Origin of the sequence: Luteococcus sanguinis (assembly GCF_039527675.1) — a bacterium.
Lineage (GTDB): Bacteria > Actinomycetota > Actinomycetes > Propionibacteriales > Propionibacteriaceae > Luteococcus > Luteococcus sanguinis.
On sequence record NZ_BAAAKI010000025.1, the window covers coordinates 57,139 to 107,798 of the forward strand.

The following is a 50,660-nucleotide window of genomic DNA, read 5'->3' on the forward strand; positions in this document are numbered from 1 at the left end:
GGTCCCCTTGGTCGCGCACCTGCCCGTCCACGAGGTCTCCGCGAACACCTTGGAGGTCATCGACGGGCGACTGACCGGACGCGTGCTGGGCGCGGTCGTCGATCGCGCCGCCAAGCGCACCCACCTGCTGCGTCACGCGGCCGAGTTGGGCATCGAGGCCGACCGGGCCGTCGCCGTCGGGGACGGAGCCAATGATCTGGACATGATCGGCGCCGCAGGTCTGGGCGTCGCCTACTGCGCCAAGCCCCTGGCCGCAGACCAGGCCGACGCGACCATCAGCTTCCCCCGGCTGGACGCGGTCACCGCCTACTTGCGCCTGGGCTGAGCACCCTCTGGGATGGCGCCAAACCGCCCTTCCGCCAACAGCGGAGGCCGCCCCTCCCAATGGGGGTAGCAGCACCCCTGACCAGCACCGTTACCGTCGAACGGATGGCCCGCGAGCCGGTGGCTGGACTCCTTTCGTCCGCGCCCCGGCGCCGTTCGACGACAGGAGTTCGCATGACCCCCACCAAGAGCCAGCCCGACAAGAACGCCCCGGCCAAGCCGGCCGCCAAGGCCAGCGAGCCGCTCATCCCAGGGCGTCCGGGCGCCGCGCCGGAGTCGGTCAGCGAGCCGACCACGCCCGCCGAGCCCCTGCCTCCCAAACCCGACCAGACGGGCCCTGACACCCGCACCCCAACGGGCGCCGAGACCGGCGCCGACCAGACCGCGAACGCACAGCAGGGTGCCTACCTGACCACTGCCCACGGCGCGCCGGTCCGCGACACCGACCACTCCCTCAAGGCGGGCCGGCGCGGCCCGACCCTGCTGCAGGACCACCACCTGCGCGAGAAGGTCAGCCACTTCGACCACGAGCGCATCCCCGAGCGCGTCGTGCATGCCCGTGGCGCCGCCGCCCATGGCACCTTCGTCGCGAACGGCGCGGCGGAGTCGATCTGCGTGGCCCCCTTCCTCGCGAAGGGCGTCGAGACCGACACCTTCGTCCGCTTTTCCACCGTGCTCGGCAGCCGTGGCTCGATGGACCTGGCCCGCGACACCCGTGGCTTCGCGACCCGCTTCTACACCTCGGAGGGCAACTTCGACCTGGTCGGCAACAACATGCCCGTCTTCTTCATCCAGGACGGCATCAAGTTCCCCGACATCGTCCACGCCGCCAAGTGGCACCACGACCGCGAGATCCCGCAGGCCCAGAGCGCGCACGACACCTTCTGGGACTTCGTCTCGCTGCACACCGAGACCCAGTTCCACACCCTGTGGAACATGTCCGACCGCGGCATCCCGCGCTCCTACCGGATGATGGAGGGCTTCGGCGTCCACACCTGGCGCTTGATCAACTCCGAGGGCAAGACGTCCTTGGTCAAGTTCCACTGGAAGCCGCGTCTGGGCGTCCATTCGGTGACCTGGGAAGAGGCGATCATCACCAATGGCGCCGATCCCGACTTCCACCGCCGCGACCTGGCGGACGCGATCGAGGCCGGCGCCTACCCGCAGTGGGACCTGGGCGTGCAGGTGATGCCCGACACCGAAGACCAGATGTTCGAGGGGATCGACCTGCTCGACCCGACCAAGCTGGTTCCCGAAGAACTCGTCCCGGTGCAGGTGATCGGCACCATGACGCTGAACCGGAACCCGGTGAACTTCTTCGCCGAGACCGAGCAGGTCGCCTTCAATCCCGCCAACCGGGTGCAGGGCATCGACTTCACCAATGACCCGCTGCTGCAGGCTCGCCTGTTCAGCTACCTGGACACCCAGATCACCCGTCTGGGCGGCCCGAACTGGAACCAGCTGCCGATCAACCGCGCGCACGCGCCGATCAACGACCTGCTGCGCGACGGTTTCCACCAGGACGCGGTGCACGGTGGCGTCGCCCCCTTCCACCCGAACACCCTGGACGCCAACAACCCGTCGGTGGCCGGGGACGAGCAGCACGCGGTGATCGACTTCCCCGCGCCGATCGCGCAGGGCACCAACACCCGCGAGCAATCGGCCAGCTTCGACGACCACTACTCGCAGGCGACGCTGTTCTACCGCTCGATGACCCCGGTGGAGCGCGACCACATCATCGCCGCCTACACCTTCGAGCTCCTGAAGTGCTGGGAGGAGGCGGTGCGGGTGCGCCAGCTGCAGTGCCTGGCCAACATCGACGCCGAGTTGTGCGCGGCCGTCGCGCTGGGGCTGGGGATGGACGCCCCCAAGCCCACCCAGCCACCCGTCGAGCCGGCGCACCTCAGCCCGTCGCTGTCCCAGTTGGGGCAGACCTTCCCGGTCGACGGACGCCAGGTGGGCATCGTCGTCGGCGAGAAGGCGGACGCCGCCTCGGTGCAGGCCCTGCAGGGTGCGCTGTCGGCCGCTGGCGTCGTGCCGCTGGTCGTGGCCCCGCATGGTGGCAAGGTCGCTGGGCTGACGGTCCAGCGGACGTACACGACGGCCGCCTCGGTGGAGTTCGACGCCGTCGTGGTGGTCGGGGACGTCCCCCCGGCCCCGGACGCCCAGCCCACGCTGGACGCCAAGGCCGGTGCCGATGACCCGAACGGCGCCGTCGACCCGCGCGTCAGCAAGATCGTCGGCGAGGCGTGGCGTCACGCCAAGGCGATCGGACTGGTGGACGCAAAGGCGGCCGCCCAGGCCCTCAACCTGGCCGACGGTGGCGTGGCGATCGTGGCCGGTGACGCCGCCACGGTGGCCAATGAGCTGGTCACCCTGCTCGGTTCGCACCGGGCATGGGAGCGGTTCGTCCCCGTCTCGCAGTAACAGCAGGGACGATGCACTGAGGGGTGCGCACAACACAGCCGGGGCGTGGGTCCGAAAGGATCCACGCCCCGGCCGTCCGCGTTCTGCAACCGGATCGGCCACGGACGTCCGGTGCGTTGGGCAGCGCACGAGGAATTGGGTAGCCTGAGCGACAGCAGCCCTGTCGACGGGTCAACGTCGAGCGTCGTCAGGCCAACCGTTTTCAAGGAGGAAACATGGCAGGTCGCATCCGCAACGAGGGTTACCGCAGCAAGGTCATGTCCGCCGCTGATGCCGCTGGGCTGATCCAGCACGGCGACAAGATCGGCTTCGCGGGCTTCACCGGTTCGGGCTACCCGAAGGAGTTCCCGCAGGCGCTTGCGAACCACATCAAGGAGGCCCAAGGTCGCGGCGAGCAGTTCACCGTCGACATGTTCACCGGCGCCTCGACCGCTCCCGAGCTCGACGGTGCGCTGGCCGAGACCGGTGGCGTCGGCTTCCGCACGCCCTACCAGTCCGACCCCATCATGCGGTCCAAGATCAACGACGGCACCTCCTTCTACAGCGACATCCACCTGTCGCACCTGGCGAACCAGATCACCTACGGCTACTTCGGCAAGATCAACGTCGCCGTCATCGAGGCGACCATGATCCTCGAGGACGGCTCGGTCGTCCCCTCGTCGTCGGTCGGCATGAACCGCACCTACCTGGAGCAGGCCGACAAGATCATCATCGAGGTCAACGAGTGGCAGTCCGAGGGCCTGTACGGCATGCACGACATCTACGGTGACATCGCGGTGCTGCCCCCGAACCGCAAGCCGCTGCCGATCACGTCCCCCTCCGACCGCATCGGCAAGCCGGTCTACGACATCGACCCGAACAAGGTCGTCGCCGTCATCGAGACCAGCGATCCCGACCGCAACAGCCCCTTCAAGCCGCTGGACGAGGACTCGAAGAAGATTGCCGGCTACCTGCTGGACTTCTTCGGCTCCGAGGTCAAGGCCGGTCGCCTGCCTGAGAACCTGAACCCGCTGCAGTCGGGCGTCGGCAACATCGCCAACGCCGTGCTGGCCGGCCTGCTCGAGGGCCCCTTCGAGAACCTCACCTCCTACACCGAGGTGATCCAGGACGGCATGGTCGACCTGCTCGACTCCGGCAAGCTGACGGTTGCCTCGGCCACCGCCTTCTCCCTGTCGCCCGAGTACGCGAACAAGATGAACGACAACGCGTCCGAGTACGCGAAGAAGATCATCCTTCGCCCGCAGGATGTCTCGAACCACCCCGAGGCCATCCGCCGCATGGGCGTCATCTCCTGCAACGGCATGATCGAGGCCGACATCTACGGCAATGTGAACTCGACCCACGTCATGGGCTCGAAGATGCAGAACGGCATCGGCGGCTCGGGCGACTTCACCCGCAACGCCTTCTTCTCGGCCTTCGTGTCGCCGTCCACCGCGAAGGGCGGCGCCATCTCGGCGATCGTCCCCATGGTCAACCACGTCGACCACACCGAGCATGACGTGCAGGTGATCATCACCGAGCAGGGCATCGCCGACCTGCGTGGCCTGGCTCCCCGCCAGCGCGCGAAGAAGATCATCGAGAACTGCGCCCACCCCGACTACAAGCCCGCACTGCTCGACTACTTCGAGCACGCGCAGAAGGTCGCCAATGGCCAGCACACCCCGCACGACCTCACCAAGTCGCTGTCGTGGCACTCGAAGTTCCTGGCCGAGGGCACGATGAAGCCCTGATCGGGACGTCGCGTTCGTTGATCATGATCTATTGATCTTGGTTTGCTGACCAGCCAGTGGCCCCGCACCCCGATGGGTGCGGGGCCACTGTCGCTCGACCCCCAGTGGGGTCTTGCCATCCGCCCCGGCCAGAACTGCTCGACCGGGTGGTCGCAGCCCAGCGCCCGCTTGGCCAACAGTGCAGCCCCGCACGCAGAGGTTGCGGACTGTGCACACGCCGCTGGTTAGGGTTGGACCATGACCGACCTCGTCGCCCTACGCCGCGAACTGCACCGCGCACCCGAGGTGGGCCTGCAGTTGCCGAAGACCCAGGCCCGGCTGCTCCGCGAACTCGAGGGACTGCCGCTCGAGGTCACCACCGGCGCCGCACTGACGTCCATCACCGCCGTGCTGCGCGGCGGCGCCCACGACGGGAACGGGCGGGTCGTCCTGCTGCGCGCCGACATGGACGCCCTTCCGGTCACCGAGCAGACCGGGCTCGACTACGCATCCACCAATGGCGCCATGCACGCCTGCGGCCACGACCTGCACATGGCGATGCTGGTGGGCGCGGCCCGTCACCTCAGCGCCCAGCGCGACGAACTGCCCGGCGACGTGGTCTTCATGTTCCAGCCGGGTGAGGAGGGCAACAACGGCGCCGGGATCATGATCGACGAGGGCATCCTCGAAGCGGCCGGACGTCGCGCCGACCAGGCCTTCGCGTTGCACGTCTGGGCTGCGCACATGCCGCCCGGGCTGTTCACCAGCCGTCCGGGCACCGTCATGAGCACCTCCGGGACCCTCGACGTGACCATCCGCGGCAAGGGCGGCCACGGATCGACCCCCCACCTCGCCAAGGATCCAGTACCCGCCATGGCGGAGATGATCACCTCCCTGCAGGTGCTCGTGACCCGCAACGTCGACGTCTTCGACCCGGCCGTCATCACCGTCGGACGCGTCGCCGCCGGCACGGCGCGCAACGTGATCCCCGCCACTGCCGAGTTCAACGCGACCATCCGCGCCTTCAGTCGGGAGACCCAGGACCGGGTCTTCGAACTCATCGGTCCGCTGCTCAGCGGCATCGCCAGCGCCCATGGCGTCGAGGTCGACATCGACCTGGAACGGGACTACCCCGCCACCGTGAACGACGAGGCTTCGGTGCAGCTGGCGCGTCGCGCCGTTCGCGACGAATTCGGGGATGACCGGTGGGCCGATCTTGCGCATCCGATGAACGCGTCGGAGGACTTCAGCCGCGTGCTGGAGGCCGTCCCCGGAGCCTTCCTGCTCTACTCCGCCGTGGCGGCGGACGCCGACCCCGCCACCATGGAGAACAACCACTCGCCGCTGGCCCGCTATGACGACTCTGTACTCGTCGACGGCGCCCACCTGCTCGCCGAGCTGGCCCGCCGCTCCCTGCGGGGCGAGGCATGAGCGACCTGCGTGACTCCGCCCGCGCGACGCTGGCTGGCTGGCACGCGCCGACGCCCAGCCAGCAGGCGCTCCGCGAGGCCTACTTGGGCATCATCGACGCCCGCGAGGACGTCTGCCGCCGCAGCTGCCTGCCGGGGCACCTCACCGCCTCCGCGCTGGTGTTGGACCCCGATGGCAACGCCTGCCTGGTGCACCACAAGATCGTCGGCGCGTGGCTGCAGCCCGGTGGGCACGTCGAGGAGACAACGGACGAAACCCTCGCGGACGCCGCCCTGCGCGAGGCGGGTGAGGAGACCGGGCTGCCCGACCTGGTCATCGATCCAGTGCCCGTGCACCTGGACGTGCACCCGATCACCTGCCGCGGTTCGGCCGGCCCGACGCGGCACTTCGACGTCCGCTTCCTGGTGCTCGCACCACACGTCCCGCCCGTTGTCAGCGCGGAGTCACACGACGTCCGCTGGTTCGCCCCGGCCGAGTGGACGAGCTTGCGCACCGAATTGCAGGAAACCCTGGCCGCCGCCCGCCAGCGCCAACTGGACCCCCGCCGTGGCTGAGCCCGCGCGCCGCCGCGGACGTCGACCCGCCGATGGCGCACCACTGGTGCAATGGCAAGCAGGAGCTGTTCACATGGGGAATTACGCACCGCGGCACGCGCTGCCGACAGACGAGACGAGCACCCCGAAGACGGCTGCCCGCCGCAGCGGACCCTCCATGCCCCCAGCCATCACGATCAACGACCTGGTGGTGGTCCGCGGCGGACGGAAGGTACTACCCGGTCTCTCCCTGGACATTCCCGCCGGCCAGGTCACCGGCCTGCTCGGGCCCTCGGGCGGCGGCAAGTCGACGCTGATCCGCTCCATCGTCGGCGTGCAGGTGGTCGAGTCGGGCGCCATCTCCGTGCTCGGCCTGCCCGCCGGTGACAAGGATCTTCGCCACCGCGTCGGCTACGTCACCCAGGCACCGAGCGTCTACGACGACCTGTCGGTGCGGCAGAACGTCCGCTACTTCGGGGCCCTGCTGCGCAAGTCACACGCCGACGCCGACGCCGCCATCGAACAGGTCGGGCTCACCGACCACGCCGACCAGCTCGTCGCCAACCTCTCCGGCGGGCAGCGCTCCCGCGCATCCCTGGCCGCGGCGCTGGTCGGGCAGCCGGAGGTGCTCGTCCTCGACGAGCCCACCGTCGGCCTCGACCCGGTCACCCGCCGCTCGCTGTGGGACCTCTTCCACCGCCTCGCCGCCGAGGGCCGCACCCTGCTGGTCAGCTCGCACGTGATGGACGAGGCCAGCCGCTGCCACACCCTCGTCCTGCTGCGCGAGGGACGCATCCTCGCCGCCGAGGCCCCGGACGAGTTGTTGCGCCGCACCGGCCAGGCGGACGGGGAGTCGGCCTTCTTGTACCTGATCGACAACGACCCCCTCGCCCCGGCTTCGACGACAGCCGTGGAGGTCTGAGATGCGCGACACGATCCTCACCGCCCGGCGCGTGCTGCAGCAGCTCCGCAACGACCCCCGCACCATCGCGCTGATGCTTGTCGTGCCCTGCGTGTTGCTCGGGCTGATGGCCTGGGTCTACCAGGACCAGCCGATGATGTTCGACCGGGTGGGCCCGTCGCTGCTGGGGGTCTTCCCGCTGGTGGTGATGTTCCTGGTCACATCGATCGCGACGCTGCGCGAACGCCAGTCGGGGACGCTGGAACGCCTGCTCACCACCCCGCTCGGCAAGGGTTCCTTCATGGCCGGCTACGGCTTGGCCTTCGCGATCGTCGCGCTGGTGCAGGCGCTGGTGGCCGTCGGCTTCTCCATCTGGGTGTGCGGCCTCGACATGGCCGGGCCCCTGTGGCAGCTCATCGTGGTGGCGGTCTGCGACGCGATCCTGGGCACGGCGCTCGGGCTGCTCGCGTCCGGCTTCGCCCGCACGGAGTTCCAGGCGATCCAGTTCATGCCGGTGATGATCCTGCCGCAGTTCTTCCTGTGTGGGCTGCTGGTCCCCCGCGACAAGCTGCCCGACGGCCTGCGCCAGCTCTCGGACCTCCTCCCGCTGAGCTATGCGGTGGACGCGATGCAGACCCTCGCCACCCGCACCGACGGCGGCAGCGACGTGGCGAAAGACATCGCCATCCTGGTCGCGTTCAGCGTGGTCGCCCTGGCGTTGGGCACCTTCACCCTGCGCCGCCGGACCCCCTGAGCACCCTCCGGGCACGCCTACCCGCGGACATTGCTGAAAACCGGACGGATTTGGCGATGTGAACGTGCCAATCGCGGATCCACCCCACTCAGGTCCGGTTTTCAGCGGCATCCGCCGACACCACGCCCTCGGAGGTGACGAACAGCGCCTCTCGGAGCTCGGAAACCGTCGCGCAGATCGCCTCGTGCGGCAACACCTCCAGGTCTGCCCGCACCCCGGCGCCCCAGAGCACCCCAACCCCGGCCAAGCCAGCTGCCGAGGCGGCCAGCAGGTCCACCGTCGCGTCGCCCACGTAGACGACGCCCTCCCCCGTGCTGCCGAGCTTGGCCAGCGCATTCAACAGCGGCTCGGGGTGGGGCTTGTGGTGGGTCGAGTCCTCCATCGCGCCGAGCACCTCGATCATCGCGTCCAGGCCGGCAGCCTCCAGGCTGAGGTGCGCAGTGGCGGTGCGCTTGCTGGTGACGATCCCGCACCTCACCCCAGCGGCATCCAGCTCGGCGACCAGTTCGCGGACCCCCTCGTAGCTGCGCTGCAGCCGGGCCAGGTTCGCGAGGTTGTACTTGACATAGGTGCTCTCCAGCAGCGCCGCCTGCTCGTGTGCGCTGAAGGTGTCGGCCAGGGTCTTGCCGATCCACCCGCGGATCACCTGCTCGTCCTCCTCGTAGCCGAGCACCTCGCGCAGGGAGTGCTGGTAGCTGGCGATGATCAGCCCGATCGTGTCGCACAGGGTGCCATCGAGGTCGAACAGGACGGTCTGCCAGCGCGGTGTCATCACCCGCCACACCCTAGGCCTGCGACCACGGTCGTAGCTCCCGCCCCGAGCCGGCGCCCACGTCCGATCCCTGCCAGCACGGCGGACGCCTAGGCTTGGCCCATGCCCGACGACCGGCCCCAGCTCAAGCGCCGCACCTTGCTGGCTGCTGGGGGCGCCGCTACCGCCACGGCGGCCGGTGCCGGACTGGTCGAAGCCTGGCGAAGGTTCCCGCTGGCCAGCGCGACTGATGCCCCCTGGGGCACCGACGCGGGCGAGCAGCCCCGCGCGTCCTGCGTCGACCCATCGTCCCTGCTCAACACCGGACGACTCGGCAGCGCCGCCTTGGTCTACGAGATCGACCAGAAACCACAGCCGATGCGCTTCCAGGCTGGCTTCCACACCCAGCTGCAACGCTGGCTGGCCGACTGGAACACGAGCTCGCGCTATGGCGGGGTGCGGCAGGTGTGGAGCTATGGCGCCTATGTCCCCAAGGACGACTGCCGTTCGTGGCATGCCGAGGGACGGGCCTTCGACATCTCCCGGCTGCGCTCGGGCGACACGTTGCTGGTCAGCTGCCGGACCGACCTGTGGGACGAGGTGGACGCCACCCGCCGCGCCACCCTGACGCGCCGCTACTGGACCCTGGCCGCGAGCCTGCACCTGCACTTCGCCTACGTGCTCACCCACCATTTCAACGAGGCGCATCGCAACCACATCCACGTCGACAACGGCATCTCCGGCACCGGGATGAGCACCTTCGACCGCGGCTCCCGGGTGCAGAACCAGGCGGTGCAGGCGGTCTGCCTGGCGCTGTGGGGGCGTGAGGGCGAGGTGTCCGGCGAGTGGTCCGACACCAGGACGATCGCTGGCCCGGTGCTCGACCAGATTGGCGTCTCGGACCTGCGCAAACAGGCCACCTGGCAGGCCTTCCTGCGCGCGTCCGTGGCCCGCGGATGACCACTCACCTCCGAACGGGTGACGGGCAGGTATCGGTTCTATCCCAACTCTGTAACGGAATCCGGGCCGCACTGGGGTTCGGGACAGGCGCGGTGCACAGTGGTGGCACCCCCCGGAAGAGGTCCCCCCATGAACACCCGGTCACTGGCCGTCGCGGCGCTCGCCGCTGCGCTGCTGGGCGTGGGTTCGATGGTGCACACCGACCAGCCGCCTGCCACCCACGTGCAGATCGTCCAGGCTGCCGGCAACCGGATGTCGACCGCGCAGGTCGCCGAGAGCGCCGACCACGTGCTCGTCGCGGACGTCGTCCGTCTGCTGGGCACCGACACCGGCTCGGGCCTGCCCCGGACGCGCTTCGAGGTGACCGTGCTGGGCAACCTGTTCGGCAGCCTGCCCCGCACGGTCGAGGTGATGCAGGTGGGCGGCGCGGACACGGCTGACCATCGCCTCGTCCTGGTCGAGGGTGACAGGACGCTCGCCCCCGGTGACCGGGTGCTGCTGGCGACCCGGACCACCGCCGCCGGGCTGCAGGTGATCCCCGCCGCCGGCAACCGCCGTCTCGACGTCACCCTCCCCTGGGAGCTCCACCCGGCCGTCCAGATGATGCGCACGGCCCTGTCCAACCGGTCGTAGGGCTGGCATCGCGGGGCAACGGCTAGGCTTGCCGGGTGGAGAACGTCGCGACGCACACCGGGCCGCAGGTCATCGAGACCCTGCCCCCGCTGGACGAGTTGCGTCCGCAGGTACCGATCAGTCCCGCGACCGGGCAGCCCCGCCGCTCGAAGTGGATGGTCGTGGCGATGTCCTTCCTGTACGCGTCGGCTGTCGTCGCTGCCGTGTCGCTGGCGAAGGGGTGGTGGGACGCGATCCACATGCACACCTTCCCCCACGCGGTGAAGATCATCGAGTGGTGGCAACCCCGCCCGGGCGGCTGGAGGTCCATCGTCGCGGTGGTGCTGATGTTCGCGCTCGGTGGCCTGATGACGGCCGCTCCCGCGATCGCCGGATTCAACGCCTGGAACGGTTACCGCTGGTCGCGCCCGGCCGCGATCGTCGCGACGGTCGTGGCGCTGGGCGCCTTCGCGATGAACTCGTGGGCATTGCCTGCGCTGCCGCTGGCCGCGATCGGTGCCGCGCTGCTGTGGCTGCCCGCGGTGAGCCGCTATTTCCGGCACTGGGACGAGTTCCGCGCCGGTTCGGTGATCGTGCCGCGCCGCACCCCCGACCATGTCGTCTACGGCGCACTGCCGAGGTTCCGCTGATGGCGCTGATGGACTCCTTGCTCCGGGCTCTGGGGCGTGTCGCCACGGATGTGCTGCGCCAGCAACTACGCGAGCGCACGTCGAAGCAGAGCACCTCGAAGCAGCGCACCTCGAAGCAGAGCACGTTCCCAACCTCGACCCCCGAGCCTGTCGAGGGTTCCGAGGGCTCCGCATACCCCGGCGACTTCGCCGGACGTCCGTCGATCGAGTACTCCCCACAGGCCGGACGCCTCGGCGACCCGGGCGAGGTCGTCTGGTGCTGGGTGCCCTACGAGGAAGACCATTCCCAGGGCAAGGACCGCCCCGTGCTGTTGATCGGACGCGATGGTGCGTGGTTGTTGGGATTGCCGCTGACGTCCAAGGATCACGACCGGGACGAGGCACAGGAGGCCCGCGCCGGTCGTCACTGGATGGACGTTGGGACGGGCAGTTGGGACTCCAAGGGCCGCCCCTCGGAGGTCCGGCTCGACCGCATCATCCGGGTGGACGCCCCTCGGGTTCGCCGCACCGGCTCTGCGCTGGATCGGGCGATCTTCGACCAGGTCACCGCAGCAGTCCTCGCCCGCCGCTGACGCCGTCCCTCGCGATCTTCGAGCCTCTCGGGGCGTCCCTCCGGCCACGCCCTCCACCCAGTCGTCGATGCGCTAGAGTGGCGTAGCCGTTCACGGCACGCGGGCGTAGCTCAATGGTAGAGCGCCAGCTTCCCAAGCTGGACACGCGGGTTCGATTCCCGTCGCCCGCTCCACCACGAAGGGCCTTGCCAAGGAGATCTTGGCAAGGCCCTTCGGACATTTCAGTCCAGCGACGCAAAGCGTTTCGTGCCCAGTATGGGGCTCGATGCCCGCTACTCGGTTTCCTGGTGCACCTGATGCGCGGACATTCGTCCTCGGTGGGCACGCGCTACCGGGGGTGTTGTCAACCCGGCGGCCGTCCGCGAGTACGCCTTGGCGCTGCCCCTGTCCGTGAGCGGAATCGCGGGGGGCGGGTTGTCATCGGCGGGGTCGGTTGGCCGACGCAGGTGCCAGTCGGTCACCTCTTGATAGGCAGCCGCCACCGCCAGCAGGCGGTCCTCAGCGAACGGTTGGCCGCCCAAGATGGTGCCGACCGGCAGGTTCGCGGCTGTAAAGCCGATGGGGAGAGCCAGTTCCGGCAGCCCAACCCGGTCAAAGTACGACGGGTCGGTCTGCAGCACTACATCACACGGTCCGAATACCTCCGAAAGTACCCGGTCGAGGAAGAGCTCCTTGGCGCGCTGACCCCTGACGTACTCGTCTGCACCCATCAGGGCCCCGGCCAGCCACGAGGTCACCGAAACGCCGAACAGCCGCAGATCCTTGCGCATCGTGGGCAGAAAGGGCTCACTGCGCTCTGGCAGGCGGACGTCGTTCATGGCCGAACCGGCCAATACGTCCCATTCATCAGGGAACGGGACCGCGACGACGCTGATGCCGGGGATGGCGTCCAGCTTTTCCAGGAACGTCTTGCGCAGCGCCAGCGTCTCCCCCGTCACGGCCAGGAAGTCAGGCAGGTAGCCCACCCGAGTGGGATACCTGCACGACACCTTCCCGCCCTTGGTCACTGGCGTGGCCGCGCGAACATAGTCCGCAGGCGCCGGGAGCCCCTGTGTCCGGGGGTCGTGCGGATCTTCCCCCGCCATCACCGACAGCATGATCGCGGCATCCATTGCCGTCCGAGCCAGTGGCCCGGGATGGTCACGGGTATAGGTGAGCGGAATGATCCCATACAAGGAGACCCGGCCCATCGTGGGCTTCAGGCCGGTCAAGTTCTGCTGGTTGGACGGGGCGGTGATGGAGCCGCCGGTCTGTGTGCCCACCGAGCTCGCGGCCATCCGAGACGCCACAGCGCAGGCGGAACCCGACGACGACCCGCCCGGGTCAACCGATGGGTTCGCCGGAGACCAGGCATTCACCGTGGTGATGACACCACTCGGGGTAGTGGCGCGGGTGGTTGCCAATGGACCCATTTGAGTCTTGCCCAGCACGATGCCCCCGGCCTGCTTGAGTCGGGCCACGGCCGTCGCATCGAAAGGCGGCACGAAGTCCTGGAAGATGAAGCTGTTGGCCGTGGTCTTGTAACCAGCTGTGTAGTAGTTGTCTTTGATCGCCAGCGGTATGCCCGCCAAGATTCCGGACCCAGGTCGAGACGCGACCGCCGCGGCCATCGCGTCCTTGGCGGCCACCAGGTTGAACGCCTGCAAGGTGTCGTCGAACGCGCCGATCCGGTCGAGGTAAGCACGCACCAGCAGGGACGGCTTGAGGCGACCCGCCTGGATCAGCGTTATGGCCTCGGCCAACGTGGCTTCGCTCAAGTCATCCCGCACCGCCCGGCGAACGGACACCTTTGGCACCGCAGAGGTGCGCGCGGGGGTCCGAGCTGCGGCCACCTCGGGGAGCGCGACGTTGCCCATCACGGCGAGTGCGCCGACAGCCCCCATCCGCGCCAAGAAGCTGCGTCGGTGAACCGCGGTCGGCTGCTCTGCGCACTCGGGCGCGAAGGCAGGGTCTGACGCGGTTCCGTATGGATTGGGGTCATCATGATGGTTGGTTGGGGTGTACTGCATGGTCATGAGTTCCTCCAGGCGGTGGCGATGGATGGGTACATCACGGGAACGGCCGTCTGCTGCTGGAGCAGCTCGCGGTCGCCCGAAACGCCACTCGGCGTCGGTGGCTGCCATCCGGCGACGGTGGCGATTGAGCCGCGCACGAAGCTGCGCAGGCTGGCCAGAACCGTGACTTGCCCCGGGCTACCGGTGGTGGGATCGGGGATGCTGCCCTCGGGCAACTGGGACAGGTCGATCCCGATGCTCGCCAGACGGGCCCGGATCATGGTGTCGAGCTCCACATCAGTGGGTGGGGTGGCCATTGAATTCCTTCCAGAGCGGGGATGGGTGAGGGCATGATCCTTGCCCTTTCGCATGTCACGGGTGTTTCCCCTTCGTCACGGACAGGTAACGCGAGATGCGGCGCATTTACGGCGTTGGTGGCGTCCACCCGTGCGTGATCGTGGTAGCTGCGTCCGCAAGGTGAGGTCATTCGTTGCGTACGGCAATGTCGAGCACACAGGGGGCGGTGGGCGGGTCCCAAGGTAGTCGTCCATGTCCTCGGCGAAGTCGTGGCCACTGAGCGGGCTCGGGGGTGCTCCCCGACGACGTCAGCTTCGACTTCACCGACCCCACCACGCGTCGGTGCAGCTGGGACGCCCCACGACCATGACGGACGTCGTCCGACAGATCACCCACCGCGCCGCTCGAACACTCGAGGCTTCATCAGCACCGGCAACGCTTCCTGGATCTGAGGACGATGACCATCCTCCAGAGCGCCGTGCGACCGCGACTCCCGCTCCTCGCACGCATGAATCTGAGCCGGAAGGTCCCCGGACCCTCCCTCGTCGCGCCCCCGTGCCGTGGTGGTGAGGTGTTCGTCGTGCTCCATACCCATGTCAACCATGCAGGGCGTGAACTGTGCGGGCTTTCGCCCAGGGCCCCCGCCCAGAGGGTTGCAGGAGGAGGCACCGGTTTGGCCCCCGGCGCCGTGGGCTTGGCACGCGCTGACGCGACTACCTGCTTCCGGCTCAGACCAGGTCGGTGCTCCAGTTCAGTTGCTGCAGGGCGGTGTCCAGCTCGCGGTAGCGCTTGCTTGCCGCGTCCGCGTTGGCCCTGACCCGCGCCACGTCCACGGTGGAGACGAACTTCACCTCGGTGCGCGTGTAGCGGTCCATCCGAGCGGACGCTGCATCGGCGACCTCCGCGTTGAAACTCCGTCGACGGGCGGCCAGGTCACGTTCGGCGATGGCGTCGGTGATGGTGCCGATTCCCTCGAAGGGGGTCACCGAGTTGGTGGCATTGATCCGCCGCACCAACTCCGCCAGCCGGTTCATCAACCGCTCCGCCTCAGCCATCAGCGCCGTCGGGTCTTCCTCGGGCACGTCACCTTCCTGCACCCGGGCCGACGCGACGGCCCGGCGCTTCAACTCGTCGAGCCGCGCCTGTACTTCGGCGCGCTCGGCGAGCGCCTCAGCCAACTTCATCGTCCCTCCTACCCGCCCGACTTGCGACGGAACTCACGCTTGCCCGCAGCCTTGGCGACGGCCTTGGGGCCATGGCCCGACAGGTGGGCTGCCTGCCCATCGGCACCCTGGCGCGACTTGGCGTTCTTGGCCTCCAGGGCCGCCTTCATCCGATCGCGGGGGTCCTGCGGCTCATCCGGTGTCGGCTTCTCAGTCATGTGGCCAACCTTGGCCCACTCCGACCAACCTGACAAGGGACTTTCCGCGACTACGAGCACACTGGCTCCGTCAGGGGACGATTCGCCCCGGCACCGCCAAGAACTAGGCTGGACTCATGACGAACGTGCCGGACCGCTCAGTGCTGCGCTGTGGTGACAGTGACCGCCAACAGGTCGTCGACCTGCTGAACGATGCCTACGCGGACGGGCGGTTGAGCCTCGCCGAGCACGACGAGCGGACGAACGCCGTGTGGGACGCGAAGACCTTCGGGGATCTGGTGCCGTTGACCGCCGACCTGACGGCTGTGGGCCAGCAGCTCGCGCCGTCGTCGCGTCCCGGCACTGCGGTCGTCCGCGCGAACCCCGGCAGCACCGACTCCTGGACCACCGTGATGGGCACCCACCGCGTCGAGGGCATCACGGCCCGCCTGCCCGAGCACTCCTCCGCGACCGCGATCATGGGCGACGTCATCCTCGACCTCAGCCAGGGCACCCTGGACGCGAGCCACTGCACCATCAGCGTGAATGTCGTCATGGGCACCCTCAAGGTCACCGTCCCTGCGGGCGTCAACGTCGAGGTCCGGACGACGAACATCATGAGCGAAGCCAAGACCTCGGGCCTGCGCCCGGGCGGTCCGGGAGCGCCGACGATCGTCATCACCGGCTTCGCGCTGATGGGGGAAGTGAAGGTCTGCGGCCCCGACCACGTCGGGCTGACCAAGCGTCTGGGGCTCAGCCGATGAGCGAACTGTCCACCGCGCCGGACCTGTTCACCGCCCCCGACCTGCGCTGGAAGCCCCTGTCGCCCAACTTCGCCCGGCTCAAGCGTTTGATGGTGTGGCTGACCTGGCCGGTCTTCTTCGCGGTCATCGCGCTGCCGGCGTTCTTCTGGCACTGGTGGGCGGCCGTGGTCGTCGCCGTCGTGGGTCTTGCATGGACCACCTACCGCTGGTCGCGCCAGCGCCGCATCGCCGACTCCTGGGGCTACTGCGAACGCGAGACCGACCTGTACATCCGCAACGGTCTGTGGCAGCGGACGATGACCGTCGTCCCCTACGGACGCATGCAGGTGGTCACCATGAACTCCGGCCCGATCGAGCAGCGCTACGGTCTGGCGACGGTGCATCTGGAAACGGCGTCTGCTGGGACGAACGCCGCCATCCCCGGGCTGCCGACGGCCGAGGCGGAGCGTCTGCGCGACCGCCTCAGCGAGTTGGGTGAGCAGCAGGCGGTCGGCCTGTGACGTCCCCGCTCCCCGAGGCTGGGCCCCAGCCGCTGCCGGAGGCTGTCGCGGAGCCCGCCGTCGTGATGGAACGCCCCCATCCCCTGACTCCCCTGGTCAAGGGATGGATCGGGCTCGTCGGCCTGATCGTCTACTTCGGACGTGACGCCGTCGAACACCTCAACGACCCCGAGCGTCCCGATGCCCGGTTGCTGTGGGCCTTGGCCGGCGTGGGTGGCACGATCCTGGCCCTGACGATCATCAGCGGCTACTTCACCTGGCGCTTCACCCGCTTCCTGATCGATGACGAACAGGTGCTGATCGAGCGCAACTTCCTGTCCCGCAACTCCGACCGGGTGCCGTTCAGCAAGATCCAGTCCGTCGACGTGGTGCAGCCCTTCGCCGCCCGTCTGCTCGGGCTCGCGCGGCTGCACATCGACGTCGGGTCCGGTCAGGGCAAGACGATCGAGTACCTGACGCGCGACCGCGCCTACGGCCTGCGCAACCACCTGATCTCCCGCGCCCATGGACGTCCGTTGGTCGAGGCCCCCGGCCAACAGGCAGCGTCCATGCCGCCCGCGGACGACCGTTTCATCGACCGCCACAGCGACGAGGTGCCGCTGCTGCGCGTGACCCCGCAACGGATCGTGCTCACCAGCTTCCTGTCCTTGGAGCTCATCGGCATCATCGTCGCCTTCGCCCTCCCCGCCGGGATCGCGTTCTGGGCCGGCGCCCGCACCGGCACCTTCGCGCTGCTGATCCCGCTGGCCACCGCGATCTGGGGTTTGGTCGCCAGGAACCTGATGGGCCAGTGGAACTACCAGCTGATCCGCACCGCTTCGGGCGCGCTCAAGATCAGCCGCGGCATGACCTCGCTGGTCTCGCAGACGGTTCCGGTCGACCGCATCCAAGGCGTCTCGGTGATCCAGCAGCTGCCGTGGCGCCCATTCGGACTGTTCCGCGTGCGCATCGACGTGCTGGGCAACACCGGTGGCGAGGACGGCAAGGCCGGCAGCGATGTGCTGCTACCCGCCGGCACCTGGGACGAGGTGTGCTTCGTGCTCGACCAGATCTGGCCCGGTTTCCGCGTCGACCGGATCGAACGGCGCTACCCGCCGAAGGTCGCGCGCTGGTTCGAGCCGATCGGGCTGCCCTACCGCTGGTGGGGCTACGACGACGAGGTGATCGTGTCGGTCGGCGGTGCGATCCGACGGGTGATGACGATCGTCGCGCATGCCCGCGCCCAGTCGGTGCACCTCACCCAGGGCCCGCTGCTGCGCCGGGTGCACCTCGCGGACGTGTCCGTCGACACCACCGCCGGCATCCTCGGCATGACGATCCCCTACCTGGACGAGCAGGTCGCGCGCGAGCTGGTGCTCTCCGAGATGGACCGGTGCCGGGACGCTCGTGCCCGCGGCGGACGCCCGGGGACGGACGCCCAACTCACGCTGACAGATCCTGCCCCGCAGGAACTCCCCCTGTGAACGACGTGCGGCCCGGCTCCTGTGGGGAGCCGGGCTGATCGCTGCGCGAGGGTCACTCGCGGATGTTGTCCTTGTTCTGGTGGTACCACTCGATGGTGTGCTCGAGGCCGGAGCGCAGGTCGTACTTGGGCTCCCAGCCCTCGCCCTTGAGCTTGCTCACGTCGAGCAGCTTCTGCGGGGTGCCGTCGGGCTTGGTGGTGTCCCATTCGACCTGGCCGGTGTAGCCGGTGATGTCGGCGATCAGCTCCGCGACCTCCTTGATGGTGGTGTCGGTGCCAGTACCCACGTTCACCTGCTGCGGGCCGTCGTAGTGCTCCATCAGGTGCAGGCAGGCGGAGGCCATGTCGTCGACGTGCAGGAACTCGCGACGCGGTGAACCGGTGCCCCAGTTGGTCACCACGTCGGCGCCACCGGAGGAGGCGTCGTCGTAGCGACGGATCAGGGCGGGCAGCACGTGCGAGCCCTTCGGGGAGAAGTTGTCGCCCGGGCCGTACAGGTTCGTCGGCATGGCCGAGATCCAGTGCACGCCGTGCTGGCGACGGGCGGCCTGCACCTGGATGATGCCGGCGATCTTGGCGATCGCGTAGGCGTCGTTGGTCTCCTCCAGGTATCCGGTCAGCAGGGCGTCCTCGGTGATGGGCTGCGCAGCGAGCTTCGGGTAGATGCAGGAGCTGCCCAGGAACAGCAGCCGGTCGACACCCTGCTCCAGCGCAGCGTCCATCACGTTGACCTGGATCTGCAGGTTCTTGCTGATGAAGTCGTAGGGGTAGGTGTTGTTGGCGAGGATGCCACCGACCTTGGCCGCGGCCAGGAAGACGTAGGTGGGCTTGGTCTGCGCGAAGAAGTCCGAGACGGCCTGCCGGTCGGTCAGGTCAAGCTCCGCGTGGGTGCGGGTGACGATGTTGGTGAAGCCCTGCTCGGTCAGGTGGCGCAGGATGGCGCCCCCGACGAGCCCGCGGTGACCCGCGACGTAGACGGTGGCGGAGCGGTCAAGGGCGCTCGGGGTGTAGGTGCTCTCGGTCATGTGATTCCCCCTGGGGTCTGTAGCGGTGGGAACGACGGCGGCGCCGGGTTGATTCCCCGGCGCCGCCTGTTCGTTCACTTCCAGGTCTTGAAACCGGGCAGGGGCTCGCCCGCCCCATTGACGGCCGCGTCGATCCACAGCTTGCCACTGACGTCCAGCTGCTTGATGTCGTTCTCGACCATGATCTTCGCCAGCTGCGGTGTGAAGACGGTGGCCTCCCAGCCCAGCTTCTCCTTGGCCTTGGTCGGGTCGCCGATCAGGGCGTCGACCTCGGTGGGGCGCAGGTAGCGCTCGTCGAACTCGACGTACTTCTCCCACTCCAGGTCGACGGCCTCGAAGGCGAACTGCAGGAAGTCGCGCACGGTGTAGCCCTTGCCGGTGGCGAGCACGAAGTCTTCGGGCTCGTCGACCTGCAGCATGCGCCACATGCCCTCGACATACTCGGGCGCGTAGCCCCAGTCACGGATCGAGTCGATGTTGCCCATGTAGAGCTTGTCCTGCTTGCCGGCCTTGATGGCGGCGACGGCGCGGGTGATCTTGCGGGTCACGAAGGTCTCGCCACGACGGGGCGACTCATGGTTGAACAGGATGCCGTTGACCGCGTGCAGGTCGTAGGCCTCGCGGTAGTTCTTGGTGATCCAGTAGGAGTACATCTTTGCGGCGCCGTAGGGCGAGCGGGGGTACATCGGGGTGTCCTCGGCCTGCGGCGGCGGGGTGGCGCCGAACAGCTCGGAGGTGGAGGCCTGGTAGAAGCGCGGGCTGATGCCGGCCTGGCGGACGGCCTCCAGCAGGCGGACGGTGCCCACACCGGTGGTGTCGGCGGTGTGCTCCGGCTCGTCGAAGGAGACGCGGACGTGGCTCTGCGCGGCCAGGTTGTAGACCTCGTCGGGCTGGATGCTGTCCATCAGGGTGACCAGCCGGGCGCCGTCGGACAGGTCGCCATAGTGGAGCATGAGCTTCACGTCCTGCTCGTGCGGGTCTTCATAGAGGTGGTCGATGCGGTGGGTGTTGAAGGTGGACGCGCGACGGATCAGCCCGTGCACCTCGTACCCCTTGCCCAGCAGCAACTCAGCAAGGTAGGAACCGTCCTGGCCCGTGATGCCGGTGATGAAGGCCTTTTTGGCCATGGCTTACTCCATTTCCCCGTTGTGTTCTACTGGTTACTGTTCTACCGCGGTCCGCTGGCGTGCGTCGACGAGATCACGCAGCCACCCCGAAACACGCTCAACGGCCGAAGCAGCCGTCAGGTTCTGTTCAGCGAAGAGCTTGGCGCTTCGCCCATATTCTCGCGCGCGGTTGACAGAGCGGGCCATGTCTTCCACCGCCGCCAGCAGCGCTGCCGGGTCACCCGGCGCGACGACCGGACCCGCGCCGGCGGCGAGCACCTCGTCAGCGGTGGCGCTGTCGCGTTCGGTGGCGGCCACCACCGGAATACCCTGGACGAAGTACGAGGTCAGCTTGCTGGGGACGGCCGACTCGCGCAGCCCCGGCTTCTCGTTGACGATCAGCACGTCGGCGGTCTGAAGGATGGCGGAGTATTCGTCGTCGTCAAGGGAGGGGACGAAAACCAGATGCTTGGTGCCCTTGGCCGCCTGCTCCAACGCCTCGCGCCGCGAACCATTGCCCAGCAGCCCAAATACGACCTCCGAGCCCTTCTGGTCTGCCAGCCGTGCGGCCTCGACGACGTTCTCCAGCCCCTGCTTGGCCCCCATGTTCCCGGTGTGCAGAGCGATGTACTTGGCGTCGCCGAAGTGCTTGCTGCGCACCTCGGCGGGGTCGGCCTTGCTGGTGGTGTCGATGTGGGACCAGTTGCGCGAGACCTGCACCTTCTCGGCCGGGACGCCCAGGTCGTCGATCACGTGGCGCGCGAAGCGGTCGTGGATGACCAACACGCCGTCCGCGGAGCGGAGGATGGCCGATTCGAGCTTCTGCAACAGCTTGCCGCGAAGATCACTGCCGCCGATCTCACGCGCACCGTTGGAGTAGAGATCCTGCACCCACACGATGACGGGCGGCTGCCCGGGGAACTTGGAGCGCAGGACTTGCAGCCCGGAGCTGATCAGAGCGGGGCTGATAGTGACGACCACGTCGGGGCGCTGCCAGCTGCTGAGTACCGCGCCCAAACCGAAGGTGAGCTCTTGCACCACCCGGGACAGGCCCATGCCTCCGGAGCCGATGACGTGGCGGACCCGGCGGACCGGGAGCCCGTTGCGGTCGTCCCGTCGCGTGAGGCCGGTGAAATTGGTGTAGTTGGTCCATTGCGGATAGTGCGGGACACCTGTGATGACCCGGACCTGGTCACCGCGCGCGGCGAGGCCCTCGGCCATCGCCGTGGTGTAGGGCGCAATGCCCGAGATCTCGGGGGCATAGTTCACCCCGATGACCAGAATCTTCATGCACTACTCCTTCGGCGTACGCCGAAACGCGCGCCTGTTCCCCGAGTGTTCAGCGGTGCCCCGTTTGCGTAGGGCGGTCCACACGACGCCATGACTCTAGCGGCACGGACTTGGCGGGCTCGGCGCCTCTCATGGGTATCTCAGGTGGACATCAGCCCGCAAATTCCACGGGATAACCTTCTGACTAGCACTACTATTGAAGCCTTCGTACCTAACCTTGGGGGGACCCGTATCTGTCCAGCAGCTGGTCACGGATCGCACCGATGGAGAACTCGCCGCTCACGGTGGCGAAAGCACGTTCACCCGCCGCGCGGCGCAGCCCGGCGTCGCGAAGGTAAGGACGCATTGCCTCCGCCAGCTGCGATGGCTCGGGCCCGGAAACCGCCCCGGATCCACTCCTGATCAACATCGGGCCAAGCTCACAGCTGTCCGTGACGATGGCGGGAATGCCAGCGCGCAGGGCCTCCAGAACCGTCATGCCGAATGGCTCATTGACCGACGGAAGCACGTAGAGGTCAGCTGCCTCCATGTAGGCGGCGCACTGAGCGCGTCCCGCGGGTCCGCGCCACTCGATTCTCTCGCCCAGGCCAGACTCGCGGATGAGGCGTTGAACCTCGTCGGCTGCACCCTCATCCGGCCCAACCAGAGTGAAGGTGACGTCGGGGAACTCGGGCGCAAGCTCGAGTGCTGCGCGTACGAATGCTCCCGGACGCTTGCGGGGCGCCAACCGCGCAAGAAAGAGAACATTCGGGGAACCCTCCGGGCGTGCGGGGGGCTCATGATCGACCAAGATGCCGTTCGGCAACACCTTGGCTTTCACCGCTGGGCCCGCCACTTGGTGGACGTCGGCCACCTCGGCCTCGGTCAGACAGAAGACGTTCTCGGCCCTGCGCAACACCCTCCGGGTGAGCGCAACGTCAAGCACCTTCGCCAATGCGCTGTCCGAGGGATCAATCATCCCGTGGGTCTGGACATGTACCCGGGCCCCGAGGGCCTGCGCAAGGGCGGCGGCCGGAAGGGTCAGCAAGTCCCTGGCGAGATGGACGTGCACGGCATCCGCGTTCCGGGCTTGACGAGCGAGCCAAACCTCGAGGCCAGGCGCAGCGAGGCCCGCGAAGCCGGTGCCAGGCATGAGGGTGCGTGCGGGAAACAGCTTGACTGGCGCGCCATCGATCGAGCTGGGGAGATCCTCCTCGAAGCCCATGGCGCCAGCAATAAGGGTGATATCGTGTCCTGCAGCAGCCAGGGCTCGACACTGGTCAACCGCGACAGTCGCAGGCCCGCCGTACACGTTGTCCGGGCTCAGGACAGCCAAGACATGGATGATCCTCATTTCACTTCTCTGACCTGCGACTGGGGGGCAAGCACGCGCGCCCCCTCGGGAACGTCCTTGTACACCAACGCCGTTGCGCCGACCACGGCGTCACGACCGACGGTGACGCCACGCAGGACGGTGGCTCGGGCAGCCACCCAAGCGCCGTCCTCGATGCTGATGGGCCCGTTGTCGTACTCGAACGCGACATCATCGGCTTGGTGACTCCCGGTGCACAGGAAGGTCTGCTGGGAGATGCAGACGTCTTCGCCGATCGTGATGGGCTCGAGATTCAGCAGATAGCTCCCGACGCCGATCCAGCTGTTGTCACCCACGGTCAGCTTCCACGGCCAGTGGATGCGGACATCGTTGCGAATGTTGACGTTCTCGCCGATCTGAGCACCGAACGCGCGAAGCACCTTCGCGCGAACCGAAGGGGGACAGAGGATCGAGCGGGTCAACGGCTCCGCCAGCATCGCCCAAGCTGCACAGACCGGGACGCTGCGTCCCTTGTCGTAGCCCTTCCCGGTGAATTCTGCCAAGCGCCTGAAGTGTCCGCCGGTCGGCTGCTGGTTGGCCATCGAATCCCCCCGTGTGCTTGGTGCGCGGGCCCTTGGGCTCCACACGACGACTGGCGCGAGCCTACCTCAGGCACTCCCTGCAGGCCTGAACCCTGATCCACCGACCGTGATTTCTGGTGGTTTCTCGCGTCGGTTCTGAGGGTCGTTCTTTGGTGTGGGCGCGGCGGGTCTGCCGGTCTGTCCGGCTTTTCCACGGGGTCCTCGGGTTGGGCCCTGCTGGGGCTGGGTGGTGAGGGTGTCGCGGTTCGGGGTGGGCTGGTCGCGACGGCGTGCAGGGCTTCCCAGGCGTCGGCCCAGGGCCAGTGGGTGGGTAGGTGCAGCACGAGCCGGCGGCCGGTGGCCGCGATCCGGGCCGGGACGTTGATGAGCTTGCGGCGCAGGGTCGCCCATCGTGCTTTGGTCAGGTTGGCGGCGATGGCGGCGGCTCGGGCGATGTTGAACGCGATCACCGCGAGGGCCACCCAAGCGGCGTTGGCGGCGTACTTGCCCGAGGGGAGGTGGGCCAGTGGCCCGTCCTTGAGTTCGGCGATGACCTGTTCCACGATCGCGTGGTCCCGGTGCAACTGGTCGGCCTCCACCATCGTGAAGGTGGTGTTGGTGATGAACGCATGGTGCCGGTAGGCGGCGAACAACTCTTGTTGCTCGCTGCCGTCGGAGGCGAGTGGTTGGAGCCGTTTGACCCGGCGCACGACCAGCCGGCAGGGCACGTGTTCGGCCTTGCGGCGGCCGGTGAACGCGACGAACCCGACTTCGGCGACCTCGGCGTCGGAGATCCACCGCTGTTCGGCCTCGTCGTAGACAGCCTGGGGGTACTTGATCGGCTGCCAGTCGTCCTCGGCGATCCCGGCGATCGTGGCACTCACCTTCTTGGTCATCCGGGCGGTGACCGAGAACCACGCCTTCGCCCGGAGCGCGGCGCCGACGAACGCCCACCCGTAGTACGCCGAGTCGGCCCGGCACAGCAGGTGGCCCTTCACTCCGGAAGCCCGGGCGGTGGTGATCGCTTGGGCCAGCATCCGTCCCGCGCCCCTGGCTGAGGAGGTGCTGCCCTTGCGGAGCCGGGCGCGGACGATCACCGGCGCCGCCAACGGGGTGGACAGGGCCGCAAGTTGGATGTTCAACCCCCGCACCCGGGTGTAGCCGTAGCCGGCGCCCTGCTTGCGGTAGCCGTGGACCTCGCGGATCGTGTCATCCACATCGAGGAACGCCAGCCCCTGGTCGGTGGCGGCGCCGGCGATCATGCCGGGCACCCGGCAGGTCAGACCCGCCAGCAGGTGTCCGCCGACGGCGTCGAGTTGCTGCACGTGCCCGTGGGTGAACGAGCGCAGGAACGTGCCCAACGTCGAGGGGGCCCGAACGCCGGCGAATAACCTGTCCATGCCGCCGTGGCGCAGCAGGTCCAGGTCATCGATGCTGTCCGCGCCGGCGAGCATCCCGCCCACCACACTGGCCGCCTTCACCGCAGCGTTCAGCGAGGTGACACTCACCTGCTCTGCCAGCAGGTCGTGCAGGCCGGCGGACTCGGCCAACAACATGGCCGGGACCAACCCGGCGGTCGACACCAGGTTCGGGTCATCGAAAACGGGACGGATCGTGTGAGAGGCTTTCACTTACGGAGTGACCTTCTGAGCAGCCGGATGTGGACGTCGTACTCAACATCCTCCCTGCTCAGAGGGCACTCCCGTTCCACGCCACGCCCACAACGTCGGTGGATCAGGGCTGAACACCAGCTGAGTGAACCGGGGCCGACACGGGCAGGGCGTCTAGACTCACGGCACGACTGGATGCGTTGCTCCAGCCCATTTCTCTGGGGGGGACGGTAGCTCTGTGCACAGGTTGGCCAACTTGCAGAGGGTCATCGGCTTCGGTGCCTCTATGGCGTTGCTTGCGGTGGCCTCCCTGATGATGATCCCCGCCATGGTAAGGGCTTCAGGCGCAGTCGCTTGGGGCGCCATGGCCCTAGGCCAAGCGGTGGGGAGTATCGGAGCCGTCTTGGTTGGTTACGGGTGGAACATGTCCGGGCCGGCCCAGCTTGCCGGCGCGGACCCAAGTCAAGCGCGCGCCCAATTCCTGGAATCGGTTTTGGCCCGTCTCGCTTTGATGATCCCGGTGTCGGCCGGAGTCATCCTCTTCACATGGTTCTCAGCTCCACCGGGTTTTCGCCTTCTAGCAATCGTCGGAGGGCTTTCGGCCACAACCATCGGTCTGTCCGCCAACTGGTATTTCGTCGGGATGGTCCAGCCCTGGGCGTTGCTGACCACCGAGACCCTCCCCCGGGTAGGCGGGACATTCGCTGGCACGGTCGCGATGTGGATGGGCGGTAACGCCATGGACGGAGCCGTTGGCCAACTGCTCGGTATGGTGACCGCCGTTGCACTCAGCGCAATCTGGGTGGTCTCCAGCGCGGCACGCAGAGGTGCCGAGAAGCGCCAGCTCAAATCGGTTCCTCGGGTACTCGCAGAGCAGAAGGACGGCGTCGTCGCCAGTGTTAGCAGTACAGCCATGGGGGCCTTACCCGTTCTGCTTGTTGCGCACTCAAAGCCCGCGGCCCAGCCGCTTTACGCGTTCGTGGACAAGTTGCAGCGTCAGATCGCCGTAGCCCTGGTGCCGTTTGTCACTGTCCTACAGGGATGGGTACCGCGAGGCGACAGATTGGCGCGAGCGCGCAGGACGATCCAGTTCGGTGCCTTGCTTGGACTGTTCCTCTCCGGATTCACGTTCTTGGCGGCACCCCTGTTGACCAAGATCCTGGGCGCCGGGGAGCTGCACACAACTTGGCAATTGAACCTCTGCATGGGGATCTTCGTAGGCATGGGGCTGTACGAACTGATGCTTTCTCATGCGGTCCTGTCCACGTTTAATCGTCTCCAGTTCGTAGCAGCCACGACCATCGTCACTGGGTTGATCTCTTTGGCGCTGATAGTTCCCGGGGTCCAGCGGTTCGACGCCCTGGGTGCCGTTGTTGCGGTGCTTTCTGGATTGTTCCTACGCGTGCTGAGTGAGGCGTGGCAGGGGCTCGTCACCGTAAAAGCCTTGGCATCATCGCTCGAAGAGAACTCGAGCCTCGCGGCCTCGGCGCAAGTCCCTCATAAGTCCGGAGCTCTGGACCGAACCGGCCCTCTCGCCGCCCCCCGGCAGCCGATCACCACCATCACTGATCAGAATGAACCAACTGGACCCCTTGGATCCGAGACAGATTAGGGAGAATCGTGGAGTTTCGAGACTTCTTCGGTACACTCAAGCGCCATCTGGGGCTGGTGTTGCTCTGCGCGTTACTGGGGGCGGGCGCTGGCCAAGCTGTTGCTCAGTTCACACCCAAGACCTATATGGCAAGCACGCAGACTTTCTACACCGTGGACAACAACGACATCACTCAAAGCACCAGCTTCACCGAGGGCCAGCTGAAGTCATACGCTGCCGCAGCGAATTCCGACCTCGTCCTCTCACCCGTGGCCAAGAGGTTTGGCAAGGACGTACTGGCGCTGTCCAAGCAGACCAGCATCTCCATCCCGACTGGCACCTCCATCATCGAGGTAGATGTCGAAGACTCCTCTCCTCAGCAGGCAGCTGATCTGGCCAACGCAATCAGCGAAGAGCTGCAGACTGCCACCGCTACCCTTTCTCCGAGCGCCAAGGATGCAAAGGGGGTCGCGACCAAGGCAACGGTCGTCAAGTCGGTGATCTTGACCACAGCAACCGCGCCCACTAAGCCCAGCAGCCCCAACATGCTTCTTGACACTGTTGTTGGACTGGCGCTCGGGCTCTTGGTGGGCATCGCAGCGGCTCTAGTACGCGGCGCTCGGGTGGCACGAGCGCAGGGGACCACGGGCGCGCACGTGGGGAAGGCTCATGAGACGAGCTAGTCCTACGCCCGGGTATGCCAGGCGACCCAATTGCACCTTCGAAGACCTTGCCGCAGGCGTCCTGATTTTCGGTGCGTTGGCTTCGAGTTGGAGCGGGGTCTACGTCGGTGGGTTCCAAATGGTTGATTTCAGCATCGCTGCCTGCTTCGGAATCCTCTTGGCTTCCTCTTGGGGCCGGGGGTTCATGTGGCACGGTCGCGTCCCGCCGTGGATCTGGTTCGGGGTATCCGCCGTCGTGATCGACGTCGCTGCGCTGACCTGGTGGCCAGTGTCGAAGTCGTATGTCACGCATCGAGTCGACCTCCTCGGGCTGCACGGTGAGCACGGCCCCACCTCGCTGATCTCTGGCTTGCAGTGGTTGGTGGCACTTTTCGTCCTGCCTACTTGCATGGCCGCCCTCGCGCCCGACAAGCCGAGACGGCTTGCCCAGATCATCTCTGCGTGGGCCTGGGGGGTTGGCGTTTCCTGCACTGTTGCATTGCTCGACAGCGCGGGCGTCACGGCCATCTCCGCCGGCCTCATTGACGTGGACTATTCAGGTCGCCAGGCAGGCCTCGGGTCACATGCGAACAGCCTAGGTGTTTCGGCCTTGCTCGCCTTCCCGATCGCGACATGGATCGCGCGACGACATGCCAAGCGAGGCGTCCTGCTTCAAACCCTCTTGGTCGTAGGAATCGTCCTTTCGGGCAGCCGCGGCGCCCAAGCCCTCTTGGTCGTTGTGATGGTGGGCATGGCACTGGTCCTCCCCCACGCCAGGCGTCCCCTTGCGATCTTGGGCCTCGTCGCGTTGGTGGCTGCACCCCTGGCAATGCAGGCGATTGGGGGGCTGGAAACCATTCAGGGAACGCTACTTCGTTTCGGGAACAACGAGGGCGGGGCGGACTCAAACGCCGAACGCACGGCGGTGGCATTGCAGGGTTTGGCGGACTTCTCGCAGCGCCCCATCTTCGGAGTCGGCCTCAACCAGATCACCTACGCGCACAACATCTACTTGCAGATGCTTTCGGCGGGTGGGGTGGTCCTCCTCACAGGGATCTTGCTCCTCCTGGCCTCTGTGGTCTGGGAGGGGATCCGTTCCTCCGAGCTCTCGGTCCTGGGCCTGTACTGCGTCATCAGCGTTGGCATCTGGATCGTCCTCGGCTTGGTGGAGAACAGCTTGGTCGACCGCTTCCTGTACTTCCCCATCGGGGTGATCGCAGGACTCTCGATACTGAGAGGTCAACGCGCCCGACCGAGTGCCCTGGGCACCTTGGCCTGACTAGGAGCGTTGCCTACCAGGCGGCCAGGACATTCGATTGCAGTGGGCGCAGTTCGCACTTCCTGAGAATCATGAGAAGATCATGAGGATTCCACCCCCGGGATCGCCACCCCACGCAAGGAACGTTCATGTCCAACACGCCCTTAACCCTGTCTCGCCGCACCCTTTTGGGGGCAACAATCGCGGGAGCTGCTGTCGTTGCTGGCCCAAGAGTCGTGGCCCATGCGGAGGGGACCCCTTCGCCCCAAGACCTCTACATTCACCCCTTGCTCGGCCGGGACGACAATTCCGGAGGCGTCGATGCACCACTGCGAACGCTTGACGGTGCCCTGGCGATGGCGACACAACGCCTCTCCCAGGGTTCGGGGAATGTCACCATCTGGCTTCGCGGCGGGCGCTACGAGCTCTCCACCCCTCTGGAGCTGCCGGTGTTGCCGAGCGGCGGCACAATCGCCTGGCGTGCTTACCCCGGAGAGACGCCGGTAGTGAGCGGCGCGCACGTCGTTCGAAACTGGCGCGAGACGGTTGTTGCAGGCAGGACCGCTTGGGTGACGGCTGCTCCCACCGGACAGGGCAAGGACGGCATCTTCCGTTCCCTGTACGTCAACGACGGGTGGCGCCCGCGCCCGGTCTTCCCCGCTGTCATGCACGAAGTGGTCAGCAGCCACCAGACCTTGGTGGACTTGCCCCGGGCCTTGCCCAAGTTCCTCCCCGGGACACCAGCCGCCAAGGACTCGACCGCCTTCAGCTACTCATCGGGTGCCCTGCAGAGCAACTGGCGCAACCAGTCCGACATCGACTTGGTCACCCCCACAGCCTCCTTCGACGAGCGGATGCCCATCAGGCACATCGCTGACGGTTGGGCGCAGGTGCATATCCGTCCCACCCCGGGTGACGAGGCGTGGCAGGATCGCCATTTCTATCTCGACAACGTCGGTGAAGCGTTGAGCCAGCCCGGCCAGTGGTACCTCGACCGGAGCGCGGGCACTCTTACGTATCTGCCTCTGGACGGTGAAACGCTTGGCAACACCCAAGTCCTCGCCCCCCACCTGACGCGCCTCATGCGCATCGAAGGGACCTTGGAGAGGCCAGCCGGCGGGCACAGTTTCGACGGGCTGCACTTCGCACATGTGGACCGCGACTATGCTCCGTTCAAGCGCCGCGCGGACGGCACCATCTGGATGCTGCAGCAGGGCGGGGCCTGCGTGGATGCGGCCATCAGCATGACAAACGTTCGCGACGTGTCTTTCACGAGGTGCGACTTCAGCGCGATGGGTGGAACTGGGCTTGAGATCCTGTCCAACAGTCGCCGGGTCACCGTTACTGGGTGCAACTTCTTCGACCTCGGTGGAGGTGGTCTCAAGGTGTCCTCCGACCTCATCGGTCCCGGGCACGATACGTACAGCACGGGATGGATCACGGTGCAGGATTGCACGGTGCGCAACTTCGGACGCGTCTTCCATCTCGCGACGGGGATTCTCGTCCAGGGTGTTCACCACGCGACCGTGCAATACAACGAGGTACACCACGGGTTCTACAGCGGGATCTCCCTAGGTTGGTCCTGGGATTACCAGTCGCGGGGCGTCCGCGACAATCTGGTGAAGTCCAACCACGTTCACCACCTTGGCTTGGGTCTTCTCTCCGATCTGGGTGGTATCTACACGGTCGGCCGCCAGGACAACACGTACGTGACGGACAACCACGTGCATCATGTGAACGGCTACGTGATGCCCTCCACTGGCATCTATCTCGACCAGGCCTCATCTCTGATCGAGGTCACAGGAAACACCGTGCATCATGCGGCCGAGGGTATCTGGGCCCCGAACGACGCCGCTGGCCTTGTCATCAAGGACAACATCGTGGCGGACAACGCACGCACCCAGATCCGAGTCGGCGGTGGCGAGAGCCGGTATTGGCTCGGTGGTGTGTCTTCATACGCTGCGGCGATCTCCAACAATGTCGTGGCGTCGAACGGTTCCGCACTGATCGAGACCATCAACCGTGCCATCACCAGCGACAACAACGTTCTCTGGAACTACGACGGCTCGCTGGACCCGCAGAATGGCATCTCCTCGGTTTCGGTCGAGATCGTCGACCTTGCGACCGGCCTAGTGGTCGCCTCGACTCACGTTCCTGCGGTGGGGGTGGGCGGCAACGCCTGTGTCTTCGCCTCTCTTGACGAGCCAGTCGTGCTCGAGGCAAACCATGAGTACGTTGTCGCCCTTCTGGCCATGAAGGGCGGGGCAGCGTGGCATCAGCCCCCGATCGTCAGCACCACTTCCGTCGCCTCGGTGGTCAGCGACACGTTTGAATGGATGCCCGCGGTGTACTCACGTGGGTCAAACAGCAAGTGCTTCGGGCCGGTGAACTTCACGTACGCCACTGCGCAGGGGCAGCAGCGCTTCGTGACCGGGACGTCACGGCTGGATCTTGTCGACCAGCGCAACGACTTCTCCGGGCACGTCGGCATGCTTATCAAGACGGGTTCGGCGCCACTCACCGTCGGACAGCTTGGTGCCTGGCCGCTCACGGCCAATGACAGTCCTCTGGATGAGTGGCGTGGACAGGGATACGACCACTCGTCCATTGTGGCGGACCCCGGATTCAGCAACCGAGCCGCAGGGAACTACAGCCTGAGGTCGGGATCGGCCGGCACTCAGAAGGCAACGCCTGGGAACCCCTTCCTCGCGGGTCCGCGCTGACGGTGGAGTACAGCACGGGGTCTGACTCAGCGGTTCAGACCCCGTGCTCTCGGCCAAGCACACAAAATCGCCCGATCAGATCTCGGTGATGCGCGCGGGCGTCATGCGCCGTCGCGGGAGGTCGGTGAGGGCCATGAATTGGCCTCGCAACCGCTCTCGACGCTCATCGGACTCCTTGCTTAGCAGCCCCCGGAGGTTTCCGAGCACCGGAATCACAATCAGCGGGGCGAGGTCTGCCCAACGGAGACTCCCCTTGTTGAGCAGGTAGATCGGGTTGGCCACTGAGCTGTAACCGAAGCGAATGTGCTGGGTGCGGCCACCAGAAGCGTTGCCTTGGTGTGCCACGACGCAGCGGGGGTCACGAACCAAGCGTCCACGCTTCGCCAAGCGCCTTGCGACGTCCAGATCCTCAAGCCACGAGTAGAGGGGCAGTTCCTCGTCGAACGGCGTGGCCACGACGTCGGCATATCGGATCGCCATGTTGCAGCCGTACAGCTGGTTCCACGTTTCTTGCTGCTCGACGCCGTCCAGGTCATGGGAGGCCTCAAGTGCCGAGGTGATCTCAGCCGGGGTCAACTCGATCTTCTCCGCTGCGCCGTCACGGGCCATTCGACCGGTCATCGCGATGACGTCTTGGGATTCGCTGAAGACAGCCTCCACCTGAGCGACGTAGTCATCTCGGGGAACCGAGTCATCGTCGAGAAAAATCACGACGTCGGTGTCGGCGTCCAGTGCCGCGACGCCTGTGTTTCGCTGACGGGACGCGCCCTTCCCACTCGTGACGACCGCCACGCCCTGGCGACCGCGGAGCTGAGCGGGGATTGCCACCGCCTCGTCCGGAACGCTGACCACTAGTTGAGAGAGAGGCTGGGTCTGGGACAGCAGCGCGTCCACGACGCGGACCAGAGCATCGTGTCGCTTTACGGACGGAACAACGGCGGAGATCTTCAGGGTCATCACTGCCTCAGCGTCTGGATCGGTACGTGCTCATTCCGGAGGCAAGCTTGCCATCCTCACGGTCCAGAGCAACTTGCCCAGAAGGGATTGCCAGCGCCCACACAGCGATGAGAAGAGCAGATGCCCCCAGCAGAACAGCCTGCAGACGTGAGAAGTGCGCCCCGTCCATGACCAGCGCTCCAGGGAAGATGCCGATGAAGATCAGCAGGACGATCGCCAGGCCGAGCAGCCCGACCATGCCACCCCAGCGACGGTCGGCGCGCTGCACAAGTTCGACCCCGGCCCAGACGACAGCCGGGAGCAGCATCGTGAGGTCGTAGTGCAGATGGGGGAACCCGACCAGCACCGCAACGGTCACCAACAACAGAGCTGCCCCCGGACGTCCAGCGCGTTGGACACGCAGCGCCAGAGCGGAAGCCGCTGCGACCAGGACGACGCCGATGAGCAGAGCGATCGTCTCGCTGGCGCCGAGGAGTGCGAACCACAGGCCGAAGTCGACCCGGCCCTCCAAGGGCTCTCCACCGCTGCGCGCACCCACTTGAGCGGTCTGGTCGAGCACCGAGCGGACGAGGGCGCCGAAGCCGCCGGCCAACCCGGAGAGTTTCACCACCATGGGCAGGCTCGCGAGGCCGGCCACGGCCGTACCGGCGAACGCAGAGCGCCACCGACGCAGCACCACCAGCGCGACAACCAGCGGGATTCCGTACTGGGGCTTCACCCAAGCGAGCGCGAGGAACAGCGCGCTCCACCACGTCCCTGGCGCCAACAGGGCCAGCAGTGCGCACAGAGCGGCGAAGGAGCCGACATTTCCCAGCCCCATGCCGACCGACGTCGGACGCCAAACCCACACAAGCACCACCATCGCGAAGCCCATTGCTGCGGGCGGCAGGTCGAGCCCGCCCCACTGGCCTGCCCGGCGTGACATCCACCAGCCCGCTGCGAAGGCGCCCAGGCTGGTCGCCATCGCCAAGAGGATCGAGTAGGCGAGCGTGGCGTTGTCCCAACCCATCCGCCCGATCGGATGCATCGCCGTCAACCACCAAGGGCCGTAGGGGTTGAATTCCTGGGAGTCCGGAAACATTGCCTCATGGGCGACCAGGTCGTAGGGGTTGCGTCCGGCATCGATCATCCGCCAAGGCAGCATGACCGTGTCACGGAAGTCGGTCATCACCGGGTTCTCGTAGGGATAGCGCGCTCCCCATGGCGCCCTGGCCAACCAGGTCGCCCAGGCGTAGCGCGCCGTCAGCAGTGCCCCCAGCACCGCCAGCACCACGACCCCGGCTCGCCTCCCCCAAACTCCTCGCATCATGTCTCCCCCCGCGACTCGGAACCACCCTAGGGGTCCGGCGAGGGGGGAGGCGTACTTGCCCAGCGACCCACAGCAGACCCACGGGTTAGTCTCATTCCATGCGAGGCCAGACCATTTCCCCCGAGATTTCCACCGCGCGCGAAACCTGGATCATCATCGGCGGCGGCGCCACCGGTGCCGCCATCGCCCTGCGCGGGAGCCAGGCTGGCCACCACGTCACGCTCGTCGACCGGGCGCCCACTGCGGGTGGCCTGACGGCGACCGAGCAGTTCACGATCAACGGCCAGAGCTTCGAGGTCGACCGCTTCTACCACGTGATCCTGGAGAGCGACGAAAGGGTGCTCGCGCTGCTCAACGAGCTCGGGCTCAAGGACACCATCCGCTGGACCTCCGCGCCCGCCGAGATCGTCGCCGACGGAAAGCGCTACCCTGCGACCAGCATCGTGCAGATGGCGACACTGCCGATGCTCAAGTTGACCGACCGGGCCCGCATCGGCGCCTCGGTCGCGGCCTCATTGGCCCTGCCCATGAAGCTCGCCAACCGCACCACGTCGGTGAAGTGGCTGCGCACCACGGCCGGGGCCAGTGCCATGGAGGCCTTTTGGACACCCATCTTGCGCGCCAAGCTCGGCACCCAGGCTGAGCGTGTCTCGGCCACCTTCGTCGTGTCCACCTTCCGTCGCCTCGTCAAGGCCATGCTCGACCAGAAGGGCAATCGCTTCGGCGTGCTGCCGGGCGGGTACGCCCCGGTCTTCGAGGAGATGCTGAGCCGGGTTCAGGCAGCAGGCGGTGAGATTCGCACTGGCGTGGCCGCTCAGTCCGTTGAGTCGCTGCCTTCGGGCGGGGTGCGTGTCACCCTCGACGACGGACAATCGATCGAAGGCGACCGCGTCTTCGTCACGACGCCGGCGCCCATCGTCGAAAGGCTGGTAGGCGCCCTCACCGACGCAGAGCGGCAACAGCTGAGCCGTCCGCTGTTGGGAGTCGTGTGCGGGAGTTTCCTCCTGGCCACCCCTCCGAACGACAGCTACATCACCTACTTGGTGGACGATCTGGGCCTCACCGGCGTGATCGGCATGCACGCCCTGCTGCCCGCCGAGCAGACCGGCGGCGCGAGCCTCGTCTACCTGCCGCACTACTGCGCTCCGGACGACGAGTGGTTCGAGCTCTCCGACGACGAGGTGCGCGCGCGAATGTTGGACGCTTTGGGCAAGGCCTTCCCCGACTTCACTCCGGAAGTGCTGGCCAGCAGCATCAACCGCGCCCGGCACGTCGTCCCACTTCCCGTCCCCGGGGCTGGCAAACCCCTCCCGTTCGTGACCAGCGTCCCCGGCGTGCACGTGGTGGGTACCGCCCAGAACACCACGGGAACTCTGAACGTCGAGGCCTCGCTTGAGCTGGTCGACGCGGCCCTGGACACACTGGTCGTCTGACTTTCTGAGAAACTGGCTCCGGCGAGAGCCGATCAAAACAAATCAGGGGGAAGCACATGAAGGTCTTGGTCGTCGGCGGTGCTGGCTATATCGGGAGTACAGTCACGTCCGCCTGCCTCGATGCTGGCCACGACGTGGTGGTAATGGATGATCTGTCGACGGGGCGTCGCGAGTTCACCGATGGGCGGACGCTCATCGAAGCCGACTTCGCCGACCGACGCGCTTTGGATGAGGTGTTCAGCGCTGGGGATGTGGACGCCGTTGTGCACTGCGCTGCGAAGATCGTTGTCCCCGAATCTGTCGCCGAGCCGCTCGCCTACTACGAGAACAACGTCGGCAAGACCCTCGACCTTCTCACGGCGATGGCCGACCACGGCGTCAACCGGTTGCTCTTCAGCTCGTCTGCCTCAATCTACGCACCCGACGACAACTTCACCGTGACCGAAGACTCCCCAATAGCTCCGGCGAGCCCTTACGCGCGCACCAAGGCAATGATGGAGCAGGTCTTCGGCGACGTGGCGGCTGCGAGCGCGCTGCGAGTGCTGAGCCTGCGCTACTTCAACCCCATCGGAACGGACCCCAGGCTGCGCACCGGCCAGCAGATCGAACACCCCACCCACGTGATGGGCAAGCTGCTCGACGCATGGCTCGAGGAGCGGCCATTCACGGTCACCGGGGTGGAGTGGCCCACGCGGGACGGGTCGGGAATCCGCGACTTCATCCACGTGTGGGACTTGGCCAAGGCGCACGTAGCCGCCCTGGAGCGCTTCGACCAGGTCACTGGGCGCGAGCCTGCTGTGGCCATCAACCTCGGCACCGGACGAGGGGTCACCGTCCGTGAATTGGTCGCTGCTTTCGAGGCTGCAACAGGCAAGCCCCTCGAGGTTGTCGAGGGCCCGCCCCGCCCCGGAGATGTCGCCGGTACCTACACCGTCAGCGACCGAGCAGCCAGGCTGCTGGGCTGGCGGTCTGAACTCACTGAGGTGGACGGCGTCCGTGACGCGATCGCTTGGCTACCCGTGCGGAAGCAGAAGCTTGGCTATTAGAGGTGTCTCTTGCCCCATCGGCTGAGGATTGCCTGTCCGCTCGGTATCGAAGCGCCTAGTCCAACCACCCCCCCCCCCCGGTTATCCCAACCCAGCCCGCGTTACTAGGGTGTGGACGTAGCGTGTCACGGGGAACTGGGGGAAAAATGAACAAGCCGATGGCGAGCGTGGGGCTCGACGCGGACAATTTTTGGAGCTACAAGCGCACGCATGGTGATGCGGACTGGGTCGAACGCCCCAGCTACCTGCCGATCCTGGGCGAGCGGATGGTCGACTGCTTCACCAAGCACGATCTGAAGCCCTCGGTCTTCGTGGTCGGCGCCGACGCCGCTGCCGCCGACGGGCCCGACTTCGTCGGCCGTCTCGTCGAGTACGGCTGCGAGATCGCCTCCCACTCCTACGAGCACGAGCCCTGGCTGCACCTGTACTCCCCCGAGAAGTTGCGTGACGAGCTCAAGCGCACCGAGGACGCCCTGCAAGCTGCCGGCGCGCCGAAGCCCCGCGGTTTCCGCGCCCCCGGCTTCGCCATGTCGCCGGACCTGATGCGCGCCCTGGTCGAGCTCGACTACGACTACGACTGCTCGGTGCTGGCCACCTGGATCGGCCCCTTCGCCCGCCAGTACTACCTGCGCACCAACAAGGGCCTCACCAAGGAGGAGCGCAACGACCGCAAGGCCCTGTTCGGCTCGCTGTGGGACGCCGCCCTGCCCAACAAGCCCTTCACCTGGAAGGCCCCCTGCGAACACGGCACCGCTGGCGTCCAGAGCCCCGCCGTCCAGCTGACCGAGGTTCCCGTGACGGTGTTCCCGCTCGTCCGGGTGCCGATCCACGCGTCCTACGTCATCTACCTCTCGGGCTACTCGATGCCCGTGGCAAAGGCCTACATCAAGGCCGCGCTGGCCTTCTGCAAAGCCACCGGCACCCAGCCCTCGCTGCTGCTGCACCCGCTCGACCTGCTGGACGGCAAGGACGCCCCCGGCCTGGAGTTCTTCCCCGGCATGAACATGCCGCTGGGCAAGAAGCAGGAGATGCTCGACTTCGTGCTGGACGAGTTCAACAACGCCTTCAACCTGGTCAACGTCGCCAAGCACGCCGAGAGCATCAAGGGCATCCCGGTCAAGGAACGCTCGATCGACCTGCTGGCCCGCGGCCGCGAGGCCTGAGCAAGGATGAGCACGCAGACAAGCTCGAACGACGTCGTCCTCGTCCTCGGCACCCGCCCCGAGGCGATCAAGCTGGCCGGCATCGCGCGTGCCCTCGGGAAGCGCGGCCGGGTGGTGCACACCGGCCAGCACTACGACGCGAACATGTGGGGACGGGTGCTGGACGACCTCGCTGGGGTGCAGGTGAGCGAGCACATCGAGATCGGCGGACGCAGCCGTGGTGAGCAGATCGGGCTCGCCGTGCAGGAGCTCACCCGCTACCTGACCGAACACCCGGCCCGCGCCGTCGTCGTCCAGGGCGACACCAATTCGACCCTCGCCGGCGCGATCGCCGCCAACACCTTGGGCATTCCGGTCGTCCACGTCGAGGCCGGGCTGCGGTCACACGACCGGGGCATGCCCGAGGAGATCAATCGCATCCTCGTCGACCAGGTCGCCGAGCTGTGCTGCGCGCCGGTGCAGGCCAACGCCGACCAACTCGCGCACGAGGGTGTCGCGAGCGAGCGCATCGTGCTCACCGGCAACACGCTGGCCGACGCGATGGTCTCGCTGGCGGCCACCGACGACGAACTGGCCGAGGTGATGGCCAAGTACGGCGTCGAGCGGGACATGTTCGTGCTCTCGACGATTCACCGCGCCGGCACCGTCGACGACCAAGCGCAGCTCACCGCGCTGCTCGACGGCCTCGCTGCCGTCGCGAAGCGCACCACCGTGCTGCTGCCGCTGCACCCGCACACGCGCAAGAACATCGACGCGTGGGGCATCGGTGACCACCTCGACGACATCACGATCATCGAACCGCTTCCGCCCAAGGAGTTCATGGCGCTGGAGCAGACCGCCGGCCTGATCATCTCCGACTCCGGCGGCGTGCAGGAGGAGGCCTGTCTCTTTCGTCGTCCGCTGCTGGTGGTCCGCGACTCCACCGAACGCCCGGAGCTGCTGGACGGGTGGTGCCGCCTGCTCGGCGACGACGACCCGGTCGAGACCCTGACCCAGGCCTGGTACGTCTCCGCCGGCTGGCGCGAACAGCTCGCGCACCGCGACTTCCCGTACCGCACCGAGGCTGTCAGCGACGAGATCGTCGCCGAGATCGACCGGCGCTGGCCCGCCCGGGAGCGCACCGCGTGACGCTGTCGTACGTGCTGATCGGCCTGGCCGTCCTCTCCTACGGCGTGGACGGTGTCCTGCTGACGAAGGGCTCCCAGGCCGACGGCGGGGCGCTGCACTCCAAGTTCTGGTGGTACGGGACGATGCTGCAGGGCGTCGGCTTCTTCCTCACCTTCGCCGCTCGCACCGACCTGCCGCTGCTGTTCGTGCAGGCTGCGTCGGTCGCCGCGCTGGCGGTGACCGCGCTGCTCAGCCAGTTGCTGGGCATGCACCGGCTGCGCTGGCTGGACGGGCTGGCCATCATCGGGATGATCGCCGGCCTCACGATGCTGGGCATGTCCACGCAGCCGGGCCCGACCACCTTCGTCCACCCCTGGACCGTGCCGGTGCTGTTCGCAGCGCTGGCCGCCAGCCTCGGCTTCCTGTGGGGCCGATGGCCAGCGGCGTGGTTTGGGCTTCTGGGCGGTCTCGGCTTCGGAACCAGCGCGATCGGCGCCCGACTGCTGGCCTCCAGCCCGGGACGGGTGTTCTGGCACTTCTGGGAATGGAGTACGACCGACTGGGTCCACGCCCTGCTGGTCCCCGCCGGGCTGGTCGTCGGCCAGGTCTTCCTCACCAAGGGGCTGGCAAGGCGCCCCGCCGTCACGGCGCTGGGCGCCATGTACCTGGCCAGCACCGTGTGGCCCATCCTGGTCGGGCTGGGGATGCTGCACGAGAATCCACGAACAGGCACCGCTCCGCTGGTCGTTCTGGGTACGATCATCACTCTGGCCGCGGCCCTCCGTCTCGTGCGACAGGGCGCCGCCAGCAACTGACCGTTCTCGAGGGGCGACGATGGCAACACTGTGTCCTTTGTGCCTGCACGTGGGCCGCGATGAACTGCGCCCTGCCAGCAGCCGCGACTACCAATACCTGGTCTGCCGCACCTGCGGCGCAGGCCAGATCGACCCGATGCCGGACGACCTGCGCAGCCTCTATGACCAGGGCTATTTCGTCGACGGGGGGTCCCGCGCCGGCTACGCCAACTACGAGGCGGACGAGGAGCTGCACCGCCGGACCGCAACAGAGCGCATCGCCCGGCTCACCGCCGCGCTCGGCCCCGGTGCTCGTCCGGGCTCTTTGGTCGAAATCGGCTCGGCGACCGGTTTCGGCCTGCTCGAGGCTCAACGGGCCGGATGGCAGGCCGTCGGCGTCGAGATCTCCGAATGGGCCGGCAACCGCGCGCGGGAGCGCGGAGCGAATGTCGTCCACACTCTCGAGGAGGTGCCGGACGCCCCCCACGATGCCGTCGCCTTCTTTCAGTCGCTTGAGCACCTTCCCGACCCGGTGGCAGCGTTGAAGCGGTCGGCCGAGCTGCTGCGCCCGGGCGGGGTGCTGGTCTGCGAGACCTGGGACGCCCGCTCTCGCACCGCGCGGCTGACGGGATCGCGTTGGCAGCAGCTCAGCCCTCCCTCCGTGCTCTGGCTGTTCACCGAACAGGCCATACGGGCCGCGGTCGAACCCTGGGGGCTGGAACTGACCAGCTGGCGCCGGACGGGCAAGAGCGTGAGCCTCGCCACCGTGGTGGGCCAGTCCCTTCCGGATGGAAGCCGGGCAAAGTCCTTGCTGGACGGGCGCCTGGGTCGCGTCGCCATCCCGTACCCGCTGGACGACCTCGTCACCTTCACCGCCGTCCGCCGCTCCTGATGGCCTTCTGAGAAGTCCATGGGAAACTTGGGTCGGCGGTGCCCTGCGCGGTTGCTTTGACTAGTCTGTGAACCGTTGACGCTTGCTCCCGGGGGAGCGGCTCGAGGGGGTAACACATGTCCACGGTTCGCGGAACGGCTGGCGATGACGCACGGGCAACGGGATCTTTCGTGATCCCCTGCTTCCGCGAGGAGGCAACGGTTGCGCGCACGCTGCGCGAGATCGACAAACTCGCTCAGTCAAAGAACCAGTTCGACTGGGAGATCATCGTCGTCAACGACGGGTCGGACGACGACACCCTCGGCGTGGCCACCCGCGCCGCCGAGGCGCTCTCGACCCCCGTCCGGATCCTGTCCCACCGCCGCAATGCCGGCCTCGGCGCCGGCATGCGTACCGGCATCACCGCATCCACCGGCGATGTCGTGGTCGCCGTCGACTGTGACCTGTCCTACTCGGTCGATGACATCGCGCGCCTGATCGACACCTGGGCCGAATCCCACCCGCACATCGTCATCGCCTCCCCCTACATGGAGGGTGGCGCGTCCGTCCGCGTGCCGCGGCCGCTCGCCGTCCGGTCCCAGGCGGCGAACAAGTTCCTCAACTTCACCGCCTACCACGACGTGAAGACCCTCACCGGCATGGTGCGCGCCTATGACGGGCCCTTCGTCCGCGGGCTGACGCTCAAGGCCGAGGGCCCCGACGTGATGGTCGAGATCATCTACAAGGCGCAGGTACTGCGCGCACGAATCGTCGAGATCCCCGCGACGCTGTCCTGGGCCGGCCTGGAACAGCGCGTCTCCCGCTCGGCGCTGACCTCGACCACCTCGCGACTGACCACCTACCGGCAGCTGATCAACGGCTACCTGTGGCGTCCCTTCTGGGTCCCGCTGCTGATGGGCCTGTTCTTCGGCGTCGTCGGCTTCATCCTCACCCTGACCGGGCACCTCGGGTGGGATGGCATCGCGACTGCGTCCTGCACCCTCGCCGTGGCGCTGACCGTGATGTCCCTGATGAGCCTGCAGTCGAAGCGCTACTTCGAGGAGTTGTACAACATGGGCTTCGGCATCCGGCGTTCGCTTCCGCAGGAGCCCATCCGGACACCATCGATCGAGACGCGCATCGACGCCGCAAAGTCGTGGGTGCCCTCGAATGTGCCAGACATTCCCGAATGGAACGGCGCCTCCGCGGCTCCCGAGCCCTTCGACCAGGTCAAGGTCTTGCACTGACGCCAGCCCGGGTCCCTCAGCAGCGGCCGAGGGCCATCTCCTTGGCGTACCCACCGAGCTGGTAGAGCACCTGGTAGCGCAACCAGTTGGCCTCCATGGGCCAGTGCACGCCAACCACTGGAATGTCCTGGCCCAGGCAGCGCTTCATGATGAATCGTGTGCGCGCAGCGTGGACGTCGACGGTGACGATCGTGAAGGTGGTCCAACCGTGTTTGGCTGCCAGATCTCGAAGGTTCTGCGCCTCACCTCGGGTGGTTGAGGGGTTGGGCGGAAAACAGTAGACCGGCCATCCAGCGTCCTGGCCGCAGTAACGCTGATCCCACGAAGGGTTTGGCGTTGACAGGACGAGGTTCTTCGCGACGCCTTGGCTCATGAGCTCCTTGGCGTAGTCCACACGCCACGTATCCAAGGGGCCGAGCACGAACAGCACGTCCACCTGTTCGGTTGGCACGGGATCGTAGTGAGCGTGGTAAACGACCCGCTGCGCGAACTGGTGCAGGCCAACGCCAGCGACCAGGGCAAGCACCAGGGTGATCCCCGCAAACCACCGCACCCAATGCCGTCGAGGGCGCTCCCGTCGAACCAGCGTCACAGTGGCGGGGGCAGGGCTCTGCGTCACGTCCCTCACGTTACCCCTCAGGCAATGGACGAGCCCTCGCGTGTCTGGTCTACTGTGACGCCATGAGCACAGTGCTGGGCATCGACATCGGTGGATCGGGCGTCAAGGGCGCCCCCGTTGACCTGGGGACGGGTGAATTCGCGGCGGAGCGGCTGCGGATCGAGACCCCCGCCGAGTCGACCCCCAAGAATGTCGCGAAGGTCGTCGGCCAGATCGTCGACCACTTCGCCGATCAGCTCGGCGACGGCCCGGTCGGCATCACCGTCCCGGCCCCGGTGGTGCACGGGATGATCCCCTTCATGGCGAACCTCGACAAGAAGTGGAAGAAGCTCGAGGCCGAGAAGTTCTTCTCCGACGAACTCGGGCGCGCGGTGACCATCGTCAACGACGCGGACGCGGCCGGCGTCGCCGAGGTGCAGTTCGGTGCTGCCAAGGGCGCCGAGGGTGTCGTCATCATGACCACCTTGGGTACGGGCATCGGCACGGCGGTCATCAACGACGGCGTCCTGCTTCCGAACACCGAGCTGGGCCACATCGAGGTCGACGGCAAGGACGCTGAGAAGCGCGCCGCCGCCTCCGCCCGCGAGCGCGAGGGCCTCAGCTACGACGAGTGGGTGCCGCGTCTGCAGCGCTACTACGAGACCCTCGAAATGCTGCTGTGGCCCGACCTGTTCGTCGTCGGCGGTGGCGTGTCCAAGAAGGCGGACAAGTTCCTGCCGCAGCTGAAGCTCCGTGCGCCGATCATCCCCGCCAAGCTGCAGAACCAGGCTGGCATCATCGGCGCCGCCTGGCTCGCGTCCGAGCACGCGTCCAAGTAGTCCGTCCACGCTCTGTTTCCGCTGATCAGTCCCCTGGGTGCCGGATCAGTCCCCGTCGATTGGGGCTGATGTGTTCCTTCGGGGACTGATCGGGTGAAACTGGCGACGGACGGAGGACTCAGGCCAGGTCGAGGTCGACCATCAGCTCGGTGGCGATGGCCTCCAGCGCCTCACGGACCGCATCTGGCTCCACGCCCTCGGGCAGCCTGATGCGGGCGTCGGCCTCGAACAGCGTCCCGTCGCCCATCGGCGCGGCAACCGTGTCGGTCGCCAGCTCGTCGATGGTGATCCCGAGACCCGCCAACGTGCGGGCGACCTCGCGGACGATGCCCGGCCGGTCCTGACCGACGAGGTGCAGCGACAGGTGGTCGCCGTCAGCATCCGCGGGAGCATCGGCGCGGGTGACCCGTACCTCCAGCGCGCCGAGTTCGTCCATCGCGTCCACCAGCTCGTCGACCTTCGCATCGTCCACCTCGACGAGCACGATGCCGGCGAACTTGCCGGCCAGCCGGGCCATCTCGCTCTCGAGCCAGTTGCCGCCATGGTCTGCCACCGCGCTCGCGAGGGCGGCCACCAGACCTTCCCGGTCGTCCGCGACTGCCGTCAACACCAGCTTTGCCATGCGGCGAGCCTATCGGTCACCCACGGTGGATGGCTGCTGGGTGGGGTGGGCACTCCCATGATCGGCCTGCATCGCCAGCATCCCGACCAAGGGCATGCACAGCGTCAGGAGAACACCAGCGATCACATTGCTGAGGGTTCGTCGCGACGGCATCGGGACTGCCTTCTCGAGGCGGGGCTCCAGAGCCCTCGCCCGCGTCTGGGAGTGGTTGCCTCCATGCTGCCCGACAACTTGGACGCCCGTCCATCCCTTGCAGGGTTGGGGACCCCAGCTGGCTCCCCATGTCTCGCTCAGGCGGTCCAGAGTTGCACCCAATCGATGCTGAAAGGTCGCCCCACTCCAGTCCCAAGTATGACGTTCATCCCGCGTCGTTCCGCTTCAAGATCGAATATCCCGAAGCTAACGTCCGAACGTTTGTTTGAGGTCGAATCTTCCACCATTTCGGGTAACACACCATCGACCGTCCGCCGTACAGACCTCAGTTCAACGCCGTTCAAATACCATGAAAACTTCTCGGCGGACCAAAGGCAGCCTACAACCTGCCACTGGGAAAAATCACTGCCTGTGGCTGTGCTGACGTTGGGGTTCCGAAAGTGAGACTCGACCGTTGGGGTGCGCCAGACATGGACCGTGCCTCCGAACACATCTGACGGGTTACCAGACTCGAAGAAGTCCAGTTCCGCGTACCCCTCGCCCCCCACCGTGTTGTCGAACAGCGACTGGCTTACGGACCAGAAGGCAGGCCAAGACATTCCCCCACCCTGGACACCCGCGTGTCCGGAAGGAAACTTGATTCGCGCTTCGAAGTAACCCTGGCCGAAAGTCTGTCCCGCACGAGTATTCGGATCCATCGTCGCCAGCTGCATGTTGAAATTGCTTGTCAAGGGGGAGATGGTCAGCACTGACTCCCGCACCTCGATCGCCTCCCGCGGGGTATCAGACATGTTCCAAAGGTGCACACCAGATGGGTACCAGATGTACCCATTTTTGCCAGTGCAATTCATGTCGATGGTCGCAAGGTCATCGAAATCATCGAACAGGACGCGATTGGTAAAGCCTGCGGCCGCCGCAGGTGGAGGGACGTCCCTCACTCGCCCATAACCAGTGGAATCACGCTCAGATCGGTCCCCGATTAGTGCGACCACCCCCAACCCGGTGAGGGCCGCAGCCAAGGTGCGGCGTGTGGCTCGCGGGCGCGCCTCGGCCTCAATTGGATTGGAGTTCACATTGAGAGTATATGGCTGAGCCAGAACGAAGTAAGTTTACGCGGGACACATCACATACGCTCGGGTGCCTCGATGCCCAACAGGTCCAGGCCCTTGGCGAGCACCTTGCGGGTCAGCGCGCACAGCCCCAGCCGGGACGCCCGCACCTCGCCCTCGCTCTTCAGCACCGGGCACTGCTCGTAGAAGGACGCGTACGCGCTCGCCAGCTCGTACAGGTAGGTGCACAGCTTGTGCGGGGTCAGCGCCTCGGCCACCTCGTCAACGACCTCGCCGAAGCGCGACAACAGCAGTGCCAGTTGCTGCTCGGCCGGCTCGTCCAGCACCGTGATCGGCCCAACGGCCAGCCCCTGCGCGTCGGCCGTCCGCAGGATCTGCGCGCACCGGGCGTGGGCGTACTGCAGGTAGGGGCCGGTGTCGCCGGTGGTCTGGGTCATCCGCTCCGGGTCGAAGACGTAGTCCTTCTGCAGCCCGGACGACAGGTCGGCGTACTTGATGGCGGCCAGCGCGATCTCGGGTGTGGCGTTCTGTTCGGCCAGGTCGAGCAGGTCCGACAGCTTGAAGGCCGACCCGTCGCGCGACTTCAGCGGCTTGTTGTCGTCGCCGAGCACCATGCCGTACCCGATGTGCTGGGCCTGCACCGAGTCGGGCAGGTAGCCAGCCTTGCGGGCGGCGGCGAAGACCTGGGCGAAGTGACCGGCCTGACGAGCGTCGGTGACGTAGATGATGCGGTTGGCGTCAAGCTCGCGCACCCGGCGCCGGATCGCCGCCAGGTCGGTGGTGGCGTAGCCATAGCCCCCGTCGCGCTTGCGAACGATCAGCGGGGCTTCGAAGCCGTCCACGAAGACGCACAGGGCACCGTCGTCGACCACCGCGACGCCGGACTCCTCGAGCTCCTTGACCAGCACGGGCAGGTCGTCGTTGTAGGTGCTCTCGCCGGCAAGGTCATCGTCGGCCAACAGGACGTTGAGCCGTTCGTAGGCCTCGTTGAAGCCCGGCTTGGAGATGTCGACGAGCTGCTTCCAGATGCGCAGCGACTCCTCGTCCCCACCCTGGAAGGTCGAGACCCGGGCCCTGGCGCGGGTGGCGAAGTCGTCGTCCGACTTGAAGTGGGCGGCGGCGCGCTTGTACAGCTCGTCCGCCTCGGCGAGGGTGAGCGAGGACGCGTCGATGCCCTCCTCCAGGATCTGTTCGATCAGCATGCCGAACTGGGTGCCCCAGTCGCCGATGTGGTTCTGCGGGATGACGGTGTCACCCTCCGCGGTCAGCACCCGGTTGAAGCAGTCACCGATGATCGTGGTGCGCAGGTGGCCGACGTGCATCTGCTTGGCGACGTTGGGTGCGGAGTAGTCGATGACGACGCGCTGCGGCTGCTCGGTGAGGGGGATGCCGAGGCGCTCGTCTTCCAGCAGCTCCTGCGCGGTCCGGGCCAGCACGGAGGCCTTGATCCGGAAGTTGATGAAGCCCGGGCCAGCGATCTCCAGCGGCTCGCACAGGTCGTCCAGTTGCAGCTTCTCGACGATGGACGCTGCGACCTCGCGCGGCGGACGTCCCTCGGCCTTGGCCAGGCGCAGCGCGACATTCGACTGGAAGTGGCCGAACTGCGGCTTGGTGGCCGGACGCATCTCGGGGTCGACGCCGGTGACGGACTGGACGCGTTCGGTGAGCAGGGAGGGCAAGGACGACATGGGGCACATTCTTTCACGGGCACCCGTCGGCTCTTCGCGCATGGCGAAGGGGCTGGTGGCCCGCTGCCATCGGGCGTTGTATGGAACCGAACGCATGGAACTGAACCAGGAGGAGACCATGACACTCGACCTGTTCGCGGACGCCTTCGGACGCGCCGCCGAGAACCTGCCCCCGACCATCACCGGCCTCACCACCGACCAACTTGCCTGGCGACCGGCACCGGGCGCGAACCCCGCCGGCTGGTTGGCCTGGCACCTCGCCCGCGTCGAGGACGAGCAGGTGGCCGACCTCGTCCGCAAGCTCATCGATCCCTCAGCCGCGACCGTCTGGGAGCAGGGCTGGCGGGATCGCTTCGCTCTTCCCTACGCCGCCGACGCGCACGGCTATGGCATGTCGGACGAACAGGTGGATGCCTTCGGCGCCACCGACCCGAGCCTGCTGCTCGGTTACTACGCCGACGTCCACGGCGCCACCCTTGCGGCGCTGGACGCCTTCGACGCCCACCCGGGTGCGCTGGACCGTGTCGTCGACACCGGCTGGGATCCGCCGGTCACCGGTGCGGTGCGGCTGGTGAGCGTCCTGGACGACGTCGCCCAACACGTCGGACAGCTCGCATACCTGCGCCACCTGATCGAGGCTCAGCGGTCGGCGTAAGGCATCGCCAGCCCTGTTTCCCCCAGCCCGCGACTAGGGTCGAACCCGTACTCAACCGGAGGTAACACCATGACTGTTCCATTCCTCACCCTCAACGACGGCGTGAAGATCCCCCAGCTCGGCTTCGGCGTCTGGCAGGTGGCCCCTGCCGAGGTGCAGCCCGTCGTCGCCAAGGCCCTCGAGGTGGGTTACAACCACATCGACACCGCTGCCGCCTACAACAACGAGGAGGGCGTCGGACGCGCGATCGCCGAGTCGGGCATCGCCCGCGACGACCTGTTCGTCACCACCAAGCTGTGGAACGACTCCCACAAGAAGGACGACGCCCGCAAGGCGATCGAGACCAGCCTCGAGAAGCTCGGCCTCGACCACCTGGACCTCTACTTGATCCACTGGCCCGCCACGAAGAAGTATGGCGACGCCTACATCGAGGCCTGGGACGCCATGCAGGAGTTCAAGGCCGAGGGCCTGACCCGCTCCATCGGCGTCTCGAACTTCCACGCTGCCCACCTGGACGCCCTGAACGGCGCCACGCCCAGCGTCGACCAAGTCGAGCTGCACCCGACCTTCAACCAGGCCGAGCTGCGCAAGGTGCTCGACTCCCGCGACATCACCACCGAGGCGTGGAGCCCGCTGGGCCAGTCGAAGGACCTGGAGGACGAGAAGATCGCGCGCATCGCGTCCGAGCTGGGCGTCAGCCCGGCGCAGGTGATCATCCGCTGGCACCTGCAGCTGGGCAACGTCGTGATCCCCAAGTCGGTCACCCCGGAGCGCATCGCGTCCAACTTCGACGTCTTCGGCTTCGAACTGTCGTCCGAGCAGATGGACGCGGTGAACTCCGTCGACTCCGGCAACCGCCTGGGCGCCGCCCCGGAGGACGCCGACTTCTGATCCGACAGGCCGACCCTGCGACGCGGTTACACTCGCGAACATGAAGATCGCCGTCGCAGGGCTCGGCTACGTCGGGCTCGCCAATGCCGTCATCCTCGCCCAGCACCATGACGTGACTGCCGTCGACCTCGACGCTCGTCGCGTGCGGCTGGTCAACGAGGGCAAGGCACCCATCGCCGATGACCTGCTCGAGCAGTACCTGGCCGAACGTGAACTCTCCCTCACCGCGACCACCTCCCAGAACGCCTACGCAGGCTCCGACTACGTGATCATCGCCACGCCCACGAACTACGACGACGTGAAGAACTTCTTCGACACCTCGTCGGTCGACCAGGTCATCGACACCGTCGCCCGCACCGCGCCCGAGGCGACCGTGGTCATCAAGTCCACCATCCCGGTGGGTTACACCGCATCGATGCGGAACAAGTACCCCGACCTGGAGATCTTGTTCAGCCCAGAGTTCCTGCGCGAGGGCCGCGCCCTCTACGACAACCTGCACCCCTCTCGCATCGTCGTGGGCGGCAGTGGACCCAAGGCTGAGGCCTTCGCCGAGCTGCTCCGCGCGGGCTCCCTGGACGAGGGCACCCCGGTGCTGCTGACCGGCCCGACTGAGGCCGAGGCGATCAAGCTGTTCGCCAACACCTACCTCGCGATGCGCGTGGCGTACTTCAACGAGCTCGACAGCTACGCCCTGCGCAATGGGCTGGACACCCGACAGATCGTGGACGGCGTGGGCCTTGACCCGCGCATCGGGTCCCACTACAACAACCCCTCCTTCGGTTACGGCGGCTACTGCCTGCCGAAGGACACCAAGCAGTTGCTGGCCAACTACGACCAGGTGCCGCAGACCCTGATCAAGGCGATCGTCGACTCCAACGCCACGCGCAAGGACTTCATCGCCTTCGACATCCTCGCCAAGGCCCCGCGAGTGGTGGGGATCTACCGACTGACCATGAAGACGGGCAGCGACAACTTCCGGTCGTCCTCCGTGCAGGGCATCATGAAGCGGATCAAGGCCAAGGGCATCCCGGTGCTGGTCTACGAGCCCACCCTGGACGAGCCGGAGTTCTACCACTCGGAGGTCGTCAAGAGCCTGGACGACTTCAAGCAGCGCTGCGACGTGATCATCGCCAACCGGCAGGCTCCTGAGCTCGCCGACGTCCCCGACAAGGTCTACACCCGGGACCTGTTCGGTTCGGACTGACAGGTTGAAACCTGAAGAATGTCTTGTCACGGTCTCGCAACCAAACATCACAAACCAGGTGGCCCGCACGGTCAGAACCGCTGGACAGACGCGGTTTCGGGCCTCTTCGACGGTCGTCCAGGCCCCTCGATCTGGCGGCCTGCTGAGAACGAGGGAGGGAGCCATGGCCCCCACTCTCGCTACAGTGAAACCCAGTTGGTTGTCGGGGGGCAATCCGAGTTCGGGCATGGGATCCTCCCTGCGACCGATGCGTTCGAGCGAGTCTCGAGCATGCAGGCAGACGTCACTCGGGGGAATTGACGCTGGGCCGAACCGTGGCCTGGCTGATTGACCACCCACCAACAGGGGTGGAGACATGCTCTTGAAACAACAGATCAGCCCGAGCAGGCTGATGATCCCGCGCCGGATTTCACACCGGTCGCGCACGATTGCGCCGTGGTTGTTGATCGCCGCCGACGCGTTGACCGTCACGCTGGCGACCCTGGTCGCGCTCACCTTCCGCAGCCTGGTGCCCGGATTCCAGTCCGATGGCGCCCTGCGCATGAGCGCCACCTACCTGTGGCCGCTCGGTGTCATCATCTGGCTGGTCTCGCTGGCAGCCGCGGGCGCCTACAGCGACAAGAATCTGGGCGCCGGCACCGACGAGTACTCGCGCGTGCTCAACGGCTCGCTGCTGGCCGCCGCCTTCGTCGGCATCTGCTGCTACCTGACCAAGTTCGACCTGGCCCGGGGCTTCTACGTCCTGCTCTTCGCGATCGGCACCCCCCTGCTGGTGCTGACCCGCTCGTTGCTGCGCCGTGCGATCCACATCCTGCGCCGGCACATGTGGCTCACCCGCCGCGTCGTGCTCGTCGGCAACCCGCAGCACGTCAAGGAACTGCAGTCGGTCACCCAGCGTGAGAACTGGCTCGGCTACTACCTCGTCGGCGCGCTCGTGCCCGCCGGTTCGGACACCTCCGACCTCAGCCTCCCGGTGCTCGGCACCCCGGAGGACACCATCAACATCGTCGAGTCCCGCGATGTCGACGCGGTGATCTTCGGCGAGGGCGCCTTCCCGTCCTCGCGTGGCTTCCGCCGGATGGCGTGGGCGCTGGAGTCCCACGGCGCGCAGATGATCGTCGCGCCCGCCCTGACCGACATCGCCGCCCAGCGCATCCAGGTGCGCCCCGTGGCCGGCATGCCGCTGGTGACCGTCGAGCCGCCCAGCACCCAGAAGGCTGGACGCTGGATGAAGCGCGCCTTCGACGTCGTCGGCGCTGCGCTGGTGCTGTTGCTGACCAGCCCGATCCTGCTGGCCACCGCGATCGCGATCAAGCTCGACGACGGCGGCCCCATCCTGTTCAGCCAGACCCGCGTCGGCCGCTACGGCGAGCACTTCCAGATGCTCAAGTTCCGCTCCATGGTGACCAACGCCGAGGAGATCTTGAAGACCCTGCAGAACCAGGGCCCGAACTCCGTCATGTTCAAGATGGAGAAGGACCCCCGCATCACCAAGATCGGCAACTTCATCCGTCGCTTCTCGATCGACGAACTGCCCCAGCTGTGGAATGTGCTGCGAGGTGACATGTCGCTGATCGGTCCGCGTCCGGCGCTGCCCCGCGAGGTCGCCCAGTACGCCCCGCACGTCAACCGGCGCCTCGAGGTCCGTCCGGGCCTGACCGGCCTGTGGCAGGTCTCCGGCCGTTCCAACCTGAGCTGGGACGACACGGTTCGCCTGGACCTGTACTACGTCGACAACTGGTCGATGCCCCAGGACCTGTCAATCATGGCCCAGACCGTGAAGGCCGTGCTGTTCAGCAACGGCGCCTACTGAGGCACCAGCAACGAGGCACCAGCAACGAGGCACCAGCAACGCAAACCGCGCCGCCACCCTGT

General features: G+C 66.9%; 46 protein-coding genes, 1 tRNA gene and 1 pseudogene (1 of these 48 running past the window's edge). 31 read left to right on the top strand and 17 right to left on the bottom strand.

All coding sequences use genetic code 11. The annotated features are described in order from the left end of the window. The 7 genes from serB to ABD089_RS13210 all read left to right on the top strand — a co-directional run. Nucleotides 1-325, top strand: partial view of a phosphoserine phosphatase SerB gene (gene serB, locus ABD089_RS13180; protein WP_343886914.1) — the final stretch only. The gene continues 554 nt to the left of window position 1, outside the view; 325 of the gene's 879 nt are visible here — the last part of the coding sequence; the start codon falls outside the window, past its left edge; it ends in the stop codon at nucleotides 323-325. Between the two features lie 173 nt (nucleotides 326-498). Beyond that, nucleotides 499-2,751: a catalase gene (locus ABD089_RS13185; RefSeq protein ID WP_343886916.1), complete on the top strand. Its 2,253-nt coding sequence runs from the start codon at nucleotides 499-501 to the stop codon at nucleotides 2,749-2,751. Between the two features lie 215 nt (nucleotides 2,752-2,966). Beyond that, nucleotides 2,967-4,481, top strand: a complete 1,515-nt coding sequence (gene scpC, locus ABD089_RS13190) for a succinyl-CoA:acetate CoA-transferase ScpC (protein WP_343886917.1) — start codon at nucleotides 2,967-2,969, stop codon at nucleotides 4,479-4,481. Between the two features lie 237 nt (nucleotides 4,482-4,718). Next, nucleotides 4,719-5,891, top strand: coding sequence for a M20 metallopeptidase family protein (locus tag ABD089_RS13195; RefSeq protein ID WP_343886919.1), 1,173 nt, complete (start codon nucleotides 4,719-4,721; stop codon nucleotides 5,889-5,891). Continuing rightward, the gene (locus ABD089_RS13200) at nucleotides 5,888-6,445 is read left to right on the top strand and encodes an NUDIX hydrolase (RefSeq protein ID WP_343886920.1); all 558 of its coding nucleotides are present in this window, start codon (nucleotides 5,888-5,890) and stop codon (nucleotides 6,443-6,445) included. Before ABD089_RS13195 ends, ABD089_RS13200 begins: the two co-directional genes overlap by 4 nt. A 73-nt stretch (nucleotides 6,446-6,518) precedes the next feature. Next, nucleotides 6,519-7,346, top strand: coding sequence for an ABC transporter ATP-binding protein (locus ABD089_RS13205; RefSeq protein WP_343886921.1), 828 nt, complete (start codon nucleotides 6,519-6,521; stop codon nucleotides 7,344-7,346). A 1-nt stretch (nucleotide 7,347) separates the two neighbouring features. After that, the gene (locus tag ABD089_RS13210) at nucleotides 7,348-8,079 is read left to right on the top strand and encodes an ABC transporter permease (RefSeq protein ID WP_343886922.1); all 732 of its coding nucleotides are present in this window, start codon (nucleotides 7,348-7,350) and stop codon (nucleotides 8,077-8,079) included. A gap of 88 nt (nucleotides 8,080-8,167) precedes the next feature. On the opposite strand, the gene ABD089_RS13215 is transcribed toward ABD089_RS13210, so the two are convergent. Further along, entirely contained in the window at nucleotides 8,168-8,851 is a 684-nt protein-coding gene (locus ABD089_RS13215; protein ID WP_343887010.1) for an HAD-IA family hydrolase, read from the bottom strand. Between the two features lie 102 nt (nucleotides 8,852-8,953). Between ABD089_RS13215 and ABD089_RS13220 the strand changes: the two genes are divergently transcribed. From ABD089_RS13220 to ABD089_RS13240, 5 genes are all read left to right on the top strand, one after another. Then, entirely contained in the window at nucleotides 8,954-9,790 is an 837-nt protein-coding gene (locus ABD089_RS13220) for an extensin family protein (protein WP_343886923.1), read from the top strand. Between the two features lie 129 nt (nucleotides 9,791-9,919). Beyond that, nucleotides 9,920-10,423 (top strand): hypothetical protein, encoded by a 504-nt coding sequence (locus ABD089_RS13225; protein WP_343886924.1) that lies wholly within the window; start codon nucleotides 9,920-9,922, stop codon nucleotides 10,421-10,423. Between the two features lie 35 nt (nucleotides 10,424-10,458). Next, nucleotides 10,459-11,052 carry a hypothetical protein gene (locus tag ABD089_RS13230; protein WP_343886925.1) on the top strand — a complete coding sequence of 198 codons (594 nt, stop codon included), beginning with the start codon at nucleotides 10,459-10,461 and terminating at the stop codon, nucleotides 11,050-11,052. Beyond that, the gene (locus ABD089_RS13235) at nucleotides 11,052-11,624 is read left to right on the top strand and encodes a type II toxin-antitoxin system PemK/MazF family toxin (RefSeq protein ID WP_343886926.1); all 573 of its coding nucleotides are present in this window, start codon (nucleotides 11,052-11,054) and stop codon (nucleotides 11,622-11,624) included. The genes ABD089_RS13230 and ABD089_RS13235 overlap by 1 nt, the downstream gene beginning before the upstream one ends. A gap of 99 nt (nucleotides 11,625-11,723) precedes the next feature. Next, nucleotides 11,724-11,797: transfer RNA gene (locus tag ABD089_RS13240), tRNA-Gly, on the top strand. Between the two features lie 99 nt (nucleotides 11,798-11,896). Here ABD089_RS13240 and ABD089_RS13245 read toward each other — a convergent pair. The 4 genes from ABD089_RS13245 to ABD089_RS13260 all read right to left on the bottom strand — a co-directional run bounded on the left by ABD089_RS13245 (nucleotide 11,897) and on the right by ABD089_RS13260 (nucleotide 15,296). Continuing rightward, nucleotides 11,897-13,639: an amidase gene (locus ABD089_RS13245; RefSeq protein WP_343886927.1), complete on the bottom strand. Its 1,743-nt coding sequence runs from the start codon at nucleotides 13,637-13,639 to the stop codon at nucleotides 11,897-11,899. Beyond that, on the bottom strand, nucleotides 13,636-13,935 hold the full coding sequence (locus ABD089_RS13250) for a hypothetical protein (protein WP_343886928.1): 300 nt from the start codon (nucleotides 13,933-13,935) through the stop codon (nucleotides 13,636-13,638). Before ABD089_RS13250 ends, ABD089_RS13245 begins: the two co-directional genes overlap by 4 nt. Before the next feature lie 708 nt (nucleotides 13,936-14,643). After that, nucleotides 14,644-15,099: a DIP1984 family protein gene (locus ABD089_RS13255; RefSeq protein WP_094766002.1), complete on the bottom strand. Its 456-nt coding sequence runs from the start codon at nucleotides 15,097-15,099 to the stop codon at nucleotides 14,644-14,646. 8 nt (nucleotides 15,100-15,107) lie between these two features. Further along, the gene (locus ABD089_RS13260) at nucleotides 15,108-15,296 is read right to left on the bottom strand and encodes a DUF5302 domain-containing protein (RefSeq protein WP_343886930.1); all 189 of its coding nucleotides are present in this window, start codon (nucleotides 15,294-15,296) and stop codon (nucleotides 15,108-15,110) included. 116 nt (nucleotides 15,297-15,412) lie between these two features. On the opposite strand from ABD089_RS13260, the gene ABD089_RS13265 reads away from it, so the two are divergent. From ABD089_RS13265 to ABD089_RS13275, 3 genes are read left to right on the top strand one after another with little or no spacing between them, the layout of a single operon-like run. Then, on the top strand, nucleotides 15,413-16,039 hold the full coding sequence (locus tag ABD089_RS13265; RefSeq protein ID WP_343886932.1) for a DUF1707 SHOCT-like domain-containing protein: 627 nt from the start codon (nucleotides 15,413-15,415) through the stop codon (nucleotides 16,037-16,039). Then, the gene (locus tag ABD089_RS13270; protein ID WP_343886934.1) at nucleotides 16,036-16,539 is read left to right on the top strand and encodes a PH domain-containing protein; all 504 of its coding nucleotides are present in this window, start codon (nucleotides 16,036-16,038) and stop codon (nucleotides 16,537-16,539) included. Before ABD089_RS13265 ends, ABD089_RS13270 begins: the two co-directional genes overlap by 4 nt. Continuing rightward, nucleotides 16,536-18,002 carry a PH domain-containing protein gene (locus ABD089_RS13275; RefSeq protein ID WP_343886935.1) on the top strand — a complete coding sequence of 489 codons (1,467 nt, stop codon included), beginning with the start codon at nucleotides 16,536-16,538 and terminating at the stop codon, nucleotides 18,000-18,002. Before ABD089_RS13270 ends, ABD089_RS13275 begins: the two co-directional genes overlap by 4 nt. A gap of 52 nt (nucleotides 18,003-18,054) precedes the next feature. On the opposite strand, the gene ABD089_RS13280 is transcribed toward ABD089_RS13275, so the two are convergent. From ABD089_RS13280 to ABD089_RS13305, 6 genes and pseudogenes are all read right to left on the bottom strand, one after another. Then, nucleotides 18,055-19,026 (bottom strand): GDP-L-fucose synthase family protein, encoded by a 972-nt coding sequence (locus ABD089_RS13280; RefSeq protein ID WP_343886936.1) that lies wholly within the window; start codon nucleotides 19,024-19,026, stop codon nucleotides 18,055-18,057. Nucleotides 19,027-19,100: 74 nt separating this feature from the next. Further along, a complete protein-coding gene (gmd, locus tag ABD089_RS13285) occupies nucleotides 19,101-20,153 on the bottom strand; it encodes a GDP-mannose 4,6-dehydratase (RefSeq protein WP_343886937.1) in 1,053 nt (350 codons plus the stop codon). Between the two features lie 33 nt (nucleotides 20,154-20,186). Further along, a complete protein-coding gene (locus ABD089_RS13290; protein ID WP_343886939.1) occupies nucleotides 20,187-21,422 on the bottom strand; it encodes a glycosyltransferase family 4 protein in 1,236 nt (411 codons plus the stop codon). 211 nt (nucleotides 21,423-21,633) lie between these two features. Further along, on the bottom strand, nucleotides 21,634-22,755 hold the full coding sequence (locus ABD089_RS13295) for a glycosyltransferase (protein ID WP_343886940.1): 1,122 nt from the start codon (nucleotides 22,753-22,755) through the stop codon (nucleotides 21,634-21,636). Then, complete coding sequence (locus ABD089_RS13300; RefSeq protein WP_343886941.1) at nucleotides 22,752-23,210, bottom strand: DapH/DapD/GlmU-related protein; 459 nt, start codon at nucleotides 23,208-23,210, stop codon at nucleotides 22,752-22,754. Before ABD089_RS13300 ends, ABD089_RS13295 begins: the two co-directional genes overlap by 4 nt. Nucleotides 23,211-23,563: 353 nt before the next feature. Further along, nucleotides 23,564-24,925, bottom strand: a pseudogene (locus tag ABD089_RS13305) (IS1380 family transposase); the annotation flags it as partial. Between the two features lie 235 nt (nucleotides 24,926-25,160). On the opposite strand from ABD089_RS13305, the gene ABD089_RS13310 reads away from it, so the two are divergent. From ABD089_RS13310 to ABD089_RS13325, 4 genes are all read left to right on the top strand, one after another. Then, nucleotides 25,161-26,516, top strand: a complete 1,356-nt coding sequence (locus ABD089_RS13310) for a lipopolysaccharide biosynthesis protein (protein WP_343886942.1) — start codon at nucleotides 25,161-25,163, stop codon at nucleotides 26,514-26,516. Between the two features lie 8 nt (nucleotides 26,517-26,524). Then, nucleotides 26,525-27,178: a YveK family protein gene (locus ABD089_RS13315; RefSeq protein ID WP_343886943.1), complete on the top strand. Its 654-nt coding sequence runs from the start codon at nucleotides 26,525-26,527 to the stop codon at nucleotides 27,176-27,178. A gap of 118 nt (nucleotides 27,179-27,296) precedes the next feature. After that, nucleotides 27,297-28,436 (top strand): O-antigen ligase family protein, encoded by a 1,140-nt coding sequence (locus ABD089_RS13320; RefSeq protein ID WP_343886944.1) that lies wholly within the window; start codon nucleotides 27,297-27,299, stop codon nucleotides 28,434-28,436. Between the two features lie 128 nt (nucleotides 28,437-28,564). Continuing rightward, complete coding sequence (locus tag ABD089_RS13325) at nucleotides 28,565-31,138, top strand: right-handed parallel beta-helix repeat-containing protein (protein ID WP_343886945.1); 2,574 nt, start codon at nucleotides 28,565-28,567, stop codon at nucleotides 31,136-31,138. A gap of 75 nt (nucleotides 31,139-31,213) precedes the next feature. Here the strand turns inward: ABD089_RS13325 and ABD089_RS13330 are convergent, their stop codons facing one another. Beyond that, nucleotides 31,214-32,095: a glycosyltransferase family 2 protein gene (locus ABD089_RS13330; RefSeq protein WP_343886946.1), complete on the bottom strand. Its 882-nt coding sequence runs from the start codon at nucleotides 32,093-32,095 to the stop codon at nucleotides 31,214-31,216. A 7-nt stretch (nucleotides 32,096-32,102) separates the two neighbouring features. Continuing rightward, complete coding sequence (locus ABD089_RS13335) at nucleotides 32,103-33,404, bottom strand: glycosyltransferase 87 family protein (RefSeq protein WP_343886947.1); 1,302 nt, start codon at nucleotides 33,402-33,404, stop codon at nucleotides 32,103-32,105. A 98-nt stretch (nucleotides 33,405-33,502) separates the two neighbouring features. Here ABD089_RS13335 and ABD089_RS13340 point away from each other — a divergent pair, with 98 nt between their 5' ends. The 7 genes from ABD089_RS13340 to ABD089_RS13370 all read left to right on the top strand — a co-directional run bounded on the left by ABD089_RS13340 (nucleotide 33,503) and on the right by ABD089_RS13370 (nucleotide 41,065). Beyond that, the gene (locus ABD089_RS13340) at nucleotides 33,503-34,837 is read left to right on the top strand and encodes an FAD-dependent oxidoreductase (protein WP_343886948.1); all 1,335 of its coding nucleotides are present in this window, start codon (nucleotides 33,503-33,505) and stop codon (nucleotides 34,835-34,837) included. A 56-nt stretch (nucleotides 34,838-34,893) separates the two neighbouring features. Then, a complete protein-coding gene (gene galE, locus ABD089_RS13345) occupies nucleotides 34,894-35,883 on the top strand; it encodes a UDP-glucose 4-epimerase GalE (RefSeq protein WP_343886949.1) in 990 nt (329 codons plus the stop codon). 266 nt (nucleotides 35,884-36,149) lie between these two features. Then, a complete protein-coding gene (locus ABD089_RS13350; RefSeq protein ID WP_386769737.1) occupies nucleotides 36,150-37,046 on the top strand; it encodes a polysaccharide deacetylase family protein in 897 nt (298 codons plus the stop codon). Between the two features lie 6 nt (nucleotides 37,047-37,052). Further along, the gene (gene wecB / locus ABD089_RS13355; RefSeq protein ID WP_343886951.1) at nucleotides 37,053-38,174 is read left to right on the top strand and encodes a non-hydrolyzing UDP-N-acetylglucosamine 2-epimerase; all 1,122 of its coding nucleotides are present in this window, start codon (nucleotides 37,053-37,055) and stop codon (nucleotides 38,172-38,174) included. Continuing rightward, a complete protein-coding gene (locus ABD089_RS13360) occupies nucleotides 38,171-38,968 on the top strand; it encodes a hypothetical protein (protein WP_343886952.1) in 798 nt (265 codons plus the stop codon). The genes wecB and ABD089_RS13360 overlap by 4 nt, the downstream gene beginning before the upstream one ends. Before the next feature lie 19 nt (nucleotides 38,969-38,987). Then, nucleotides 38,988-39,839 (top strand): class I SAM-dependent methyltransferase, encoded by an 852-nt coding sequence (locus ABD089_RS13365; RefSeq protein WP_343886953.1) that lies wholly within the window; start codon nucleotides 38,988-38,990, stop codon nucleotides 39,837-39,839. A 116-nt stretch (nucleotides 39,840-39,955) separates the two neighbouring features. Then, nucleotides 39,956-41,065 (top strand): glycosyltransferase family 2 protein, encoded by a 1,110-nt coding sequence (locus tag ABD089_RS13370; RefSeq protein WP_343886954.1) that lies wholly within the window; start codon nucleotides 39,956-39,958, stop codon nucleotides 41,063-41,065. Between the two features lie 16 nt (nucleotides 41,066-41,081). Here ABD089_RS13370 and ABD089_RS13375 read toward each other — a convergent pair whose 3' ends face one another. Continuing rightward, the gene (locus ABD089_RS13375) at nucleotides 41,082-41,591 is read right to left on the bottom strand and encodes a YdcF family protein (protein ID WP_343886955.1); all 510 of its coding nucleotides are present in this window, start codon (nucleotides 41,589-41,591) and stop codon (nucleotides 41,082-41,084) included. Between the two features lie 155 nt (nucleotides 41,592-41,746). Here ABD089_RS13375 and ppgK point away from each other — a divergent pair, with 155 nt between their 5' ends. Then, nucleotides 41,747-42,502: a polyphosphate--glucose phosphotransferase gene (ppgK, locus tag ABD089_RS13380; protein WP_343886957.1), complete on the top strand. Its 756-nt coding sequence runs from the start codon at nucleotides 41,747-41,749 to the stop codon at nucleotides 42,500-42,502. Nucleotides 42,503-42,620: 118 nt separating this feature from the next. Here the strand turns inward: ppgK and ABD089_RS13385 are convergent, their stop codons facing one another. The 3 genes from ABD089_RS13385 to argS form a co-directional block, all read right to left on the bottom strand. After that, nucleotides 42,621-43,124 carry a glycine cleavage system transcriptional repressor gene (locus tag ABD089_RS13385; protein WP_343886958.1) on the bottom strand — a complete coding sequence of 168 codons (504 nt, stop codon included), beginning with the start codon at nucleotides 43,122-43,124 and terminating at the stop codon, nucleotides 42,621-42,623. Between the two features lie 290 nt (nucleotides 43,125-43,414). Then, nucleotides 43,415-44,350, bottom strand: a complete 936-nt coding sequence (locus tag ABD089_RS13390) for a LamG domain-containing protein (RefSeq protein ID WP_343886959.1) — start codon at nucleotides 44,348-44,350, stop codon at nucleotides 43,415-43,417. A 50-nt stretch (nucleotides 44,351-44,400) separates the two neighbouring features. Beyond that, entirely contained in the window at nucleotides 44,401-46,035 is a 1,635-nt protein-coding gene (gene argS / locus ABD089_RS13395) for an arginine--tRNA ligase (protein WP_343886960.1), read from the bottom strand. A 94-nt stretch (nucleotides 46,036-46,129) separates the two neighbouring features. On the opposite strand from argS, the gene ABD089_RS13400 reads away from it, so the two are divergent. The 4 genes from ABD089_RS13400 (at nucleotide 46,130) to ABD089_RS13415 (ending at nucleotide 50,598) form a co-directional block, all read left to right on the top strand. Beyond that, the gene (locus tag ABD089_RS13400; protein WP_343886962.1) at nucleotides 46,130-46,690 is read left to right on the top strand and encodes a mycothiol transferase; all 561 of its coding nucleotides are present in this window, start codon (nucleotides 46,130-46,132) and stop codon (nucleotides 46,688-46,690) included. Between the two features lie 69 nt (nucleotides 46,691-46,759). Continuing rightward, nucleotides 46,760-47,581, top strand: coding sequence for an aldo/keto reductase (locus tag ABD089_RS13405; protein WP_343886963.1), 822 nt, complete (start codon nucleotides 46,760-46,762; stop codon nucleotides 47,579-47,581). A gap of 40 nt (nucleotides 47,582-47,621) precedes the next feature. Further along, entirely contained in the window at nucleotides 47,622-48,785 is a 1,164-nt protein-coding gene (locus ABD089_RS13410; protein ID WP_343886964.1) for a nucleotide sugar dehydrogenase, read from the top strand. Nucleotides 48,786-49,140: 355 nt separating this feature from the next. Further along, nucleotides 49,141-50,598, top strand: coding sequence for a sugar transferase (locus ABD089_RS13415; RefSeq protein ID WP_343886966.1), 1,458 nt, complete (start codon nucleotides 49,141-49,143; stop codon nucleotides 50,596-50,598). Nucleotides 50,599-50,660: the final 62 nt, after the last annotated feature.

What these genes read in the sequence shown, in the direction of transcription:
- ABD089_RS13185 (WP_343886916.1), top strand. Translation starts at nt 499, where the DNA reads ATGACCCCCACCAAGAGCCAGCCCGACAAGAACGCCCCGGCCAAGCCG.
- scpC (WP_343886917.1), top strand. Translation starts at nt 2,967, where the DNA reads ATGGCAGGTCGCATCCGCAACGAGGGTTACCGCAGCAAGGTCATGTCC.
- ABD089_RS13195 (WP_343886919.1), top strand. Translation starts at nt 4,719, where the DNA reads ATGACCGACCTCGTCGCCCTACGCCGCGAACTGCACCGCGCACCCGAG.
- ABD089_RS13200 (WP_343886920.1), top strand. Translation starts at nt 5,888, where the DNA reads ATGAGCGACCTGCGTGACTCCGCCCGCGCGACGCTGGCTGGCTGGCAC.
- ABD089_RS13205 (WP_343886921.1), top strand. Translation starts at nt 6,519, where the DNA reads ATGGGGAATTACGCACCGCGGCACGCGCTGCCGACAGACGAGACGAGC.
- ABD089_RS13210 (WP_343886922.1), top strand. Translation starts at nt 7,348, where the DNA reads ATGCGCGACACGATCCTCACCGCCCGGCGCGTGCTGCAGCAGCTCCGC.
- ABD089_RS13215 (WP_343887010.1), bottom strand. Translation starts at nt 8,851, where the DNA reads ATGACACCGCGCTGGCAGACCGTCCTGTTCGACCTCGATGGCACCCTG.
- ABD089_RS13220 (WP_343886923.1), top strand. Translation starts at nt 8,954, where the DNA reads ATGCCCGACGACCGGCCCCAGCTCAAGCGCCGCACCTTGCTGGCTGCT.
- ABD089_RS13225 (WP_343886924.1), top strand. Translation starts at nt 9,920, where the DNA reads ATGAACACCCGGTCACTGGCCGTCGCGGCGCTCGCCGCTGCGCTGCTG.
- ABD089_RS13235 (WP_343886926.1), top strand. Translation starts at nt 11,052, where the DNA reads ATGGCGCTGATGGACTCCTTGCTCCGGGCTCTGGGGCGTGTCGCCACG.
- ABD089_RS13245 (WP_343886927.1), bottom strand. Translation starts at nt 13,639, where the DNA reads ATGACCATGCAGTACACCCCAACCAACCATCATGATGACCCCAATCCA.
- ABD089_RS13250 (WP_343886928.1), bottom strand. Translation starts at nt 13,935, where the DNA reads ATGGCCACCCCACCCACTGATGTGGAGCTCGACACCATGATCCGGGCC.
- ABD089_RS13255 (WP_094766002.1), bottom strand. Translation starts at nt 15,099, where the DNA reads ATGAAGTTGGCTGAGGCGCTCGCCGAGCGCGCCGAAGTACAGGCGCGG.
- ABD089_RS13260 (WP_343886930.1), bottom strand. Translation starts at nt 15,296, where the DNA reads ATGACTGAGAAGCCGACACCGGATGAGCCGCAGGACCCCCGCGATCGG.
- ABD089_RS13265 (WP_343886932.1), top strand. Translation starts at nt 15,413, where the DNA reads ATGACGAACGTGCCGGACCGCTCAGTGCTGCGCTGTGGTGACAGTGAC.
- ABD089_RS13270 (WP_343886934.1), top strand. Translation starts at nt 16,036, where the DNA reads ATGAGCGAACTGTCCACCGCGCCGGACCTGTTCACCGCCCCCGACCTG.
- ABD089_RS13280 (WP_343886936.1), bottom strand. Translation starts at nt 19,026, where the DNA reads ATGACCGAGAGCACCTACACCCCGAGCGCCCTTGACCGCTCCGCCACC.
- gmd (WP_343886937.1), bottom strand. Translation starts at nt 20,153, where the DNA reads ATGGCCAAAAAGGCCTTCATCACCGGCATCACGGGCCAGGACGGTTCC.
- ABD089_RS13290 (WP_343886939.1), bottom strand. Translation starts at nt 21,422, where the DNA reads ATGAAGATTCTGGTCATCGGGGTGAACTATGCCCCCGAGATCTCGGGC.
- ABD089_RS13295 (WP_343886940.1), bottom strand. Translation starts at nt 22,755, where the DNA reads ATGAGGATCATCCATGTCTTGGCTGTCCTGAGCCCGGACAACGTGTAC.
- ABD089_RS13300 (WP_343886941.1), bottom strand. Translation starts at nt 23,210, where the DNA reads ATGCTGGCGGAGCCGTTGACCCGCTCGATCCTCTGTCCCCCTTCGGTT.
- ABD089_RS13320 (WP_343886944.1), top strand. Translation starts at nt 27,297, where the DNA reads ATGGTTGATTTCAGCATCGCTGCCTGCTTCGGAATCCTCTTGGCTTCC.
- ABD089_RS13325 (WP_343886945.1), top strand. Translation starts at nt 28,565, where the DNA reads ATGTCCAACACGCCCTTAACCCTGTCTCGCCGCACCCTTTTGGGGGCA.
- ABD089_RS13330 (WP_343886946.1), bottom strand. Translation starts at nt 32,095, where the DNA reads ATGACCCTGAAGATCTCCGCCGTTGTTCCGTCCGTAAAGCGACACGAT.
- ABD089_RS13335 (WP_343886947.1), bottom strand. Translation starts at nt 33,404, where the DNA reads ATGATGCGAGGAGTTTGGGGGAGGCGAGCCGGGGTCGTGGTGCTGGCG.
- ABD089_RS13340 (WP_343886948.1), top strand. Translation starts at nt 33,503, where the DNA reads ATGCGAGGCCAGACCATTTCCCCCGAGATTTCCACCGCGCGCGAAACC.
- galE (WP_343886949.1), top strand. Translation starts at nt 34,894, where the DNA reads ATGAAGGTCTTGGTCGTCGGCGGTGCTGGCTATATCGGGAGTACAGTC.
- ABD089_RS13350 (WP_386769737.1), top strand. Translation starts at nt 36,150, where the DNA reads ATGGTCGACTGCTTCACCAAGCACGATCTGAAGCCCTCGGTCTTCGTG.
- wecB (WP_343886951.1), top strand. Translation starts at nt 37,053, where the DNA reads ATGAGCACGCAGACAAGCTCGAACGACGTCGTCCTCGTCCTCGGCACC.
- ABD089_RS13365 (WP_343886953.1), top strand. Translation starts at nt 38,988, where the DNA reads ATGGCAACACTGTGTCCTTTGTGCCTGCACGTGGGCCGCGATGAACTG.
- ABD089_RS13370 (WP_343886954.1), top strand. Translation starts at nt 39,956, where the DNA reads ATGTCCACGGTTCGCGGAACGGCTGGCGATGACGCACGGGCAACGGGA.
- ppgK (WP_343886957.1), top strand. Translation starts at nt 41,747, where the DNA reads ATGAGCACAGTGCTGGGCATCGACATCGGTGGATCGGGCGTCAAGGGC.
- ABD089_RS13385 (WP_343886958.1), bottom strand. Translation starts at nt 43,124, where the DNA reads ATGGCAAAGCTGGTGTTGACGGCAGTCGCGGACGACCGGGAAGGTCTG.
- argS (WP_343886960.1), bottom strand. Translation starts at nt 46,035, where the DNA reads ATGTCGTCCTTGCCCTCCCTGCTCACCGAACGCGTCCAGTCCGTCACC.
- ABD089_RS13400 (WP_343886962.1), top strand. Translation starts at nt 46,130, where the DNA reads ATGGAACTGAACCAGGAGGAGACCATGACACTCGACCTGTTCGCGGAC.
- ABD089_RS13405 (WP_343886963.1), top strand. Translation starts at nt 46,760, where the DNA reads ATGACTGTTCCATTCCTCACCCTCAACGACGGCGTGAAGATCCCCCAG.
- ABD089_RS13410 (WP_343886964.1), top strand. Translation starts at nt 47,622, where the DNA reads ATGAAGATCGCCGTCGCAGGGCTCGGCTACGTCGGGCTCGCCAATGCC.
- ABD089_RS13415 (WP_343886966.1), top strand. Translation starts at nt 49,141, where the DNA reads ATGCTCTTGAAACAACAGATCAGCCCGAGCAGGCTGATGATCCCGCGC.